Annotated in this window: 57 protein-coding genes and 1 pseudogene (2 of these 58 running past the window's edge); 32 read left to right on the plus strand and 26 right to left on the minus strand. The window is 62.2% G+C overall.

Going from position 1 to position 54,784, the window contains the following annotated elements; all coding sequences use genetic code 11:
- Together FJ950_RS17665 and FJ950_RS17670 are read right to left on the minus strand one after the other, a co-directional pair.
- On the minus strand, positions 1-436 hold the beginning of the coding sequence (locus tag FJ950_RS17665) for a mandelate racemase/muconate lactonizing enzyme family protein (RefSeq protein ID WP_140617721.1). The gene continues 779 nt to the left of window position 1, outside the view; the window shows 436 of its 1,215 coding nt (coding positions 1-436); its start codon is at positions 434-436; its stop codon lies beyond the left edge, outside the window.
- Positions 433-2,049, minus strand: coding sequence for a GMC family oxidoreductase N-terminal domain-containing protein (locus FJ950_RS17670; protein ID WP_140617857.1), 1,617 nt, complete (start codon positions 2,047-2,049; stop codon positions 433-435). The genes FJ950_RS17665 and FJ950_RS17670 overlap by 4 nt, the downstream gene beginning before the upstream one ends.
- Positions 2,050-2,304: 255 nt before the next feature.
- Here FJ950_RS17670 and FJ950_RS17675 point away from each other — a divergent pair, with 255 nt between their 5' ends.
- Together FJ950_RS17675 and FJ950_RS17680 are read left to right on the plus strand one after the other, a co-directional pair.
- Positions 2,305-3,246, plus strand: coding sequence for a phosphoribosylaminoimidazolesuccinocarboxamide synthase (locus tag FJ950_RS17675; protein ID WP_140617722.1), 942 nt, complete (start codon positions 2,305-2,307; stop codon positions 3,244-3,246).
- Positions 3,247-3,448: 202 nt separating this feature from the next.
- Positions 3,449-3,844, plus strand: coding sequence for an acyl-CoA thioesterase (locus tag FJ950_RS17680; RefSeq protein ID WP_013893544.1), 396 nt, complete (start codon positions 3,449-3,451; stop codon positions 3,842-3,844).
- 495 nt (positions 3,845-4,339) lie between these two features.
- Here the strand turns inward: FJ950_RS17680 and FJ950_RS17690 are convergent, their stop codons facing one another.
- Positions 4,340-4,708, minus strand: a complete 369-nt coding sequence (locus FJ950_RS17690) for a helix-turn-helix domain-containing protein (RefSeq protein WP_023770230.1) — start codon at positions 4,706-4,708, stop codon at positions 4,340-4,342.
- Positions 4,709-4,798: 90 nt separating this feature from the next.
- Here FJ950_RS17690 and FJ950_RS17695 point away from each other — a divergent pair, with 90 nt between their 5' ends.
- Positions 4,799-5,404, plus strand: a complete 606-nt coding sequence (locus tag FJ950_RS17695; protein WP_140617723.1) for an NADPH-dependent FMN reductase — start codon at positions 4,799-4,801, stop codon at positions 5,402-5,404.
- A gap of 334 nt (positions 5,405-5,738) precedes the next feature.
- Here FJ950_RS17695 and FJ950_RS17700 read toward each other — a convergent pair whose 3' ends face one another.
- A complete protein-coding gene (locus FJ950_RS17700) occupies positions 5,739-6,260 on the minus strand; it encodes a hypothetical protein (RefSeq protein ID WP_181171293.1) in 522 nt (173 codons plus the stop codon).
- A 74-nt stretch (positions 6,261-6,334) separates the two neighbouring features.
- Here FJ950_RS17700 and FJ950_RS29825 point away from each other — a divergent pair.
- From FJ950_RS29825 to FJ950_RS17725, 5 genes and pseudogenes are all read left to right on the plus strand, one after another.
- A pseudogene (locus FJ950_RS29825) lies at positions 6,335-6,500 on the plus strand (CadC-family transcriptional regulator); the annotation flags it as partial.
- Positions 6,501-6,925: 425 nt separating this feature from the next.
- Entirely contained in the window at positions 6,926-7,852 is a 927-nt protein-coding gene (locus FJ950_RS17710) for a DMT family transporter (RefSeq protein ID WP_140617724.1), read from the plus strand.
- Positions 7,853-8,175: 323 nt separating this feature from the next.
- Positions 8,176-9,657 carry a family 16 glycosylhydrolase gene (locus tag FJ950_RS17715; protein WP_140617725.1) on the plus strand — a complete coding sequence of 494 codons (1,482 nt, stop codon included), beginning with the start codon at positions 8,176-8,178 and terminating at the stop codon, positions 9,655-9,657.
- A 34-nt stretch (positions 9,658-9,691) separates the two neighbouring features.
- Positions 9,692-11,428 (plus strand): type I secretion system permease/ATPase, encoded by a 1,737-nt coding sequence (locus tag FJ950_RS17720; protein ID WP_140617726.1) that lies wholly within the window; start codon positions 9,692-9,694, stop codon positions 11,426-11,428.
- A gap of 1 nt (position 11,429) precedes the next feature.
- The gene (locus FJ950_RS17725) at positions 11,430-12,749 is read left to right on the plus strand and encodes an HlyD family type I secretion periplasmic adaptor subunit (protein ID WP_140617727.1); all 1,320 of its coding nucleotides are present in this window, start codon (positions 11,430-11,432) and stop codon (positions 12,747-12,749) included.
- Between the two features lie 66 nt (positions 12,750-12,815).
- Here the strand turns inward: FJ950_RS17725 and FJ950_RS17730 are convergent, their stop codons facing one another.
- On the minus strand, positions 12,816-14,126 hold the full coding sequence (locus tag FJ950_RS17730) for a hemolysin family protein (protein ID WP_140617728.1): 1,311 nt from the start codon (positions 14,124-14,126) through the stop codon (positions 12,816-12,818).
- A 59-nt stretch (positions 14,127-14,185) separates the two neighbouring features.
- Between FJ950_RS17730 and FJ950_RS17735 the strand changes: the two genes are divergently transcribed.
- Entirely contained in the window at positions 14,186-14,374 is a 189-nt protein-coding gene (locus FJ950_RS17735; RefSeq protein ID WP_140617729.1) for a zinc-binding dehydrogenase, read from the plus strand.
- A gap of 7 nt (positions 14,375-14,381) precedes the next feature.
- Here FJ950_RS17735 and FJ950_RS17740 read toward each other — a convergent pair whose 3' ends face one another.
- Entirely contained in the window at positions 14,382-15,089 is a 708-nt protein-coding gene (locus tag FJ950_RS17740) for an LssY C-terminal domain-containing protein (protein ID WP_140617730.1), read from the minus strand.
- A 111-nt stretch (positions 15,090-15,200) separates the two neighbouring features.
- Between FJ950_RS17740 and FJ950_RS17745 the strand changes: the two genes are divergently transcribed.
- Positions 15,201-15,911, plus strand: coding sequence for a gamma-glutamylcyclotransferase (locus FJ950_RS17745; RefSeq protein WP_140617731.1), 711 nt, complete (start codon positions 15,201-15,203; stop codon positions 15,909-15,911).
- 7 nt (positions 15,912-15,918) lie between these two features.
- Here FJ950_RS17745 and FJ950_RS17750 read toward each other — a convergent pair whose 3' ends face one another.
- From FJ950_RS17750 to FJ950_RS17760, 3 genes are all read right to left on the minus strand, one after another.
- Positions 15,919-16,725 carry an extensin family protein gene (locus tag FJ950_RS17750; protein WP_140617732.1) on the minus strand — a complete coding sequence of 269 codons (807 nt, stop codon included), beginning with the start codon at positions 16,723-16,725 and terminating at the stop codon, positions 15,919-15,921.
- 116 nt (positions 16,726-16,841) lie between these two features.
- Positions 16,842-17,885, minus strand: coding sequence for an extensin family protein (locus tag FJ950_RS17755; protein WP_181171310.1), 1,044 nt, complete (start codon positions 17,883-17,885; stop codon positions 16,842-16,844).
- Positions 17,886-18,085: 200 nt separating this feature from the next.
- Positions 18,086-18,511 (minus strand): DUF3775 domain-containing protein, encoded by a 426-nt coding sequence (locus FJ950_RS17760; protein WP_140617734.1) that lies wholly within the window; start codon positions 18,509-18,511, stop codon positions 18,086-18,088.
- A 142-nt stretch (positions 18,512-18,653) separates the two neighbouring features.
- On the opposite strand from FJ950_RS17760, the gene FJ950_RS17765 reads away from it, so the two are divergent.
- Positions 18,654-19,190 (plus strand): tetratricopeptide repeat protein, encoded by a 537-nt coding sequence (locus tag FJ950_RS17765; protein WP_140617735.1) that lies wholly within the window; start codon positions 18,654-18,656, stop codon positions 19,188-19,190.
- 269 nt (positions 19,191-19,459) lie between these two features.
- Entirely contained in the window at positions 19,460-19,933 is a 474-nt protein-coding gene (gene greA / locus FJ950_RS17770; protein ID WP_023767588.1) for a transcription elongation factor GreA, read from the plus strand.
- Between the two features lie 118 nt (positions 19,934-20,051).
- Here the strand turns inward: greA and waaC are convergent, their stop codons facing one another.
- Genes waaC through rfaD form a run of 3 tightly spaced genes read right to left on the minus strand, consistent with a single transcriptional unit; the run spans position 20,052 to position 22,959 of the window.
- Positions 20,052-21,032, minus strand: a complete 981-nt coding sequence (waaC, locus tag FJ950_RS17775; RefSeq protein ID WP_140617736.1) for a lipopolysaccharide heptosyltransferase I — start codon at positions 21,030-21,032, stop codon at positions 20,052-20,054.
- Positions 21,029-22,036: a lipopolysaccharide heptosyltransferase II gene (gene waaF / locus FJ950_RS17780; protein ID WP_140617737.1), complete on the minus strand. Its 1,008-nt coding sequence runs from the start codon at positions 22,034-22,036 to the stop codon at positions 21,029-21,031. Before waaF ends, waaC begins: the two co-directional genes overlap by 4 nt.
- Entirely contained in the window at positions 22,009-22,959 is a 951-nt protein-coding gene (rfaD, locus tag FJ950_RS17785; protein ID WP_140617738.1) for an ADP-glyceromanno-heptose 6-epimerase, read from the minus strand. Before rfaD ends, waaF begins: the two co-directional genes overlap by 28 nt.
- Positions 22,960-23,102: 143 nt before the next feature.
- Between rfaD and FJ950_RS17790 the strand changes: the two genes are divergently transcribed.
- The 6 genes from FJ950_RS17790 (at position 23,103) to gmhB (ending at position 27,262) form a co-directional block, all read left to right on the plus strand.
- Complete coding sequence (locus FJ950_RS17790) at positions 23,103-23,339, plus strand: type II toxin-antitoxin system Phd/YefM family antitoxin (RefSeq protein ID WP_140617739.1); 237 nt, start codon at positions 23,103-23,105, stop codon at positions 23,337-23,339.
- A gap of 4 nt (positions 23,340-23,343) precedes the next feature.
- Positions 23,344-23,745, plus strand: coding sequence for a hypothetical protein (locus tag FJ950_RS17795; RefSeq protein WP_181171295.1), 402 nt, complete (start codon positions 23,344-23,346; stop codon positions 23,743-23,745).
- Between the two features lie 42 nt (positions 23,746-23,787).
- Positions 23,788-24,420 carry a LysE family translocator gene (locus FJ950_RS17800; RefSeq protein ID WP_140617740.1) on the plus strand — a complete coding sequence of 211 codons (633 nt, stop codon included), beginning with the start codon at positions 23,788-23,790 and terminating at the stop codon, positions 24,418-24,420.
- A 136-nt stretch (positions 24,421-24,556) separates the two neighbouring features.
- Positions 24,557-26,050, plus strand: coding sequence for a D-glycero-beta-D-manno-heptose-7-phosphate kinase (gene rfaE1 / locus FJ950_RS17805; protein WP_015316159.1), 1,494 nt, complete (start codon positions 24,557-24,559; stop codon positions 26,048-26,050).
- 8 nt (positions 26,051-26,058) lie between these two features.
- Entirely contained in the window at positions 26,059-26,631 is a 573-nt protein-coding gene (locus FJ950_RS17810) for an SIS domain-containing protein (RefSeq protein WP_140617741.1), read from the plus strand.
- Positions 26,624-27,262 (plus strand): D-glycero-beta-D-manno-heptose 1,7-bisphosphate 7-phosphatase, encoded by a 639-nt coding sequence (gene gmhB, locus FJ950_RS17815; RefSeq protein ID WP_140617742.1) that lies wholly within the window; start codon positions 26,624-26,626, stop codon positions 27,260-27,262. The genes FJ950_RS17810 and gmhB overlap by 8 nt, the downstream gene beginning before the upstream one ends.
- A 3-nt stretch (positions 27,263-27,265) precedes the next feature.
- On the opposite strand, the gene FJ950_RS17820 is transcribed toward gmhB, so the two are convergent.
- Together FJ950_RS17820 and FJ950_RS17825 are read right to left on the minus strand one after the other, a co-directional pair.
- Entirely contained in the window at positions 27,266-28,060 is a 795-nt protein-coding gene (locus tag FJ950_RS17820; protein ID WP_140617743.1) for a glycosyltransferase family 2 protein, read from the minus strand.
- A gap of 241 nt (positions 28,061-28,301) precedes the next feature.
- A complete protein-coding gene (locus FJ950_RS17825; protein ID WP_140617744.1) occupies positions 28,302-28,781 on the minus strand; it encodes an Lrp/AsnC family transcriptional regulator in 480 nt (159 codons plus the stop codon).
- A gap of 258 nt (positions 28,782-29,039) precedes the next feature.
- Here FJ950_RS17825 and trxB point away from each other — a divergent pair, with 258 nt between their 5' ends.
- Together trxB and FJ950_RS17835 are read left to right on the plus strand one after the other, a co-directional pair.
- Positions 29,040-30,014, plus strand: coding sequence for a thioredoxin-disulfide reductase (trxB, locus tag FJ950_RS17830; RefSeq protein ID WP_140617745.1), 975 nt, complete (start codon positions 29,040-29,042; stop codon positions 30,012-30,014).
- Positions 30,015-30,104: 90 nt separating this feature from the next.
- Entirely contained in the window at positions 30,105-31,001 is an 897-nt protein-coding gene (locus tag FJ950_RS17835) for a LysR family transcriptional regulator (protein WP_023770205.1), read from the plus strand.
- Between the two features lies 1 nt (position 31,002).
- Here the strand turns inward: FJ950_RS17835 and FJ950_RS17840 are convergent, their stop codons facing one another.
- The 3 genes from FJ950_RS17840 to FJ950_RS17850 form a co-directional block, all read right to left on the minus strand.
- The gene (locus FJ950_RS17840) at positions 31,003-31,500 is read right to left on the minus strand and encodes an isoprenylcysteine carboxylmethyltransferase family protein (protein ID WP_140617746.1); all 498 of its coding nucleotides are present in this window, start codon (positions 31,498-31,500) and stop codon (positions 31,003-31,005) included.
- A 742-nt stretch (positions 31,501-32,242) separates the two neighbouring features.
- Entirely contained in the window at positions 32,243-34,294 is a 2,052-nt protein-coding gene (locus FJ950_RS17845; RefSeq protein ID WP_140617747.1) for an elongation factor G, read from the minus strand.
- Positions 34,295-34,484: 190 nt separating this feature from the next.
- Positions 34,485-36,014: an EAL domain-containing protein gene (locus tag FJ950_RS17850; RefSeq protein WP_140617748.1), complete on the minus strand. Its 1,530-nt coding sequence runs from the start codon at positions 36,012-36,014 to the stop codon at positions 34,485-34,487.
- 235 nt (positions 36,015-36,249) lie between these two features.
- Here FJ950_RS17850 and FJ950_RS17855 point away from each other — a divergent pair, with 235 nt between their 5' ends.
- Complete coding sequence (locus FJ950_RS17855; protein ID WP_140617749.1) at positions 36,250-36,645, plus strand: cupin domain-containing protein; 396 nt, start codon at positions 36,250-36,252, stop codon at positions 36,643-36,645.
- A 71-nt stretch (positions 36,646-36,716) separates the two neighbouring features.
- Here FJ950_RS17855 and FJ950_RS17860 read toward each other — a convergent pair whose 3' ends face one another.
- From FJ950_RS17860 to FJ950_RS17885, 6 genes are all read right to left on the minus strand, one after another.
- Entirely contained in the window at positions 36,717-37,919 is a 1,203-nt protein-coding gene (locus FJ950_RS17860) for a pyridoxal phosphate-dependent aminotransferase (RefSeq protein WP_140617750.1), read from the minus strand.
- A gap of 999 nt (positions 37,920-38,918) precedes the next feature.
- Positions 38,919-40,970, minus strand: coding sequence for a hypothetical protein (locus FJ950_RS17865; RefSeq protein ID WP_140617751.1), 2,052 nt, complete (start codon positions 40,968-40,970; stop codon positions 38,919-38,921).
- Between the two features lie 280 nt (positions 40,971-41,250).
- The gene (locus tag FJ950_RS17870; protein WP_140617752.1) at positions 41,251-41,649 is read right to left on the minus strand and encodes a hypothetical protein; all 399 of its coding nucleotides are present in this window, start codon (positions 41,647-41,649) and stop codon (positions 41,251-41,253) included.
- Positions 41,646-41,906, minus strand: coding sequence for a hypothetical protein (locus FJ950_RS17875; RefSeq protein ID WP_140617753.1), 261 nt, complete (start codon positions 41,904-41,906; stop codon positions 41,646-41,648). Before FJ950_RS17875 ends, FJ950_RS17870 begins: the two co-directional genes overlap by 4 nt.
- Before the next feature lie 239 nt (positions 41,907-42,145).
- Positions 42,146-42,433, minus strand: coding sequence for a hypothetical protein (locus FJ950_RS17880; protein ID WP_140505052.1), 288 nt, complete (start codon positions 42,431-42,433; stop codon positions 42,146-42,148).
- Between the two features lie 13 nt (positions 42,434-42,446).
- Positions 42,447-42,860, minus strand: a complete 414-nt coding sequence (locus tag FJ950_RS17885; protein WP_140505053.1) for a hypothetical protein — start codon at positions 42,858-42,860, stop codon at positions 42,447-42,449.
- A 424-nt stretch (positions 42,861-43,284) separates the two neighbouring features.
- Between FJ950_RS17885 and FJ950_RS17890 the strand changes: the two genes are divergently transcribed.
- Both FJ950_RS17890 and FJ950_RS17895 read left to right on the plus strand, forming a co-directional pair.
- Positions 43,285-44,151 carry a hypothetical protein gene (locus tag FJ950_RS17890; protein ID WP_140617754.1) on the plus strand — a complete coding sequence of 289 codons (867 nt, stop codon included), beginning with the start codon at positions 43,285-43,287 and terminating at the stop codon, positions 44,149-44,151.
- Between the two features lie 266 nt (positions 44,152-44,417).
- Positions 44,418-45,047 (plus strand): hypothetical protein, encoded by a 630-nt coding sequence (locus tag FJ950_RS17895; protein ID WP_140617755.1) that lies wholly within the window; start codon positions 44,418-44,420, stop codon positions 45,045-45,047.
- Between the two features lie 75 nt (positions 45,048-45,122).
- On the opposite strand, the gene FJ950_RS17900 is transcribed toward FJ950_RS17895, so the two are convergent.
- Entirely contained in the window at positions 45,123-46,244 is a 1,122-nt protein-coding gene (locus FJ950_RS17900) for a site-specific integrase (protein ID WP_140617756.1), read from the minus strand.
- Between the two features lie 68 nt (positions 46,245-46,312).
- Here FJ950_RS17900 and FJ950_RS17905 point away from each other — a divergent pair, with 68 nt between their 5' ends.
- The 3 genes from FJ950_RS17905 to FJ950_RS17915 all read left to right on the plus strand — a co-directional run bounded on the left by FJ950_RS17905 (position 46,313) and on the right by FJ950_RS17915 (position 48,746).
- Positions 46,313-47,203 (plus strand): EAL domain-containing protein, encoded by an 891-nt coding sequence (locus FJ950_RS17905; protein ID WP_140617757.1) that lies wholly within the window; start codon positions 46,313-46,315, stop codon positions 47,201-47,203.
- A complete protein-coding gene (locus FJ950_RS17910; RefSeq protein ID WP_015316172.1) occupies positions 47,200-48,054 on the plus strand; it encodes an EAL domain-containing protein in 855 nt (284 codons plus the stop codon). The genes FJ950_RS17905 and FJ950_RS17910 overlap by 4 nt, the downstream gene beginning before the upstream one ends.
- 83 nt (positions 48,055-48,137) lie before the next feature.
- A complete protein-coding gene (locus tag FJ950_RS17915) occupies positions 48,138-48,746 on the plus strand; it encodes a glutathione S-transferase family protein (RefSeq protein WP_015316173.1) in 609 nt (202 codons plus the stop codon).
- Positions 48,747-48,995: 249 nt separating this feature from the next.
- Here the strand turns inward: FJ950_RS17915 and FJ950_RS17920 are convergent, their stop codons facing one another.
- On the minus strand, positions 48,996-49,208 hold the full coding sequence (locus FJ950_RS17920; protein WP_015316174.1) for a cold-shock protein: 213 nt from the start codon (positions 49,206-49,208) through the stop codon (positions 48,996-48,998).
- A 275-nt stretch (positions 49,209-49,483) separates the two neighbouring features.
- Between FJ950_RS17920 and FJ950_RS17925 the strand changes: the two genes are divergently transcribed.
- Positions 49,484-49,777 (plus strand): hypothetical protein, encoded by a 294-nt coding sequence (locus FJ950_RS17925; RefSeq protein WP_246681333.1) that lies wholly within the window; start codon positions 49,484-49,486, stop codon positions 49,775-49,777.
- 57 nt (positions 49,778-49,834) lie between these two features.
- On the opposite strand, the gene FJ950_RS17930 is transcribed toward FJ950_RS17925, so the two are convergent.
- Positions 49,835-50,404, minus strand: coding sequence for a methylated-DNA--[protein]-cysteine S-methyltransferase (locus tag FJ950_RS17930; RefSeq protein ID WP_140617758.1), 570 nt, complete (start codon positions 50,402-50,404; stop codon positions 49,835-49,837).
- Between the two features lie 181 nt (positions 50,405-50,585).
- On the opposite strand from FJ950_RS17930, the gene FJ950_RS17935 reads away from it, so the two are divergent.
- From FJ950_RS17935 to FJ950_RS17955, 5 genes are all read left to right on the plus strand, one after another.
- Positions 50,586-51,518: a lytic transglycosylase domain-containing protein gene (locus FJ950_RS17935; RefSeq protein ID WP_140617759.1), complete on the plus strand. Its 933-nt coding sequence runs from the start codon at positions 50,586-50,588 to the stop codon at positions 51,516-51,518.
- Positions 51,519-51,523: 5 nt separating this feature from the next.
- The gene (locus tag FJ950_RS17940) at positions 51,524-52,012 is read left to right on the plus strand and encodes a GNAT family N-acetyltransferase (protein WP_140617760.1); all 489 of its coding nucleotides are present in this window, start codon (positions 51,524-51,526) and stop codon (positions 52,010-52,012) included.
- A gap of 115 nt (positions 52,013-52,127) precedes the next feature.
- Complete coding sequence (locus FJ950_RS17945) at positions 52,128-53,396, plus strand: ABC transporter substrate-binding protein (protein ID WP_140617761.1); 1,269 nt, start codon at positions 52,128-52,130, stop codon at positions 53,394-53,396.
- An 80-nt stretch (positions 53,397-53,476) separates the two neighbouring features.
- Entirely contained in the window at positions 53,477-54,349 is an 873-nt protein-coding gene (locus FJ950_RS17950) for a sugar ABC transporter permease (RefSeq protein WP_246681336.1), read from the plus strand.
- Between the two features lies 1 nt (position 54,350).
- A protein-coding gene (locus FJ950_RS17955; RefSeq protein WP_140617763.1) for a carbohydrate ABC transporter permease crosses the window boundary here: on the plus strand, positions 54,351-54,784 show its 5' portion. It continues 391 nt past the right edge of the window; the window shows 434 of its 825 coding nt (coding positions 1-434); its start codon is at positions 54,351-54,353; its stop codon lies off the right edge, out of view.

The raw sequence follows: 54,784 nt of genomic DNA on the forward strand, positions 1-54,784 counted from the left end.
CATCCGGCGCGTCCTCGGAATGGACGCTGCCGGTGTGCGGATAGAGATAGGTGTAGGAGCGCAGCGTCTCGTGAACTTGGCCGCCAAGGAGCTTGTAGGCCGGCTTGTTGGCTTCCTTGCCGACGATGTCCCAACAAGCCATTTCGAGTGCGGAAAAACAGCCCATGCCGGTCACGTCGGGGCGCTGGGTAAAGCCGGAGGAATAGGCGCGGCGGAAGAAGTTCTCGATGTCGTGCGGATCGTGGCCGATCAGATAGCGCTCGGCCATGTCCTCGACGAGCTTGGCCGTGACATGGGCGGAGAAGGTGGCGTTGTAGGCCTCGCCATAGCCGACCACGCCGCCATCGGTGGTGAGCTTGACGAAGATGAAATACTTGCCGCCGATGCCGGGTGGCGGGTTGCCGACAACCCAGGTCTTGACGTCGGTGATCTTCATGTGTGGTCCTCCAGAACCAGTTCGGCGCCCTTCCACCCGGTCATGACCGAGGCGGCGTTGGTGTTGCCGGTGATGTTGTCGGGAAAGATCGAGGCGTCGATGATGCGCAAGCCTTCGAGCCCGTGCACCGTGAGGCGCGGATCGACGACGGAGCGCGAGGGATCGGGTCCCATGCGGCAGGTCGAGACCGGGTGATAGACGGTGCCGGAGCGTTTCCTGAAATCGGTGATCAAGTCGGCGTCGGACCGGATCGACGGACCGGGCAGCACCTCTTCGGCGATGATCTCGGCCATGGCGGGCATCGAGGCGATCTTGCGCACGAATTTCACCGCCGACAGCATTTCCTCGACATCCGCATTGGTCGAATAGGCGTTGGCGACGATCTTGGGATAGTCGAGCGGATTGCTGGAGCGGATCATGATCTCGCCGCGGCTCGATGGCCGGCAGTTGGACAGGCCGATGGAGAAGCCCGGCCACGGATCCGGCGTCAGGATCGGCCGCTCGCCGTTCTTCGGGATGAGGGTCGAGAAGGCCTGGAAATAGAGCTGCATGTTGGGGCGCGAGAAGGCCGGATCGGTGCGGAAGAAGCCGCCGCCATGGTTCATCGACAGCGACAGCGGCCCGGAGCGGGTCAGGATGTACTGCATGCCGACCAAAAGCTTGCCCCACCAGGGACGCAGGATCTGGTTCAGCGTCGGCAGCTTGCCCTTGAAGGTGTAGTTGATGCCGACATGGTCCTGCAGATTGGCGCCGACATTCTCGTTGGCATGCACGACCGGGATGCCCAAGCCTTCAAGCAGCGCCGCCGGACCCACCCCGGAGAGCTGCATGAGCTGCGGCGAGTTGATCGAACCCGCGGACAGGATGATTTCGCGGCCGGCGCGGGCCGTCCTGGTCTGACCGTTCTGCAAATACTCGACGCCGACGGCGCGCTTGCCTTCGAACAGGACGCGGCTTGCCAGCGCGTTGGTCTCCACGCGCACATTGGCGCGCTTCATCGCCGGGCGCAGGAAGGCACGGGCGGCCGACATGCGGCGGCCGTTCTTGGTCGAGATCTGGTAGATGCCGACGCCTTCCTGGGCAGCACCATTGAAATCGGGGTTGAGCGGCAGGCCTGCCTGCTGGCCGGCGGTGAGATAGCGCTTCGTCAGCGGGTGGACGGCATCAGTGGTGTCGCTGATGTGCAGGGGACCGCCGCTGCCGCGCCATGCGTCGGCGCCGGCTTCATTGTCCTCGAGTGCCTTGAAGGCCGGCAACAGATCGTCATAGCCCCAGCCGGGATTGCCGGCGGCGCGCCAGTCATCGAAGTCTTCGCGGGCGCCGCGGATCCAGACCATGGCGTTGATCGAGCTTGACCCGCCAAGCAGCTTGCCGCGCGGCCAGTGGTCGACATTGCCGCCGAGGCCGGGATCCGGCTCGGTCTTGTAGTTCCAGTTCACCGTGGGATCGAAGAAGGTCTTGCCGTAGCCGAGCGGCATCTGCACGTAGAAGCGCCGGTCGCTGCCGCCGGCTTCCAGCACCAGCACCGAGAAGCGGCCCGAAGCCGACAGTTTGTCGGCCAGAACCGAGCCGGCCGAGCCGGAGCCGACGATGATGAAGTCATAGGTCTGCATGATGAAAATGGCGGCTCCGGAAATCTGGCGCAGCCTAGACGCCATGGGTTCGCCGCGTCGCCGCGCCTTCCGGCATCGGTTGTGAAAAAAGCGACTGGTATACCGGCCGGCTTTCGGGGAATGCCGACAATCGCGCTTGATATGCATGGGGTCGACGGACTATGCGGATAGCATCATTTCGGCATGATTTTCCGATAAGTCTGCAACTTTTCGGAATCATGCCCCTGGCCACTCCGCGCAAAGGCAGGAGAACCCATGCGTGTCCTGTCGGATGCTTTCATTCCCGAACTGCCGGGCTATTACAAAGGCAAGGTCCGCGAGAATTACGACCTGGCCGACGGCAGGCGTATCATCATCGCCACCGACCGTCTCAGCGCCTTCGACATCATCCTGACCTCGATCCCGTTCAAGGGAGAGATCCTCACCCGGACGGCGCGGTACTGGTTCGAGGAAACCGCCGACATCTGCCCGAACCATGTGCTGGAATATCCCGACCCCAACGTCGTCGTCGGCACAAGGCTCGACATACTGCCGGTCGAGATCGTCGTGCGCGGCTATCTGGCGGGGACCACCAGCACCTCGATCCTGACCCGCTACCGACGCGGCGAACGGGACATGTATGGAATGCGCCTGCCAGACGGCCTGCGCGACAATGAGAGGCTGGCCGAGCCGGTCATCACGCCGACCAGCAAGGCGGCCGACGGCGGCCATGACGAGCCGCTGTCCAGGGCCGAGATCCTGGAGCAGGGCCTGCTCACGCAGGAGCAGTGGGACACGGTTTCGGATTATGCCTTGAAGCTGTTCGCCCGCGGCCAGGCGCGCGCAGCCGAACGCGGCCTGATCCTGGCCGACACGAAATACGAATTCGGCACAGACAAGGACGGGGCGGTCATTCTCGCCGACGAAATCCACACGCCCGACAGCAGCCGGTACTGGATCGCGGCGAGCTACCAACAGGCGCTGGCTGATGGCACGCGGCCGGAGAGCTTCGACAAGGATTTCATCCGCTCATGGGTGACGGCGCGCTGCGATCCCTACAAGGACCCGATCCCGAGCATTCCGGACGAGATCGTCGAACAGGCCTCTGGGGTGTATGCCCAGGCTTACGAGGCGATCACCGGCAAGGCATTCGTTCCAGACATTTCCGGGCATACGGTTCTCGACCGCATCCGCGCCAACCTTGCACGTTATTTCTGAGAAGTGCGATCTCCAGGAACCGCGTTCCTCGGCGATTGGGAGAACCTTTCTGACACCGAAGCCGCTGAAAATCAGGCACAACCGGGCGAATGCCAGGCTAGCCTATGGCCTTGGGGCGAGGAAACAGCAGCCGCCGCGCGTTGACCTATTCCCGTAGCGGCGATACGGGATCGATGACCATCACTGCTTGAGGATTCTGCCCATGGTGCAGTACGCGGACGGACGGCCGATCGGAGACCTGACGCTGCGCACCCTGGCCATGCCTTCGGACGCCAATGCCGCAGGCGACATTTTCGGCGGCTGGGTGATGGCGCAGATGGATCTTGCCTGCGGCATCCGCGCCGCCGAGCGCGCCAGGGGCCGCGTGGTGACGGCGGCGGTCAAGGAAATGTCCTTCGCCAAGCCGATGAAGATCGGCGACACGCTGTGCATCTACACCCATGTCGAACGCGTCGGCCGCACCTCGATGACGCTCAAGGTCGAGGCCTGGGCGCAGCGCTATCTTTCCGACCTGATGGAAAAGGTGACGCACGCCGATTTCGTCATGGTGGCGCTCGACGGCGAGGGCAAGCCGAAGGCGGTTCCGGCCGAGAGCTGATTCGATACCCGCCAAGCCGGGGGCATTTGTAACATCGCCCGAGTGAAGCGATGCGTTCAGCGACATGCTGCCGTTGCCTTCCACGCGCAATTCTCCCGGACACCGGAGGAAGACAATGCGTCAACACCTGTTGAACGGCTGGCTTGCGGCGGCTCTCGTGGCCCTTGTCTGCCTGCTCGGTATAACCGCTTACGCCGAAGTCAAACAGGACCTTGGGCGCACCGCCTGCCTGCATGACACGACGGATGCGAAGCAGCGAACAGCGACGTGCACGATCTGCAGCCAGACGCCTTGCTTGGCGCGAAGGGCCTGACTGGCTGCCGTTGGAATGTGGGTTACCGTCGAGAGGGGGGCCGGGCGCGTCGGGCCGGCATCGAGCGCCATAGACTGTTTCCAAGTCGCCTTTAGGTCCAGTCGCTTTCAAGGAGCCGTGACTTCGCTTGGGCAGCTAGAGCCGCTCAGTGCAGGTCCCGAATCCCTTGCCGCGCATGGGCTTCAGGCGTGCATGTCGTCGAATCTGGCGCGTGCCGACTGGACACGCTGGGTGTTCTTGCGGGCCCATTCGCCGAGCGCGCCGACCGGCACCAGCAACTCGTGACCGAGCTCCGTCAGCTCGTAATCGACGCGCGGCGGAATGGTCGGAAATACCTTGCGCGTGACGAAGCCGTCGCGCTCCAGGCCGCGCAAGGTGGTGGTCAGCATCTTCTGGGAGATGCCGCCGACGGCGGCGCGCAATTCGTTGAAACGCAGCGGTCCGCCGCCCAGCTTGCCGACCACGAGCACGGTCCATTTGTCGCCGACGCGCTGCAGGATTTCCGACACGGCGCGGCAGTCCTCGGTGTTATGCGGGTGCCTCAGTAACAAAAACGTGCCTCCTTGCGCATCAAATTGTCAGTATCACATATAGCGCCGGTATCCAAACGATACCAAAAATTCCCGCAAGGAGAGCCCCTTATGTCCAAGCCCAAAATCGCCATTGTCATCGGTTCGACGCGCGCCGCCCGCTTCGCCGACGTGCCGACGCAGTGGATCGCCAAGATCGCCAAGGCACATGCCGACATCGATGTCGAAATTGTCGATCTGCGCGACTTTCCGCTGCCCTTCTTCGATGAGGTCGCGTCCTCCGCCTGGGCGCCGTCGCAGAACGAAGTCGCACAGCGCTGGCAGAAGAAGGTCGCCGGATTCGACGGCTTTATCTTCACCGCCGCCGAATACAATCACGGCCCGACGGCCGTGCTGAAGAATGCGATCGACTACGCCGCCAACGAGTGGAACAAGAAGCCGGCCGGCTTTGTCGGCTATGGCAGCGTCGGTGGCGCCCGCGCCGTCGAACAGCTTCGTCTCCACGCCGTCGAATTGCAGATGGCGCCGGTCAAGTCCGCAGTCCATATCGCCTGGGGCGATTTCCTGGCCGTGCGCCAGGGCGAGAAGAAGCTCGAAGATCTCGAGCACCTGAATCAGGCCGCCACCGCGCTGGTCAACGACGTCGCCTGGTGGGCCAAGGTGCTGAAGGCCGCCCGCGCCGCCGACGCCATCGCCGGAGAAGCCCAGGCGGCCTGATCCGCCGGATCGGATTGTCCTCCCAAGGGATACGGGGCGGCGCTTGCGTCGCCCTTTTTTCGCGTTCCTGCAAGGAGTTGCGGCTGCGCGAAAGATCTGCATGCAACGCCGCGCCGCCCCTCAGCGCCTCGCAAGCAGGTGAGGGTGCCGCAGACACAGCGCTCTTGCGAAGGCGCCCGTCCCGGGAGCCACGTGCTCGTCCTTTGCCCGAAGAGGGCGGCTCGACCGGCAAGGTCGTGCTGATGCCTCAGTTCCCGAAGGTGCTCGTCGGCAGACTGCCACCTCAAAGGGCGGTCGTCGGTCCAGGTCGGGTCGGCTCCGAATATCGAACGGCTCAAATACCCGCGATCGCGAAAAGCCAGGCCAGGATGTCGAACAACAGAAGGACCAGCGCAATCTGCAATGCCACCCGAAGCCGCTGGATAATGCGCCAGTTGCTGACCATGTCCGCCTTGATGCGAAGGGCGAGCGCGCGCTGCATGGCCGACATGTTTGCCGGCCTGTCGCCGTCGACATATTGATGGAGCAGCTCTTCTGGGTCGAAGCGGAACGTGTATTTGTGGTAGGGCCAAAGCAAGAAGACGATCAGCCCGCCGATGGCGAACAGCAGAACCACCGCGATCCAGTCCCAAAGCCCAAGCCCGTCGGAAAGCGCCCTTCCGCCAAGCAGCGAGTTGGCGAACGCAGTGGCGAAGATGAGGCTGCCGGCGCGGGCGTTCATGTTCTCGACGAGGTTCTGCTGGTGATTGAGGCCTCTCACCGCCTCCTGATAAATGAAGGCAAGGCGGGGATCGCCGTCGGCAAGGTCGCTCGCGACTGCTGTGTTGTTGTCTGCTCTACTGGCAGATTCGTTCATAAGGGTGCTCTATAGCGCGCCAGTGCTGCGTCGTCCTAACTCAAATCTCTTGCCGCCAAAACGTTGGCCGTACAGGACAGCTCCTCGACTCTTCCACCGGCCTCCATTTATGGGCCGACTGTTTTTGACGGCACTCTGGCGGAGATCTTTGATCTCGAGGATCAGATCGCCTCAAACATAGTCGGCGCAATCACGCCGAAGGTCGAGGAGGCTGAAATCGAACGTGCCAAGCGCAAACCGAGATCTTTGCGCTCGCAGCCGAACTGCGCGAGCGCGATGGCAAGTCATGCCTTGGCGAGACAGCTTTCTGAAGCGGAGAAGATGCGCGCCTGCGCGAACTCGATCCCACATTGCGGCTTTCGGACCTCGCGGAGGTGCTGCCCCGTTTCAACGGGTGGAAGACCGTGACAACTATATCGAGGGCCTTCGGAAGGCGGACTTGCCAGAATAGCGCAAAAGCCGGTCCGTCATGCCATGGCCGAAACTCGATGCTCAGATATCCGCTTTCGCGGTCACGCGCCGCTAGACAAGCCGGCAATGGTTGGCGGGCTCGCTGCGAGCTTTCCCAGCCATTCCACAAGTCGCCATGGTTGGACCGCCATATCGGCGGGGCTGCCATCTGGCCCCGCCGGTCCGCCCTGATATATCCGGCTGCGATCCGTCACATGAGGGGCCTCGTGAAGTCATCCAGCCTGGCAGGCGCCGTTTCTCCCATGATCCCGGTGCTTGTCTGCGCGCTTGGCATCTTCCTGCTGTCGGGGATGGACGCGGCGATGAAGGTCCTGGTCCTTGCCGTCGGCGTCTACAACACGGTGCTGTGGCGCAGCATGCTCGCGACCGTGGTTGCCGGCGCCGGCTGGTCGGCGGGACCGCGCACGCTGCCCACGCCTTCCGTGCTCAGGCTGCATGCGCTGCGTGCCGCGGTCGTCGGCTTTGTCCTGCTGTCCTTCTTCTGGGGGCTTGCCCGGCTGCCGCTGGCGGAGGCGATCGGGCTCAGTTTCGTGGCGCCGCTGTTCGCCCTGCTGCTGGCGGCGTTGCTGCTCGGCGAACGCATACAGCGTCAGGCGATCTGGGCTTCGCTGGCCGGCATTGCGGGCGTCGCAATCATCGTCGGTGGACAGTTCGGGCAGACAAGCCATGCCAGGGATGCCTTGCTCGGCACGGCGGCGGTGCTGGTGTCGACGGTGTTCTATGCCTACAATCTGATCCTTGCGCGGCAGCAGGCGCTGGTGGCCAAGCCGATCGAGATCATGCTGTTCCAGAACCTTTGCGTGGCGGTCTTCCTTGGTCTCGCGTCACCCTGGCTGGCCATTACCCTGCCGCGCGAGCTCTGGCTTCCGCTCGCCGGCGTGACGGCGCTGTCGCTCGCCGGCCAATTCCTGATGAGCTGGGCCTATGCGCGGGCGGAAGCGCAGTATCTGATCCCGACGGAATACTCCGCCTTCATCTGGGCGATCGCACTTGGCTTCCTCTTCTTCGACGAGGCGGTGACCTGGACCACGCTGGCGGGAGCGGGTCTCATCGTCACCAGTTGCCTGATCGCGGCACGCTCAAATCCCAGGCTTGCCGAGCCGATCGAAGCCGCTCTCTGATGGCCTAAGCTTCCCGCCCACCATGCGCCGAGGAGGGAGGCTGATGGGCTCGGACGGGTAGCCGTCATCCAAGTAGATCATTCATCTAAGTAGATCCTTTGCAATTTCTAGTTTATACACCATTTTACTAAATATCTTTGCTTAAGCGCCGCTCTTTTCCCGGACAATAAGTATATGTCTTCCGAAAGATCGATGTTATGGTGGATTGTGTAATGATTCCCCGGAACGAAATCGTTCCTTTCAGCATTGATCCGACGTGGCCATCCGGAAGTCCGTAAGCGAACGGTTCGAGGCGGCCATGCCTCACGAGGAGGATGTATCCGATGAGCTTCTTCGTCAACGCCGTGGGTGTTCCTCTTCCCTATAGCGGTACGTCCAACCACTGGTTCTCGGCGCCTGGGGCCGGGCCCGACTTGTATGGCAGCGCGGGAAATGACTCGTTTTACGGAGCGGGCAATCTCAACGTCACCATGCATGGCGGCACGGGCGATGACATCTATTACCTCTATGGGGCGGGCAACAAGGTGGCCGAGGGCGCCGGGGCAGGCATCGACACGATCAGCACGTGGATGAGCTACAAGCTCCCCGCCAATGTCGAGAACCTCATCGTCACAAACCCCAACAACTACGCTTTTGGAAACGGCTTGGACAACATCATCACCGCCAAGGCCGGGCACCAGACGATCGACGGCGGCGCGGGAAACGACGTGCTGATCGACGGCGGCGGCGGTTACGACACGTTCGTCATCTCGAAAGGCAATGGCAGCGACCTGATCGCCAATTTTTCCGCCACCGACACCGTCCGCCTCAATGGCTATGGTTTCACGTCGTTCGATGCCGTTCACTCGAACCTGATCCAGGCGGGATCGAACGTGCTGCTGAACCTCGGATCCGGCGAGATCCTCGAGTTCAAGGACACGACCATCGACAAGCTGCAGCCCAACCAGTTCGAATTGCCGATCGACATGTCCGGCATGAAGCTGTCCTTCAGCGACGATTTCAACGCGCTCAATCTTCATAACGCCCAGGGCGGCACGTGGGATACCAACTTCTCATGGGGAGCGCCGAACGGCAGCACATTGACCAGCAATGGCGAGCTGCAATGGTACATCGACGCCAATTACGGGCCGACGAGTTCCGTCCACCCGTTCAGCGTGAATAACGGCGTGCTCACCATCACCGCCGCGCAGGCACCGGCCGACATCAAGCCCCTGATCAACAACTACGAATACACGTCAGGTATCCTCAATACGCACAGCACCTTCTCACAAACCTACGGCTATTTCGAAATGCGCGCCGACCTGCCCGAGAACGCCGGCGCCTGGCCCGCCTTCTGGCTGCTGCCGGCAGACGGCTCGTGGCCGCCGGAACTGGATGTGGTCGAGACGCGCGGGCAGGACCCGAACTCGTTGATCATGACGGCGCATTCGAATGAAACGGGAACCCACACCAAGGTGACGTCGACGGTAAACACCATGGATACCGCCGGCTTCCACACCTATGGGCTGCTGTGGACGCCGGACAAGCTCGTCTGGACTTATGACGGTGTCCAGGTCGCGGAAGCGGCGACGCCATCCGATATGCACAAGCCCATGTACATGCTGGCCGATCTCGCGGTCGGCGGTCTTGCCGGCGCGCCTCCCGATCATCTGGCGACGCCTGCCGAGATGAAGATCGACTATATCCGCGCCTATACGCTGGACAACGCGCCGGCGAGCGCTTTGCACACCACCACCAGCACCGCCACGCATAGCATCGCCAGCAGCACGCTGCACGGCGGTTCCGAATTCGGGGGCCACGCGTAAGGGCCGGGATCATGCAGCGGCGGGAAATGCGGAAATGACTGGACCGTCCGGCCTGCGTCCGGTCTTCCTGCGCGCTATCGCCGATGTCGGCGTTTTCTCGCTGCTGATCAACATCCTGCTGTTGGTGATTCCGCTCTACCTGCTGCAGGTGTATGACCGCGTGCTGCCGTCCTCCAGCGTCGAGACGCTTGTCTATCTGTCAGCTATCGCGGTGCTCGCGCTCGCCTTCCTCGGGCTGCTGGACGCGATCCGCGCCGTCTACACGCAGCGCGTCGCGGCGACCGTCGACCGCAAGCTGGGTGCCAGCACCTTCGCCGTTTCGCTCGGCGCGAGATATGCCGGCGGCCTGTCGCCGCTGCGCGATCTCGCTTCGGTCTGCGCCTTCATCAGGTCACGCGGCGTGGCGGTGCTGTTCGACCTGCCTTTCGCCCCTGTCTTCCTCGCCTTGCTCTATCTCATCCATCCGGTGCTGTTCTGGGTAACGGTCGCCGGCGCGGTGCTTCTGCTATTCCTCGTCGTGGCCAACCAGCTTGCGATCGGCAGGAACGATGCCTTGTCCGCGGAGTGTTCGGCGTTGGCCAGCCAGGCGGAACAGGCCTTTGCCCGCAATGCCGAGACGCTGCGCGCCATGGGCATGGTGCGGAATGCCTCCCTGGTCTGGGGACGGCACGTGGCGGCGGCGCTCACTTTCCATGACCGTTCCTCGAGCGCCAACGCGATCTTCAGCGGCGCCTCGCGGGCGCTGCGCATGATGCTGCAACTGGCGATCCTCGGCGCCGGCGCATGGCTGGTGCTGCAGGGGCAGATGACGGCCGGCATGATCTTCGCCTCCTCGCTTGTGTCGTCGCGCGCGCTGCAGCCGCTCGACCAGCTGATCGGCGCCTGGCGGCAGATCGCCGACGCGCGGCGGGCGTGGACGCGGCTGGAAAAAGCGCTCGCAATGCGTCCGGCCGAGCCGCGAAAACTGATCCTGCCCGATCCGGCCGGCGCGATTTCCGTGCAGGACGTCTTCTTCATGGCGCCGAACGCCCAACCCGGCACGGAACCCATCCTCAAGCGGCTCAACTTTGCGATCGGCGCGGGCGAAGCGCTGGCCATCGTCGGCCCGAGCGGGGCCGGCAAATCGACACTGGCGCGGTTGCTCGTGGGGGCCGCCCAACCGACCGGCGGCTCAATCAGGATCGACGGCGCCGACCTCAGGACCTGGGACGAGAGCCAGCTTGGAAAGCATGTCGGCTACCTCGCGCAGGAGGTTGAGCTCTTTCCTGGATCGATCGCGCAAAACGTCGCCCGCTTCGACCCGCAAGCGGACGACGCCGCAATCGTCGAGGCGGCAAGGCGCGCCCAGGTGCACGAGCTGATCCTGGCGCAGCGCGACGGCTACCAGACCATGATCGGCCCGTCGGACAGGGCGCTGTCGGGGGGCGAGCGCCAGCGAATCGGCCTGGCGCGCGCCTTCTACGGCAATCCGCGGCTCCTAGTGCTCGACGAGCCCAGCTCCCATCTCGACGGCAGCGGCGAGGCCGCGCTCGAGGCGGTGCTTTCGGCCGCGCGGGCGGCGGGCGTCACGGTCATCGTGATCACCCATCGCCCTTCGATCGCCGCCGCTTGCGACCGCGTGATGCTTTTGCGCGCCGGCATGGTCGAAGCCTTCGGCCCTGCCGACGAGGTGCTGCGGCGCTCGGTGATCGGCAAGGCCCCCCAGCAGAGCACGGTGGTGACCGGGTCATTCGTCCCGACAATCCGCGCGGGTGGCAGTTTCGGATCGTGAGATGACGACACAGAGCCTCGCCTGGGACAGCCAGCCGCGCACCGACATAAGACGCGTGGCCCTGACCGGCTACGTCGCCATAGCGGTGCTGGCGGGCGGCTTCGGCTATTGGGCCGTCAGCGCTCCCTTGTCGGGAGCGGTGATCACGCAAGGCACGATCTCGGCGACCGGCGGAAACATCCGCATCCAGCATCGCGAGGGCGGGATCATCAGGGAATTACCGGTCCATGAAGGCGATCGCGTGCAACAGGGCCAGAACCTGGTCGTGCTGGACCCAACGGCCGCGCAGGCCGAGCTCAACCGGCTGGTGAGGCAGTCGATCGCGCTCAGGGCAAGTGCGGCGCGGCTGGAGGCGGAACGCGACGGATTGGACAGGATGGCGCCCATCACCGAAGCGGCGCCGGCACCTTTCCAGCACGATTTCGAGATCCTGGTTCGCGAACAGCAAAAGGAATTCGACGCCAGGCTGGCCCGGTTCCGGTCGGAAAAATCGATCCTGGCACAACGCGTCGCCATGCATCGGCAGTCGGTGGTGGGGTTGCAGGCCCAGCAACAGGCCATTCAGCAGCAAGCCGACGTCGTGAAGAACGAACTCGGCATCAAGACCGGCCTGCTGGACAAGGGCCTCACCAACCGCACCGAGTACTCCCAGCTATTGCGCAGCGAGGCCGATCTCGTCGGGCAGGCCGGGGCGTTGGAGGCCAATCTGGCGACGGCCAACACCCAGATCGTCGAGGCCCAGGAGCAGATCGAGCGCCAGACCACGCAACGCGTCGAGGAGGCGCTGACGAAGCTGGACGACGTTCGCTCCAATCTGGCCGACGTCGAGGAGCAGACCAGGGCGGCGGAGGCGGTGCTGCGGCGCACGACGATCAAGGCGCCGGCGCCAGGCATCGTGGTGTCGTCGGCCTATAATTCCAAGGGAAGCGTGATCGCCCCGGGCGAAAAGATCATGGAGATCCTGCCCACGGCATCGGGCCTCGTCGTCGATGCAAGGCTGCGGCCGAAAGACCTCGATCAGGTCCGCGTCGGCCAGCCGGCGAAACTGCGGCTATCGGCCTTGAATGCGCGGCTCACTCCCGAGGTCTCAGCCACGGTGGCGCAAATCTCAGCGGACCGGCTCATCGACGAGGCAACGCATGAGCCCTATTTCCGCGCCAAGCTGAGGATCGCGGCCGACCTTCCGTCCGGCGTAAAGCCCGAGCAGCTTTATCCCGGAACGCCGGTCGAGGCGTTCATCAACACCGGTGACCGGACTTTCCTGGAGTATCTGGCGCGTCCGATGCTCGATTCCTTCGCCCGCGCCTTCACCGAGCGGTAGAGATCGCGGTCCGCGCAATATATTGGCCGCCGTCGAGGGCCGCCGGGCCGAACCATGCATATGCCGTCAGCGCACCATCTCGCGGTGACCGCTGGGCAGGCGGGTGGCGATCAGCTTGTCGATGCGGCGGCCATCGAGGTCGACGACCTCGAAACGCCAGCCTTGCGCGTCGACACATTCGCCGGTCGCCGGCAGATGGTGCATGTGCGACAGCACATAGCCGGCGACGGTCTCGTAGTCGCGGTTCTCCGGCAGGTCGATGCCGAGCACCTCGGCCATCTCGTCGGCCTGCATGTAGCCGGCGAGAAGCCATGAGCCGTCGTCGCGCTGGACGGCGTTTTCTTCCTCGCCGGCCTCGAGATCCGAGCGGAAGACGCCGGTGATGGCTTCTAGGATGTCGGCGGGGGTGACGATGCCTTCGAAGTGGCCGTATTCGTCATGCACCAGCGCCATCGGCACGTCGCTCTCCTTCAGCTTCTGCAACACATCAAGCGCATCGGCCTGATCGTGCACGATCGGTGCCGCGCGCACATATTTGCGCGGGTCGAGCGCGCGGCCGCCGAGCAGTGCGGCCAGCACGTCGCGCGTCTGGATGACGCCGATCATGGCGTCCACCCCGCCGTCGCCGGCGGGCAGGCGCGAATGCTGGGTGTCCATCAGAAGCTTGCGGATCGTGGCGTCATCGGACTGCAGGTTGATCCAGTCGACATCGGTGCGCGGTGACATGACGGCGCGCACGGCGCGGTCGCCAAGCCGCATGACGCCGGCGATCATGCGCCGCTCGTCGGATTCGATGGTGCCGTGATGCTCGGCCTCGGCGACCAGCATCTTGATCTCCTCGTCGGTGACCTTTTCCTCGCTTTCGCCGCGCTGGCCGAGCAGCCAGAGCACGGCACGGCCCGAAATATCGAGCAGGAAGACCAGAGGGGCCGAGATGGTGGCCAGGATGGTCATTGCCGGCGCCGCCCGTGCCGCGACCCGCTCGGGATCGCGCAACGCGATCTGCTTGGGCACGAGTTCGCCGACAATCAGCGAGGCATAGGTGATGATGGCCACGACGATGCCGACGCCGAGCGGGTCGGCTATGTTCTCGCGGATGCCTGCCGTAGCCAGATATTGCGCCAGTCTCTGGCCGAGCGTGGCGCCGGAAAAGGCACCCGAGAGCACGCCGACCAGCGTGATGCCGATCTGCACGGAGGACAGGAATTTGCCGGGATTGGAGCCAAGCGCCAAAGCGCGGCCGGCACCCTTGACGTTGCGGTCGATCATCGCCTTCAGGCGAGCCGGCCGTGATGAGACGATGGCGAGTTCGGACATCGACAGAAGGCCGTTCACGCAGATGAGGACGACCACGGTGGCGATTTCAACGTATAGCATGAGGGCTCAATAGCATTGCCGCACGGCTTTCGAAAATAGTCGGCGGCCATTTTAGAAAGATGACAGCGGATGCGGGTGGATTAGACAGCATCCCAGGGCGCCGCGCCTTCGAGCGGAAGAACCTGGCGATCGAGGCGCTGGCGATCAAGCCGGTCATCGACAAGGTCTTCGGTTTCGACGAGGTGCCGCGGGCCTTCGGGCACCTGGAGAAGGGGCCATTCGGCAAGATCGTCATCTCCACGACCTGACCTGCCGTTACGGCAACTGCTTCAGCACGCCGACGATCGCCTTGCCGTCGGTGAAATAAGGGTCGCCGCCGCCATTGCGGCCGCTCCGGGTGGGGCCGATGCCGGCAAGACCGCTGGTCGAGGCCAACAGGCCGGCGGCATTGAGATCGCCGATCATAAAGTCGCGCTCGGCATCGAGGTCGGGACCGATGTGATGAGTGATGGCGCCCGTGTCATGGCTCAGACCGACGCCGCGATCGAAGCTGGCGGCACCCAGCCAGAGCGGCCTGCCATCGTCGCCAACCATATCCGTTCGCCAAAAACGGACGTGATGGCGCCGGTCGGCACTGTCGCCGACCGGCTTTTCGAAAGCGAGTTCCTGGGCGCGGCCTTCGAACAGCAGACGGCTTATCGGTGCGTCGGGATAGGGGCGGGAAAACAGTACACTTTCGCCGATGTCGATGGCGGTTCTCAAGGTGACGGCGTCGGCGGTGTCCCAGCCGGCGACGGCGAAAGCGTGCACCAGCTCCTTCTCCGTGCCGATCAGGCCGACATTGATGGGGTCGCCGGGAATGCCTTGCGACGTGTGGGTGACCATCTCGAAATGCCGATCGCGAAAGCCGCGATCACGGAATGTCCAGAATTCCGGCGCCGCGACATAGGCGAGCGCCAGATAGCCGCCCAGCACGGCCACTACCCAGATCGCAATGCGTCGCTGGAGGCTTCGTTGGCTCATAAAGGCGGCTCGATCCGAGCGCTATCTGTTGCCTGACGGTTCCCTGGAAATCAATGGCCAGAGATGAGCAGACGGTTTATCGTCAGCCATCATTTTTTCGTGGGGGCGGGAATGAAACGGAAGCCGACGGGCCCGAGAACGATGGCGTTGACCGCGGATCTTGTCGCCCGGGTCGAGCGCGTCGAACTGGATCCCGGGCCTGAGCCTGGAACGGCCGAGCACACCAACGCGGAGTTCGATGAGTTGGTCGCTCGACTGCTTGCCGAATATCGGCCCGAAATGCTGTGGGTCTTCGCCTATGGTTCGTTGATCTGGAATCCCGAATTCGTTCCTGTCGAGCAGCGCCCGGCGACGGCGCCTGGATGGCACCGTTCGTTCTGCCTGAAGCTGACGCGTTGGCGGGGCACGCGCGAATTGCCTGCCCTGATGCTGGCGCTGGACCGCGGCGGCAGCTGCAACGGGATCGTCTACCGGCTTCCCGATGAAGATCATTTCGGGCAGCTCGGCCAGCTGATGCGCCGGGAAATCGATGCCAACCCACCAACCAACGTGCCCTGCTGGATCAAGGTCAAGACCAAGGAGGGTCCGCTGCGCGCTCTGGCTTTCGTCGCCGCGCCGGGTGGCAAGGCCTATGCCGGACGGTTGCCGTTGGAGCAGGTTGCGGACACGCTGGCGCGAGCCGCCGGACACTGGGGGTCGTCGGCGCAGTATCTGTTCCGGACCGTCAGCAAGCTGGAAGAAAGCGGTATTCGGGACAAGAATCTCTGGCGCATCCAGGATCTCGTGGCTCGGCAAATTATCGCGTCCACCGGTGACAAATGATCTTTTCCTACCGGCAGGCGCGGTAACCGTTCCTGCGGTTCTTGATGTCGAAATGGAAATGGTTGCGGTGGTCGTAATTGTAGCCGGGGCCGAGCACGGTGGTGAAATACTGGCAGCCGTCGGCGCGCACATTGTTGAGGAAGCCGCGGGTGCGGAAGGCGAACAGGCCGGGTTTGCGCACGTCGATGTCGTCGCCATTGTTGAGTTCGATGCTCATGACATCGAGCGCGTTGCCCTTGCCGTGCTCCGACAGCACGCCTTCGCCGGCAATGTTGCGGCAGGAGTAGCTTGAGCCCTGGTGGATGGTCCTGACGCCGGAGAAATAGCGCCAGCGGGCGGAGGGAACGAGTTCGTTCTTGGTCCAGGCGGCGAAGGTGGCGGCCATGTCGCAGGTCAGGGTCGCGGCGGGTTTCATCTCGATGCTGCCGATAGCCGTGACCTTGACCGGATAGTCGATGCCGCACTGGCCCTCATGGATCGGTGCCAGATCGGTGTAGGCGACATCGAGGCGCTTCAGCTGCTGGCGGCAATCGGTTTCGCTGGCTGGAATCTGCTCCACCGGCGACATCGGCTCGTCCATGCGCGGATAGGCGGCCTGCGTCATGTAGGGATTGGACGGAACAAGCTTCTGCATGCCCTGATATTGCGGCACGGCCGCGGTCTGCGAGCCGACATCGACGGCAGGCTGCAGCGACAGCACGCTGCCGGTGTTGCAGGCGGAAACCGTGGCCAATGCAAGACCGGCGGCCATAAGCGCCGCAGGTTTCAGTTGGTGTGCGGCGGCGAGGAAAACGGCGCGAAATTTGCCGGCCATTGGCGGAATCCTACTTCTGGATATCCGGCATTTTAACGATCAAGGGTAAAGGAAAACTCAGCGTCCGCGTTCATGCCTGCGGCGGAATTGCGGCGGCGATCCTGCGTCAACCGCGTTTATTGGCAGAACGTGCCGCCATGCCGCCGGGGCTCAAGGTCGAGATGGAAGTGCAGCGCGTGGTCGGCGTCGGCGCCTGGGCCGAGCACGGTCTTGAACGGGCCGCAGGCGGCCTTGCGTACGGCGTCGAGGAATTTGCCGTCTTTTTCCGGCGGCGCCGGCCCGACCTCGATCGTCCTGCCATCGGACAGCGTAAAGCTGGCAATGTCGAGCGCGTTGCCGAAAGCATGTTCCGACAGTTTGCGTGTGCCATTGCGCGGCCGGCAGACGAAGGCCGACGCCTGGCCGATCGATTTCAGGTCAGCGCCGAATTCGGCTTTAGCCGCCGGCTGGATGACGTTGGCGGCAAAACGCGCCGCCGCCTCGGCCATCGTGCAGTTGAGCTCGGTGCCCGGAGCAATCGCGATCGATTTGCCAAGCGACTTCAGCACGATGGGGTAGGGGATCGAGCAGCCGATTTCGGGGTTGCTTTCGGCCTTGTGCTCCTCGAATTCGACCCCGAGTGTCTTCAGGCGCTCGCGGCAGGCGACTTCCTCAGCCGGCATCTTGTCGGCGGGAAGATCGGCCGAGCGTGGATCGGGCAGCATCTTCTCCTCGTCACCTGCTTCCGCCGGCTTTGGCGTTGGCTGCGGGGCGACGGCCGGCGGTTGAGGTTCGGGCGTCGTAGTGGCGGGCTTTGGCGTCGGCGTCGGCGCCACGGCAGGCGGCTCCGGCTCGCTTTCGGTTTCGGCTGGTGGTTCCGGTGGTTTCGGGCTTTTCTGATGGGACTCTTCGTCGCTGGGTAGATCGGGGTCCTTGGGCGGGTTGGGCGCCGCGCCGCTCTTTGGATTTTCAGCGTTCTGATCTTGCGACTTTGGGGTGTCCACTTTCTGAGTGTCCACCGGGCGTGGCTCGGGCACCGGAACATCGGGGGACGGCCGAGCATCCTGCGTTGCCGGCGGTGCCGGATTGGGCGCGAGATGCTGCCTGGTTCGCGCTCTCGACTGCCGCTTGCCGCGCGGTTTCAGCGGCTGATCGGCCCGCTGTGTCAGCGGCTGCTCCACGCGCGGGCTCAGCGGCCTATGGTGTTTGTTACGATGTCTGGCGTCGGCCGGCATGACCAGCAGAGCCGTGACGGCCAAGGCCAATGCAATCCTGTACCCTCGGGAAAAGCTCAGCTTTGCCATCATCCACAAAACGGCGCCAGTCGGCCGAAGTTGCCTGGACAGGCGCTTAGACCCGATCACAATCGGTTACCTCCGCGTTACGCGCCGATCGCTTCCAGCCCCTCTTCCAGCCAGTCGGCGAGCAGCGGCATGCCGAGCAGGTATTTCGCCGTGCGCTTGTTGGCGCGCTCGCGCGCCGCGGTTACGGCATCGGTCCATTCCGAGGGGTCGTAGTCGCCGCGGCCGACCCAGGCCAGCGCGATCAGCTCGGCGGCCTCGTCGATATTGAGGTCGTTGATCAGCTCGCGCAGCTCTTCCTCGGTGAGGTTCTCCGAGCTTTCCTCGGCAAGGCCGTCATGGTGGTGGTTGTCATGCGTGTCGCCGTCGAACTCGACCTCGTGTTCGGCGCCGTCGGCATAGTCCTCGTTGACGGCCGCGCTCAGCGCCTTGGCCTTGAGGATGAACAGCCGCACGGTATCGGGGCCGATCGTGAGATCCCAGTCCTTTTCCAGCCGTCGCTGCACGGGCCCTCTCCGTCAGTCGTTTGCCGGATGATACCGGATTTGCGGCATCCGTCACCTCATGTTCTCCAGGCGATCTTTTTCCGGGATGAAACGCGGACCGCTTGGCGTTAGTGTTGCATTGTCACACCCTCAGGAGGTTTCCATGCATAAAAGAGTGCTGATCCAGGCGGCGAGCGCGCTTATCGCTCTGCAGTTCCTTGCCGTTCCGGCGTTCGCCGCGGGCAGCAGTGGTGGTAGCGACCAGACCGTCACCCAGTGCAAGAAAGGCGAGGTCTGGGACAAGAAGAAGCAGAAATGCGTACCGCCGAAGGAAGGCATGCTGGACGACGACAGCATCTACGATGCAGGACATGCGCTGGCGATGGCCGGCCGCTATGACGAGGCGATCTCGGTTCTCGTTCTTGCCGCCAACAAGCAGGATCCGCGCATCCTCAACTATCTCGGCTATTCGCACCGCCATTCCGGCCGCGTCACCGTCGGCCTCGGCTATTACGAGGAAGCGCTGCGCATCGATCCCGATTACACGCTGGTGCGCGAATATCTCGGCGAGGCGCATCTGCAGATCGGCGATCTGGCCGGCGCCCAGCAGCAGCTGATGGAAATCGAAAAGCGCACCGGCAAGGGTTCGCGCGAATACGGCATGCTGTCCGAGCAGATCGACCATTTCATGAGGAGCTGATCGGGCCCTCCTGATGTCTCAAAGCGGCTGCGAGCGATCGCGGCCGTTTTTGTTCGGCTCCGTCCCACGGCCGCCCCTGCTACAAAAGAAGGGATGATTTTTACAAAACCGATTTTTGGGCGTGAAAAGCCCGCAAAGATTGCTATATTCAAGGAAATTGCGGTGAAACGGTTCCGTTAGCCCGAGGCTGCCGGACCGTTTTCTTTTTGTACCCCAACGACAAGGCTTCCCCCGAAATGCGGGGGCGGCAGCAGGAAAGGTCAGGCACTATGAACAAGGTCCCGATGACAGGCGAGGGGTTCGCGTCATTGAAGGAAGAACTGCGTTGGCGCCAGCAGGAAGAGCGGCCTCGCATTATCGAGGCGATCTCCGAGGCGCGCTCGCATGGCGACCTGTCCGAAAATGCCGAATACCATGCCGCCAAAGAGGCGCAGAGCCTCAATGAAGGCCGCGTCAACGAGCTCGAGGATTATATCGCGCGCGCCGAGGTGATCGACGTGACCAAGCTTAGCGGCGAAAAGGTCAAGTTCGGCGCCACCGTGGTGCTGGTCGACGAGGACACCGAGGAGAAGAAGACCTACCAGATCGTCGGCGACCAGGAAGCCGACGTGAAATCCGGCCGCATCTCGATCTCCTCGCCCATCGCGCGCGCGCTCATCGGCAAGGAAGTCGGCGACGCCATCGAGGTGAATGCGCCGGGCGGCGCCAGGGGTTACGAGATCGTCCAGGTGCAGTTCATCTGAGAGCGTCGGCTGGGCGCAGCTCCGCGCTGACAGGTGCTATTCGCGCGAGGTTGGCGCCGCCCCTGCCGGCAGGCAGATGAGGGGCAGCGCCAACCCTGCCAATCGTTCGATCGAAAATTCAGTCTTTCCCGGTAGTTGTCCGCCTAAGCTCTAAAAGTCGTTCAGCTTCCGCCATCACTTCCGAGGGCGTCACGCGCCTGTCACCAGGCGCCAGCAACGTCGACGCATACGGCCCGCGCGGTCCGGTCAAACCCGGCTCCGTCGCCAGGAACACGGCGACCGTCGGCAGGCCGAAGGCGCTGGCGAGATGGGTCAGCCCGGTATCGGCGCCGATGACCAGGGTCGAGCGGCCGAGGATGGCGGCGATGGCGTCCAGCGGCGACTTTGGCACCGCGACCGTGGCTGGCACGGCCTTGGCGATCGCTTCGGCCACCACCTTCTCCCGTTCGTTCGACCAGGTTGTGACCGGAATCATGCCGCGCTCGACCAGCAGGCGGGCGGTTCCGATCCAGTCCTCGACCGGCCATTTCTTGTCCTCGCGGCTGGTGCCGTGCAGCAGGAACGCGGTCCTGCCGTCGATGCCGGCGATCATGCCCGTCGGCGCCACGATGCCGGAGTCGAGCGTCAAAAGGTCCGGCCGATAGCCGAGCGCCAGCCCGAACAGCCGCCGTGTCCGCTCGATGGCGTGCAGGTCGCGCGCCACCGCATAGGTGATATCATAGAACAGCGTCGCCGAGGGTTCGCGCACGCTCGACCGGTCGAAGCCGGCGATCGGCGCGCGCGCCTGGCGTGCCACCAGGGCAGACTTCAGCAGGCCTTGCGCATCGATGACGAGGTCGTAGCGGCATTCGCGCAAGGTTCGGCGCAAGGTCGCCGCCTCGCGCCAGGTGTTCGCGTCGAAGAGGTTCTTTCGCCAGCGCCTTATCGCCACAGTGTGGATGGTGCCGATAGCCGGATGCAGCGCGAGGATGCCGGCAAACGCCTCCTCCACGCACCAGTCGAAAGCGATATCGGGCCGTGCGCGGCAGGCATCCTGAAGTGCCGGAAAAGTGTGGATGACATCGCCCATCGACGAAGTCTTGACGATCAGTACCTTCATGCCGCGGCCGACACTTCCAGCAGGCGGTCCGCTGCCGCGGCGACCTGCGCGATCTCCAATGTCTTCAGACAGTTGAGATGACCGAGCGGACAGATTTTCCGGTGGCAGGGCGAGCAGGACAGGCCGAGCCAGACCAGTTCGCGATGCTCCGCCAGCGGCGGCGTGTTTTCAGGCGAGGTCGAGCCATAGACGGCCACGATGGATGTACCGACGGCGGCCGCGACATGCATCAGCCCGCTGTCGTTGGAGACCGCGAGCCTTGCCGCCGCTATCAGGTCGATGGCGTCCTCCAGCCGCGTCTGGCCGGCGAGGTCGACGACGCCGGGCGCAAGGGCTGCGATCTCCGCCGTCACGTCGCGGTCGTTCTTCGAACCAAACAGGGCGACCTCTAGGCCCTTGGCCATGAATTCGCGGGCAAGGCCGGCATAGCTCTCGCTTGGCCAGCGCTTGGCCGGGCCGAACTCGGCCCCGGGCATGAGGGCTACGAATTTCCGCGGCGCCAGGCCGAAACGATCGAGCAGGGCGGCCTGTTTTTTCGCGTCCACGGTCAGCCGGGGGGCGCGGAAGTTGCCACCCTGGGCGAGGCCGAAATAGGCCTGCGCGGTGCGTCGTTTCACGGCATCGGGCAGCGGCACGATGTCGGTCAAGAGGCCGTAGCGCATTTCGCGCAGATGGCCGAAACGGCGCGGAATGCGGGCAAAGAACGGGATCAGCGCCGACTTCCAGCTGCCCGGCAGGACATAGGCCATGTCGTAGCGGCCGCGCAGCAGACGGCCGAAACGGCGGCGATGGCTGAATTCCAGCGCGCCGGGCTTCAGCGGAAAGTCGATCTGCTGTCGGATTTCGGGCATGCGCTTGACCAGAGGTGCCGCCCAGGCGGGCGCCAGCACGTCGATCGCGGCATCGGGATGGAGTTCCTTCAGCGCCGAGAACAGGCACTGCGCCATCACCATATCGCCCACCCAGCGTGGGCCGATCACGAGGATCGTTGGGCTTTCAGCCATTCGACATAGTCTCTGACGCCGGTTTCTACAGTGCGGAATTGCCCGTTATAGCCGGCCGCGCGCAAGCGGGACATATCAGCCTGGGTAAAACTCTGATAGCTGCCCTTGAGGTGGTCGGGGAAGGGGATGAACTCGATCTCGCCCTTGCCCAGCGTGTCGATGACCGTTTCGGCGATCGCACGGAACGGCTGGGCGCGGCCGGTGCCGCAGTTGAAGATGCCGCTGGCGCCGCGCTTCCACAGCCACAAATTGACGTCGGCGACATCGCCGACATGGATGAAGTCGCGGCTCTGTTCGCCCGGCCCGAAGCCATCGTAAGCGCCGAACAGCTTTGGATTCTCGCCGCGCTCGACCTGGTTGAACAGATGGAAGGCGACCGAGGCCATGGCCCCCTTATGCGCCTCGCGCGGGCCATAGACATTGAAGTAGCGCAAGCCGGCGACCTGCGAATGATCGCTGTCGAAGACCGTGCGCCTGACATAATCGTCGAACAGTTTCTTGGAATAGGCATAGACGTTGAGCGGCCGCTCCAGCGCCGGCTCCTCGCGAAACTCGGATCCGCCGCCATAGACCGAAGCGGAGGAGGCGTAGAGGAAGGGCACGCGCAGCGCCTGGCAGGCATGCAGCAGCCGTTTCGAATAGGCGTAATTCACCTCCATCATGAACTTGCCGTTCCACTCGGTGGTGGTCGAGCAGGCCCCCTGATGGAAGACGGCCTCGACACGGCCAAGCGAGCCCGCCTCCATGCCGGCCAGGAAATCGTCCTTGTCGAGATAGTCGGCTATCGTCAAATCGGCCAGGTTGGCGATCTTGTGGCCGTCGGTGAGGTCGTCGACGACCAGGATGTCGTCATGGCCTTCCGCATTGAGCGCGGCGACGATGTTGGAGCCGATCATGCCGGCGCCGCCCGTGACGATGATCATGAAGGCCTCTGGTTGCGTGCGATTCCGGTCCTTATAAGGGAGGCTGGCCGGGCTGTCGACAAAGCAGGCAGTCGCTCGGGGCTCGCCCGCTCAGGCTTGTCTGTTTTGTCCATTTTGTCTATTATGGGCAAACGGAGTTTCCAATGAAACACTATCCATCCACTGATCTGAAACAGAATCTCGGCGATGTGCTCGCGTCTGCCAGCCAGCAGCCGGTCTCCATCACTCGTCACAACAAGCCGAGATACGTCCTGATGAGCATCGAGGCCTACGAAGCGCGCTTCGGCAACGATAGCCGTCGCGTCTACGCGGCCGAGGATGCACCGCTGCAACATGTCGAGATGCTGGAGGAGTACGCCGCGGAATTGGACCGTGATTAAACCAGTGGCCGCGGACGTCTGGCGATATCCATATCTGTGGCATCGCCAACATGGAGACGGCGAGACCGAAGGCCGCAAGGCGAGGTCTGTCGCCTTCGTCGCCGTTCTTCCCGGAAAAGCCGAAGGGACGAACCTTTTCATCCATGCAATCACCTCCACCCAGCCGGGCCGTGATCGCGTCGCGGTTGGCGTTCGTGAAATTGAACGCCGCCGCGCCGGCCTTGACGCTATCCCGCTTTGGATCGTAGTCGACGAGTACAATCACGATATTCTGGAATCGTCGGCTTATTTCGAACCGGGTGCGCGTATCGGCGCATTCAGTCCGTCATTCCACAAAAAAGTCATGTCGGCTTTCATGGCAACTGTTCGCGCAGGCCAATCCAAAGCCATCCCACGGGCTGACTGAAAGGCCTGCGATCGGACAGGGCAGGATCATGAGGGACAAGAAATGCCGCCGACCGAACTGCTGATCGCGTTTTTCGCCACCACGGCGATCTTCGCCTACATTCCGGGTCCCGCCATGCTTTATGCCGCCGCGCAGACGATGGCCCGGGGGCGCTGGTCGGGGCTGACGGCGGCACTCGGCATTCATCTCGGCGGCTATGTCCATGTCTTTGCCGCCGCGGCCGGCTTGTCAGTGCTGTTCCACGCCGTGCCGCCGCTCTACATGGCCGTCAAGCTGGTCGGCGCGCTGTACCTGATCTGGTTGGGTATCTCGCTGTTTCGCAAGCGCGTGGAGGGCGACGTGGCGCTGCCGGCAATCACCCGCAAATCGGCCCGCCGGGCGTTTTTCGAGAGCATCACGGTCGAGGTGCTCAATCCCAAGACCGCGATCTTCTTCATGGCGTTCCTGCCGCAGTTCATCGATGCCTCGGCGGGGTTGCCGGTCTGGATGCAATTCGTGGTGCTGGGCACCATCGTCAACCTGATGTTCTCCTCGGCAGATGTCGTGTGCGTGTTCCTGGCCGGCCTCGTGATCGGCCGGCTGCGGCGTTCGAGCCGTGCGCAGCGGCTGATGCAGAGGGCCGGCGGCGCGGTGCTGGTCGGGCTGGGCGTCCACGTCGCCTTGCAGAAGGCCTGACCTGTCCGGGTTTGCCTCCGCCCCGGCGTTGCGCTGGTGCCCAATTGCGGTATATCGGCAGGCATGACCGGTCGGCCTCGCAAATCTGGTGTTTCGACTTATCCGAGATCGGCGTTTCCCGCGCATGGCAGATGACATGATCAAGCACAATCCACCTTCACCCGAGCCCCTGCACCGCGCCATTGCGCGCTTCGGCGACGTCGCCGTGCTGGTGGTCGGCGATATCATCCTCGACCGCTTCGTCAACGGCGTCATCGAGCGGATCTCGCCGGAGGCGCCGATCCCGGTGCTGCATGGGCGTGGCGAAAGCTCGGCCATGGGCGGCGCCGGCAACGTCGTGGCCAACATCGTCTCGCTTGGCGCGCGCGCCATTCCGGTCTCGGTGATCGGCACCGATCCCGCCGGTGACAGTCTGGTGCGGATGCTGGGCGAGCTTGGCGCCGAGACAGTGGGCCTTTCACAGCAGCGCGGCCGCATGACCTCGTCAAAGAGCCGCTTCAGCGCGCTCAACCAGCAGGTGCTGCGTTTCGACGAGGAAGAGATCAAGCCGCTCGGCGAAGCGGAACGGGCGGAGCTGATCCGCCGTTTCCGGAACGCATTGCAGCAGGCCGACATCGTTATCCTGTCCGACTACGGCAAGGGCATATTGCTGGACGGCGTCGCCGCCGAATTGATCGCCATCTGCCGCGAGGCGGGCAAGCCGGTGCTGGTCGACCCGAAGGGCCGCGACTACGCGCGCTACGCCGGTGCGACCGCCGTCACCCCCAACCGCAAGGAGCTTGGCGAGGCCGTCGGCCATGCGGTGTTCGCCGATGACGAGATCGTTGCGGCGGCACGGGAACTGATTGCGGCGCATGGCTTCGACTTCGTCGTCGCCACGCGCAGCGAGAAGGGCATGAGCGTGGTCGGTCCCGACGAGGCGAGCCACATCGCCACCCAGGCACGTGAGGTGTTCGATGTCTCGGGCGCCGGCGATACGGTGATCGCGAGCTTCGCGCTGGCGCTTGCCGCCGGTGCCGATCCTGTCGCCGCTGCCTCCATCGCCAACGCCGCCGGCGGCGTCGTGGTCGGAAAACGCGGCACCGCCCGGCTGAGCGTCGAGGAACTCACCGGCGCGCTGTTCCGCTCGCACGGACCGACCGCGCACAAGGACGCTATCCTGGACGCCACTTCGGCCGCGCGCATGGTGGCGGGATGGAAAGCGGAGGGCCTGAGCGTCGGCTTCACCAATGGCTGCTTCGACATCCTGCATGCCGGCCATGTCAGCCTGCTGCACGCGGCGCGCAGCCAGTGCGACCGGCTGGTGCTCGGCCTCAACAGCGACGCCTCGGTGCGGCGGCTGAAAGGGCCGGGCCGCCCGGTCAACGACCAGCATGACCGCGCCTGCGTGCTTGCCGCGCTCGCTTCGGTCGATGCCGTCATTGTCTTCGATGAGGATACGCCGCTGGCTCTGATCGAGGCGCTTCTGCCCGACATACTGGTCAAGGGCGCCGACTACACGGTCGACACCGTGGTCGGCGCCGATGTGGTGCAAAAGGCGGGCGGGCGCGTCGTTCTGGTCGATCTCGTCGCCGGCAAGAGCACCACTGGCACCATCGGCAAACTGCGCGCCGGCGGCGCCACCAACTGAGGGAATTCATGTCCGAATTGAACGACTACCTGGTCCGCTCGGCGGCCGCCATCACTGCCACGGTCGAGCGAGATCTGACCGGCGAGATGGACCGTGCGGTGAATGCTGTCGTGGCGGCGCTTTCCCAGGGAAAGGCCCTGCTGGTCTGCGGCAATGGCGGCTCGGCCAGCGACGCCATCCATATCGCCACCGAACTGGTCGGCCGCTTCCTGAAGGAACGCAAGGCCTACAATGTGATCGCACTGCCGGCCAACGCCGGGATGCTGACCGCCTGGGGCAATGATTACGGCTTCGACACGGTGTTTTCGCGCCAGGTCGAAGCGCATGGCGCCGCGGGCGGCGTGCTTTTGGCGATCTCGACCAGCGGCAATTCGCCGAGCATTCTCGCCGCGGCCGAACAGGCGCGCATGATGGACATGACGGTGGTCAGCCTGACCGGCGATACCGGCGGCAAGCTCAAGCCGCTCACCGACATCCTGCTCAACGTCCCCTCGACCTCGACGCCGATCATCCAGCAGGGCCATCTGTGCCTCTATCACTATCTGTGCGAGGTGGTCGAAGCGCGCCTGTCGAATGGCTGACGATACAGCGCCGTTTCCGCTGGCCGAGCCGGGCTTGTGGGTGGAGCAGGTCGGCGGGCGGGTTTTTCCCGCACGCTCGCCGGCGCTGTTCCTGGACCGTGACGGCACCATCAATGTCGACACCGACTATCCCAGCGACCCGGACGAGATAGAACTCAGGCCGCAGATGCTGCCGGCGATCGCCGCCGCCAACCGGATCGGCATTCCGGTGGTCGTGGTCACCAATCAGTCCGGCATCGCGCGCGGCTATTTCGACTGGGGCGTCTTTGCCGCGGTAAACGACCGCGTGCTCCATTTGCTGGACAGGCAGGGCGCGTTCGTCGACATGGTGCTGGCCTGCGCCTATCACGAGGCGGGCGTCGGGCCGCTCGCCATAACGGACCATCCGATGCGCAAGCCCAATCCGGGCATGCTGATCGAGGCGGGCAGGCGCCTTGATCTCGACCTCCAGCGCTCCCTGATGGTCGGCGACAAGCTGGCCGACATGCAGGCGGCCCAACGCGCAGGGCTGGCACAGGGCTGGCTGGTCGACGGTGAGGCGGCGCTTCAGCCTGGCTTCGCCATCAGGCGCTTGCATGACGACCACGATCTCGGCGGCCTGCTCGCCGCCATCGACGCGCTCGGATCGTAGGGCCTACGCCTGGTCGTTTTGCTGCGAGGCTTCGTAGAGCTTGGCTTCGGTGGCGAAGGAATAAATCATCACCGACATCGAGTAGACGAAGCCGTGCCGGCCACACAGGAAGTAGCGCTTGGCCAGGTAGAATTTGAGGAAGTTGCCGAACGGCGACAGCACCAGCCGCACCAGGCCGGGCTTCTTGCCTCTCTCGACCAGCGTCACCGCCTTGAGGCTGGAATAGGTGTTGGCCCGGGCAAGATCCTCCTCGACCGATATTTCACGGCGATGCAGCAAGAGACCCTCTTCGATCGTGTCGGTCTCGCCCGGCACGTGAACGGATTCATGCACCCGCGCCGTTAGATCCATGCTGGCGCCTTCCCTGCGGAAAAGCCTGAGCAGCCTGTTGTGCAGCACCCAGCGATGGGCATAACCGTAGCCCTTCAGCCAGTCGCGGCGGCGCATGTACCATCCGCTGGCCTTGCCGCCGGCCGCCTGGGTGATGGCCACGATCGACCGCCGCAACCGGTCGTCGACGCGCTCGTCCGGGTCGATCGAAAGGCACCAGGGCTGGTTGGCGTGGTCGAGCGCGAATTGCCGCTGGCGGGAGAAGCCCTGCCAGTCATTGTGCAGCAGCGTTATCGGATAGCCCCTGGCGATATAGCTTTCAACGCATTCGACGGTGCCGTCCGTCGAGCCGGAATCGACGATGATGATCTCGGCACAGAAATCGATGCTTTCCAGGCACGGGCCGATCATATCAGCCTCGTTCACGCAGATGATCAGCGCCGAGACCGGGCTTGCAAAACGGGTCATGGTCCCCTTCCCATGGCGGATTCTTCCCGGAATATACGCTGCTGGCGCCATCTGTTCTCAAGCAATTCCGGGCGGAAAACCGTTACACATGCTGGAATGCTCGGGAAACCAATGAAGCGTCAGTCGAGCGGCGAATCCGGCAGAGCCGTCCAGCCTTGTACATCAGCGTCTTTCGAATACCAACGCGGCACCGGTGTGGCGAATGCCGGGAATTTGCCCATCGCGCAGGCGTTCGCCTGGCTCAGGAGCGCTCGAACGACACCAGGCCCTCATCCTTGACGCGGCGGATGGTGAGCGCGGTGCGCACCGTGTCGACGTTCGGCGTCGAGGTCAGTTCCTCGATGACGAAGGTCTGGAAGGCGCCGAGGTCGCTCGCCACGCAATGCAGCAGAAAGTCGGATTCGCCCGACACCATCCAGGCATCGCGCACGACCGGCCAGCCGCGCGTACGCTCGGCGAAGATGCGCAGTTCGGCATCGGCCTGGTGATGCAGCCCGACCAGGCAGAAGGCAACGACATCGAGGCCCAGCGCCGGGGCGTTGAGCAGCGCGCGGTAGCCGCGGATGATGCCGGCTTCTTCCAGCCGCTTGACCCGGCGCAGGCAGGGCGGTGCCGAAATGCCGACGCGGCTCGAGAGCTCGACATTGGTCATGCGCCCGTCCGACTGAAGCTCGCGCAGGATCTTCCAGTCGATGGCGTCAAGATCGGCCTTGAGGGGCATCAGGGTTCTCGATGATCAGTGTGGCGCAAGAATCTTTCGCTATTTTGTAATTAAACGACTTTTGCGTCGAAGCCAGCCCTCGTCGACGCGATTGTGGACAGGTACCGGCCATCGCGTGAATACCCATAATGGGCCGAAGCTTTCCGGGGACGACGGTCCGTTCGTCTTGCTGGCGTGGTTGGCAGCCCTTACATTAAGCGCGATATTCCACGTCTTTTTCCAAGGCACACTCGCTGTCCGCCCCCGCAGAGGCTCCAAATGACCACCAAGCACGCGCCCGTTCTCATCATCGGTTCCGGTCCGGCCGGCTATACGGCGGCGGTCTATGCCGCGCGCGCCATGCTGAAGCCTATGCTGGTCGCCGGTCTGCAGCAGGGCGGCCAATTGATGATCACCACGGATGTCGAGAACTACCCCGGCTTCGCCGATCCGATCCAGGGGCCGTGGCTGATGGAGCAGATGCTCAAGCAGGCCGAGCATGTCGGCACCGACATCATCAACGACATTATCACCGAGGTTGACCTCAACGTGCGGCCGTTCCGCGCCAAGGGCGATTCCGGCACGACCTACACGGCCGATGCGCTGATCATCGCCACCGGCGCGCAAGCCAAGTGGCTGGGCATTCCGACCGAGCAGGACTTCATGGGCTTCGGCGTTTCCGCCTGCGCCACCTGCGACGGCTTCTTCTATCGCGGCAAGGATGTCGCGGTGGTCGGTGGCGGCAATTCGGCGGTGGAGGAGGCGCTCTATCTGTCCAACCTCGCCAAGAGCGTCACCGTCATCCACAGGCGCTCGGATTTCCGTGCCGAACGCATCCTGCGCGAACGGTTGTTGAAAAAGGACAATGTCCGCGTCATCTGGGACACGATCGTCGACGAGATCACCGGCCGCCCCGGCAAGGCACCGCTGCCGCCTTCGGTCGAAGGGCTGAAGCTCAGGCATGCCGTGACCGGCGCCGAGAGCCACCTCAAGATCGACGGCGTCTTCGTGGCCATCGGCCATGCGCCCGCGGTCGAGCTGTTCGCGGGCAAGCTGAAGCAGAAGTCGAACGGCTATCTGTGGACAGCGCCGGATTCGACGCGCACCGACGTGCCCGGCGTATTCGCCGCCGGCGACGTGACCGACGATATCTACCGGCAGGCCGTGACAGCGGCGGGGCTGGGCTGCATGGCCGCGCTCGAAGCGGAAAAGTATCTGGCCGGCATCGAGGTACATCGCGAAGCAGCGGAATAAGAGCCGCCGCAGACTGTATAAAAACGGCTTAGAAACGCCGTGTAAAAGCCTGATTTTTCATTCAGACGCCAACCGGAACGAGGGGAAATCATGGCGTTGGACTGGGACAAGCTACGCGTGTTTCACGCTGCGGCGGAAGCGGGATCGTTCACGCATGCGGCCGAGACGCTGCATCTGTCGCAATCGGCGATCTCGAGGCAGGTCAGCGCGCTCGAACATGATGTCGGCGTGCCGCTGTTCAACCGCCATGCGCGCGGCCTGGTGCTGACCGAACAGGGCGAGATGCTGTTCCGCACGGCGCATGACGTGCTGATGAAGCTCGAGACCATCAAGTCGCGGCTGACCGAGACCAAGGACCGGCCGTCCGGCGTGCTCAGGGTAACGACGACCGTTGGCCTCGGCGCCGGCTGGCTGACCGAGCGGGTGCAGGAGTTCATCGAACTCTATCCCGAAATCAGCCTACAGCTGATCCTCGCCAACGAGGAACTCGACCTCACCATGCGCCAGGCGGATTGCGCCATCCGGCTGCGCCAGCCGCAACAGCCGGACCTGATCCAGCGCCGCCTGTTCACCGTGCATTTCCACCTTTACGCAGCCCCCTCCTATGTCGCCAAGCACGGCAAGCCGAGCTCGGTCGCGGAGCTGAGAACCCATCGCATCGTCACCTTCGGCCTGCCCGTGCCGTCGCATCTGTCGGAGTTGAACTGGCTGGAGACGGTCGGCGATTTCGAGAGCGGCCAGCGCGTGCCGTCGCTGCAGATCAACGACATCCTGTCGATCAAGCGCGCCGTGCAGGGCGGCGCCGGCATCGCCATGCTGCCGGATTATGTGATCAGCAAGGATTCCGGCCTGGTGCAGCTGCTGCCGGAGACCGAGGTGCCGTCCTTCGACACCTATTTCGCCTACCCCGACGCGATGAAAAACCAGGCCAAGCTGCACGTGTTTCGCGACTTCATCATCGCCAAGGCCAGAAGCTGGTCGTTCTAGCTTATCCTTTCCAAGGCGTAATCCGCGGCAGCCAGCCCGGTACGTTGCGGCGGTAGGCCTCGTATTCGGCGCCATAGCGGCCGGCGAGCGTCGGCTCCTCGTAGAGCTTGACGAAGGTGACCATGGCAGCCGCCGCGATTGCCGCGTAGGCAGCAATCGACCAGCTCGAGAACAGCAGCGCCTGACCCAGAATGATCGACAGCACGGCGACATACATGGGATTGCGGACATGGCGGTAGACGCCGCCGATCACCAGCCTTTCGGTCGGTGCGACGGGGGCGGGCGTGCCCAGCCCCTCCAGCGCGAAGCGGGCGAAGGCATGCAGCAGCACCGCGGCCGCGGCAATGACGAGCATGCCGCCGGTGAGCGCAAACAAGGGCAGGGGCGACCATGGCAGGCCCCAGCGATCGCTAAGCAGCCAGGGAACCAGCCCGGCGACAACGCCGGGAGCCGCGATCAGGAAAATGCCGCTGCCGGCGATCGCCGAAAACCTGCGCAATGGTCGATCCTCGCTTGACTGCCTTGGAAATGAACCGCCGCTGCCTCATTCCACATCATCAGTGTTTTTCGGCATTCGGGAGCAAAATCGGTCGGGATCGGCGTTTTCGAGACGACAATGACCCGAAATCGCGCCTCATTTTCACGATTCTGCTGGTCCTATTGGCTTTCGGAATGGGTTGGACCACAGCCTGTGCCTTTTTGCATGTGTGTGTTGCAAAATAGATGCTTGTTTCTTGGGCATGAAGAGCACATATATAGATCATCTCCTGGACGCGTTCTCCTCCCATTAGCGTCCTCGAGTGTTCCCCTCTGGAGGTTAGCCTTAACAGGCACTTCCAATCAAACTCAGCCGGATCTTCGTTGATCCGGCTTTTTTGTTGCCTGCATGCCACTGGGATGGCTGAAAAATTCACCGGAATTGCCGCGTAACAGTGTCATGTAACCTCTGGTAACATGACAAGGACACCCTCCATCTGCTAAGTGGATGATAGGACGCGGTGTGGTTCGGACGGGAGATGGGGGCATCACTCGTACGGCCCGGGCTCAGGCGGCTACCGCGTCCGAACCTTTTGCGCCGAAGCGCGGCGACCTCGACATGCGGCGGACCTGCCGTTTTTCCTCCCGAGAAAACGGTCCGCAAACAAAACGACGTCCGGCCCCCCGGGCGTCGTTTTTGGTTTTCGCCCCCTCGATCGTTCGAGGGGGGCTCCATATGATTCGAAATCGGGCACCGGGCGAAATCAGGCAGCCTTGCCGTTGGCGTTCATCGCTTCGTCGGCGAGACGACCAGTCAGCTCGGCCATGTGATCGAAAACGGCGCGGTAGCTGGCAACGCCTGACGTGGCCGAGCGCAGCTCGATAATCAGATCGCCGATCTCGGCCTGCGGCATGGTCGCCTCGACGACGTCCCATCCCGGCCAGTCGGGCCGCGCGTCATAGCCGAGGATCTGGCCGCGCCGCTGCGGGATCAGCGCGATGATCTTCGACGTCGCGTCCGACGGCGTGACGATCTCTACCTTCATCACCGGTTCCAGAAGCACCGGTGAGCAGGCGGCCATGCCTTCCTTCATGGCGAGCTTGGCCGCCATCTGGAAGGCCATGTCGGAGGAATCGACCGCATGGTACGAGCCGTCCGACAGGTTGACCGCGACATCGACCACGGGGAAGCCGAGCGGGCCGGATTTCAGGTAGTCACGTATGCCTGTCTCGACCGACTGGATGTAGGTCTTGGGCACGACGCCGCCGGTGATGGTGTCGGTGAACTGGAAGCCGGAGCCGCGCGGCAGCGGCTTGATCTCGATGACGACATCGCCGAACTGGCCATGGCCGCCCGACTGTTTCTTGTGGCGGCCGCGCTGCTGCACCGGCTTTCGGATCGTCTCGCGATAGGGCACCGCCGGCGCATGGCCTTCCACCGGTATCTGGTTCTTGCCCTCCAGCCGCTCGCGCACGACGCGCAGATGCATCTCGCCATGCCCTGACAGCACGGTCTCGGCCGAATCCTGGTTGTGGCGCAGGCTGAGCGAGGGATCCTCCTCTGCCAGGCGCTGGATGGCGGCCGACATCTTGACCTCGTCCTTGCGCTCCCTGGGGCGCAGCGCGAAGGCGAAGACCGGCTGCGGCGGCTCGACATCGAAGAGCTGTTTGGCACCGCCCTTGGCCGAGGTGAGCGTCTGGCCGGTCTTGACCGCGTCCAGTTTGCCGAGCGCCACGGTGTCGCCGGTCCTGGCGGCGCTCAGCTTGACCTGTTCCTTGCCCAGCATCCGGTAGATTCCGGAAACCTTGGCGGTGTCGCCGCCGGGCAGCCACAGTTCCGAGCCGTCGGCGACCTGGCCGGACAGGATGCGCGACACCGACAGCTTGCCGCCATGCGGCGTGTGGATGGTCTTCATCACCTGGACCACCGTCGCATTGCCGTCCGGGGCGCCGAGCCGCTTGCGGGTCGCCTCGATGTCGGGCGCATCGTGGCGGATCGTCTTCAAGAGGCGCAGCACACCATTGCCTTTCTCGGCGGTGCCGATCAGCACCGGCGTCACCGCGCCTTCGCGCAGATCGGCGGCGAGATCGTCGAAGATCGCGTCCTTCGGCGGCTCTATCTCTTCCAGCAGCTGCTCCATCAACTCATCGTCGTGATCGGCCAGCGTCTCCAGCATCGAGAAGCGCGCCTCCAGTTCGCGCGCCTTGTCGTCGCCCGGTATCTCGGCCACCTCGCTTTCGGCATATTCGCGGTAGATGTAGGCGCGCTCCAGCGCCAGATCGATCGAGCCGATCACGACGCCGTCCTTGCGCAGCGGGATCTGGCGCAGAAGCAGCGGCGGCGCGCTTGTCGGCTGCAGCATCTTCAGCGTATCGCGCACGCCCGCGATCGCCTTGTCGACCTTGTTGAGGAACAGGATGCGCGGCACGCCTAGATCGTCGAGCTTGCGCATGATGAGCTGCAAGGCGGGGATTTTCTTTTCGTCGGCCTCGGCCACGACCACCGCGACGTCGCAGGCGGCCAGCACCGGTTCGGCCTCGAAGGAGAACTCGATCGATCCGGGGCAGTCGATGAAGGTGAACTGCTCGCCCATGAACTCGGTGGTGGCGATCGACGCCTCGACGCTCATGGCGTGGGCGCGGGCCTCGGGCGAATGATCTGAAACGGTATTGCCTGAGGAAACCGGGTTCTGGCGGGGAATGGCGCCGGTACGGGCCAATATGGCTTCGAGAAGTGTCGTCTTACCGCTTGCGAAGGGACCGACTATGGCAATGCATTTCGGTCCCGTGCGTCGTCCTCCGGCGCGAGTACCCATGACTGACCTCCACTCAGGCGTTTCCTGGGGACCGACTGGCATTCATGGTTCAGGCCAGGGTCAATCGGTCCTGAGCGGCGGCCGGCCTGTTCGACCGTCGCGGGCGGTCTGTTTCGACCTGCCCGCGATTATCGTCCCACTTGTTTGCCGGCAGGGCAAGAAAAATAGGAAGCAGGCACGGCCGGTCGTCTCAGGCGCTGAGCGCGAGCGGTTCAACCGAGCGCCCGTCAACCAGCGCCAGCTTGCCGCGAGGCGCCGGCCTGCCGAAGAAATAACCTTGGAAACGATTGCACCCGGCCGCCTTGGCGAGAGCGAATTCCTCCGCCGTCTCCACGCCTTCCGCCACGATGGTGACCTCCTGGATGCGCGCGATCTGCGCCAGCGCCGAGACGAATATCTGTGCTACCTGATCGTGAGCGAGGGCGCGGATGTAGGAGCGATCGATCTTGATGATATCGACGGGCAAGGTCTTCAGATAGTTGAAGCCGCAATGGCCGGTGCCGAAATCGTCGAGGGCGATGTGAAAGCCGAGGCCACGCAATGCTTCGAGGCGTCGCAGGATCTCGGGCGTGGCGGCGGTCGCCACCGTCTCGGTGATCTCGATGATGAACTGTGATGCCGACCGGCCAGTGTCCTTCAGCACGCGGTCGCACATGGTCACGATCTCGTCACGCTTGAGCTGCTCGCCGGAGACGTTGATGGAAATGCGGCGGCCGGCGAACTGGCCGATGTCGGCACAAGCCCGCTTGAACACCCATTCGCCGAGCATGTCGATCAACGTCGATCGCTCGGCGATCGCAATGAACTCGGCCGGCGCGATCAGCCCGCGAACCGGGTGGCGCCAGCGGATCAGCCCCTCGAACGCCTCGGTGGAACCGTCCGGGCCGACGATCGGCTGATAATGCAGTTCGAGTTCGCCCAGATAGACCGCGGCGCGCAATTCCCGTTCGACCAGCCGCCGGTAGCGCTTGTCGGACAGCATCTCCTCGTCGAAGACGGTGACGCGGCCACGGCCCGCCGCCTTGCTCTCATAAAGCGCCAGATCGGCAACCAGCATCAATTCCGTCGTGTTCGAGGCATGGGCCGGCGCCAGGGCGACGCCGATCGAAATGGAGAGCGGAATGGTCTTGCCTTCATGCGATTTGCCGGCGCGCATGGCATCCAGCAATCGTCTGACATCCTTGTTGATGGCCGCCAGGTCGCCATGCGGAATGATGACACCGAATTCGTCGCCGCCGAGGCGCCCTACCATGGCGCCTGCAAAGATGCGGTCCGCGGTCTTGACCAGATGCGCCAAGGTGAGGTCGCCGAACTGGTGTCCGAACGTGTCGTTCAACTGCTTGAAATGGTCGAGGTCGATCAAGAGCAAGGCTGCCTCGCGCCTGTCGCGCCTGGTGCCCAGGCCTTCGCGCAGCGCTTCGAGGAAATAACGTCTCGTCATGGCGCCCGTCATCGCATCCCTGGTGAGGAAATGATGTTTCTCGGCCTCCGCTGCGGCGGCCGACTGGAGACGATGGACGACGCTGCTGCGCATGTACATCAATGCCAGCAAGGCCAGGCTCGTGGCCAGGATCGAGATGGCGAAGGCACCGCCGGCTGACAGGTTGTGCGAGACGTCGAAAGCGCCAAGCACCGCCGCGCCGGTGCTGATCACGAGCAGCGACTGGATACCGCGATAGATCCGGCCGCTATGGTCCTTGATCGTCGCCAGTATGCTCATCCGCCAGCCCCCGCAATGCAGGCCAACGGCTAGTGCGCAGCCGTTAAGAAGACATTGAATTCCCGGGCATTTCGCTTGGCGGTCCCGTACCGGCAAGTGTCATGGTTAAGAAATCAGGCCTTTGTCCAAGCGAGGTGACAAGGGCGGTTGCATCAGAGCCGATCCAGACCGAGAATGCGGCTCAGTTTCGCGGGCCGGCGTCTCACCGGCAACCACCAGTTCCAGGGAACAGACGATGAAGATCATTGCTTGCGGCAGCGTGCCGACGGTTATAGCGCCGGAAAAATACTTCACCGGCCGGGTTCTGCAGACGCCAATCATCGAGAAGGAGCCGCCGGCGCGGCTCAGGGCCACGCTGGTCAGTTTCGAGCCCGGCGCGCGCACCCACTGGCACACGCATCCGCTTGGCCAGACGCTTTATGTCACCGCAGGCGCCGGCCTGGTCCAGACATGGGACGGGCCGATCCAGGAAATCAGGGCCGGTGACGTCATCTCCTTCGCGCCTGGCGAGAAGCATTGGCATGGCGCGGCGCCGAAATCGGCAATGACGCACATCGCCATGCAGGAGGCGCTCGACGGCGTCCATGCCGACTGGCTGGAAGAGGTGACCGCGGCGCAATATGGCGGCTGATTGCTGTATCCACAAAACCCGGCGGTAACGCCTGACAGCGGTGACGCCGGGTTTGTTTCGGATCGACCAGATCAGGTCAGCGATGCCGTGAAGCGCTGGATGCGCGTGCAGGCTTCCTCCAGCAGCGTCTCCGAGGTGGCGTAGGAGATGCGGAAGTTGGGACCAAGGCCGAAGGCCGAGCCGAACACCACCGCGACGCCCTCGGCCTCGAGCAGTTCCGAGCAGAAGGCCTCGTCGGTGTCGATCACCTTGCCGGCCCTGGTTTTCTTCCCGATCAGCTGGGCGCAGGACGGATAGACATAGAAGGCGCCTTCCGGCGACGGGCAGGTGATGCCGCGCGCCTGGTTGAGCATCGAGACGACGAGGTCCCGCCTGCCTTGAAAGATCGCCTTGTTCTTGGCGATGAAATCCTGCGGGCCATTCAACGCCTCGACCGAAGCCCATTGCGCGATGGTGCAGGCGCCGGAGGTCTGCTGGCCCTGGATCATGTCCATCGCCTTGATCAGCTGGACGGGACCGGCGGCGTAGCCGATGCGCCAGCCAGTCATGGCATAGGCTTTCGAGACGCCGTTCATGGTCAGCGTGCGCTCGTAGAGCTTGGGCTCGACCTCGGCGATGGTCTTGAAGACGAAGTCGCCATAGGTCAGGTGTTCGTACATGTCGTCGGTGAGCGTCCAGACCTGCGGGTGCTTCAGCAGCACGTCGGCGAGCGCCCGCAGTTCGGCCTCGCTATAGGCCGCGCCCGACGGGTTCGACGGCGAGTTCATCAGCAGCCATTTGGTGTTCGGCGTGATTGCCTTTTCCAGCACCGGCGGCGTCAGCTTGAAGCCATTGTCGATCGAGGTGTCGGCAAATACCGACGTGCCGCCGCAGATCGCCACCATTTCGGGATAGCTGACCCAGTAGGGGCGGGGGATGATGACCTCGTCGCCGGGGTTCAGCGTCGCCATGAAGGCGTTGAACAGGATCTGCTTGCCGCCGGTGCCGACGATGGTCTGCTCGGGCTTGTAGTCGAGATTGTTCTCGCGCTTGAATTTTTTCGCGATCGCCTCGCGCAGCGGCACGATGCCCGAAACCGGCGGGTATTTGGTCTCGCCACGGCGAATGGCCTCGATCGCCGCATTCTTGATGTTGTCGGGCGTGTCGAAATCGGGCTCGCCGGCGCCAAGGCCAATGATGTCCCGGCCGGCATTTTTCAGCTCGCGCGCTTTCTGCGTCACCGCGATGGTGGCGGAAGGCTTAACGCGGGAAAGGGTGTCGGCAAGAAAGGCCATGACCTTTTGTCTCTCCAAAGGATCGGCGCGGCCAGGAGCGGCCGCGGCGCTTCTCATGTCGCAACATTCCCGTCAGCGCAAGCCTTGTCGGCTGGGCCAGGTGGGGCAGCGCGGTCAATGAGGCGTGATCGGCAAAAGAAAGTTCATTAACGGGCGGTAGAGGCTTGCATGGCAGGATCGCGGTTCAATTCCGCCAGGTCGCGGAGCGAGGAACCTTTGTCGCGCAGCATCGGACTTGCCCATATCACCCGTCATGATGGCTCGCAAGTTTGCTCGCTGACGGCGACGGTCGCTCTCAGGTTCGCTCCCTCAACGACACCCTCCGGCTGTCTACATGGGCAAGGTCTCGCTGCGTCTGACACCAGCCGTTTGCCCGACAAAGATATCTAGTCATAGTGGTCGGGACGAATGATGTGTGAGACATCAATGATCATACATCATACATCACTATTAACGTCTTGACCGTCATCTGAGACTCGCCGGGCGGGGGTACAAGGGGGGACGCCCCCGGCTGGTGCTATAGGTATGACCCCCTGAAAATTTCTCCAAGAATTTACTGGAATCTGGACCCTCGGCGGGAGCGGGGAGAAATCCCCTTGCTTGGGTCCCCGGCGGGATGACGACGAAGAAGGGCTTCCGTTGTGACCAGATTGTGACCGGGACGCCTAAGGGTGGCAAACCTAAAGGTGGGAGCTAGGGGGCGAGAGCTAGGGGGCGAGAGCTAGGGGGCGAGAGCTAGAGGGCGAGAGCTAGAGGGCGAGAGCTAGAGGGCTATAACAAGCACCGCAGGTTACTAGAGTAAACCACCTCCAAAAGATCGAAGGAGCTAAATTCTCTACCCTTCGGGAGTCCATCACCCCTTGAATGATCATAGAACACGGTTCGCTGATGTTATACAATCATTCTACTAGACCTATAGAAAGGAATGATAACATTTCTTTGTCGTGGCAAGCCCGAAGGGCGACAGAGGTAATTACCTTTGACGTTGCGACGACAACATCAGGCCATACGGAATACACCGGGCTTGCCACGTATGAGAATGATCCCCTTGGCCGCCAATGCGGGCATGAAGTCCCGATGGTCGATAACACGGTTCTTGAAGTTGCCCCCGGTCATTTTAAGATATTCCATTACCTCCGTCGTCTTCACGGCGCCGTAAGCGTGAATCTTCGACACAATGAACTCGAATGCGCGCCTGACGTTGCCGGATAGCCTGACCTCGACCGGACCGTCAGGCTTCCAATCTAGAATGTCGGCATTGGGGAAGATCACGGAAAGTTGCCCTTGCGGGAAGCCGCCCTTGCCGTTCGTCGAGAACACCACGTAGAGGTGACAGCCTTCAGGACAGCCACCATTGATCGTCTTCCGAATTGATCCACGGCCAGCCGCTTGGAAGATATGATGGCTTATCTCACCTATCCGCATCTTCTGTAGCTCTTCGGCAGGGAACGCGTCCATGACGTCCGCCTTTTTGGCACCGCGTCCGTCAGCCTCATATGAAGCATCATCGTATTGTAGCAAGCCAGCCAGAATGACGTGCTTGAAGTCGCGGTATTCGTTCGTAGCCGTGTGCCTGCCGTAGTGGAGGTATTCGACGAGAGGAAGCCTCGATGGGTTAAGCCGCCTCTCAACCAATGCCGGAAGCGTGTTGTCCTTCGGACGGTCCTCCCCTGTCGCACGATTACGATACGTCTCCCACTTGTGGGTGATCACCAAGACCCTCTCGCCAGAGGGTGTTTCCGCAATCATTTGGGCCACGTCATCGGCGACACGTTGGGCTTGCTTGTTGTCCTTCACCCGAGAGCTAAAGAGGTGCTTGCCAGCCGCCGTATTGCGGTGACGGATTGTCAGCCCGCTGTAAGATTTCTTCGGCGAGGGTAGCCTTTCAAGCGTCTGTCGATATCGCTCCCAGAAGTCATATGTCTGCCGGAGATCGCCGCTCGCATCCAAGACGAGCATAGGGGCCAGATCGGCCGGAAGAAGCTCGTTATATCCAAGCGTGATGTTATTGTTTCCATCGCGCCTCACGTTCACGACGTGCCCCGACAGCGAGTAGAGCGCGTGTGCCGTTGCCCTTTGCTCTTCGGTCTGGAACAGGCCCTTGAAGTCGACGAGTTCCATCCCCGTCGTGTACCTCTCTATATCAGGCATCGTAATGCGCTCGCCAACGTGATCTTTGAGCGAGTGTGCAAAACCAAGAATCTCGTAAGCCAAATCAGATGAGAGCCTTCTCAATCCCGACGACAGCCCGGCCAACAGGAACTGATCGGCCTTGAGTGTCAGGCTTGGCAATATAGCCTCGTCCCACACACGGACCTGCCTCACCTCCCCATGGTAGTGGAAGGCTTTCATGTCAGCAAAAGACTTGCCGGAATTCGCGTAATCCTCAAGCCGCCTCTGGGTCGTGAACAGCACACGGGCATTCTTGACGTCTGGCTTCTCGTAGGCGTCTAGCCTGCCGAGCTTGTTCACATCGTCGTCAGCCGTAAGGACAGCAAAGGCCCCCGGCTGCAAATCCATCCGTTTTACTGCATCAACAATTTGGTCTCGTCTCGACAGGAAATAGACGACAGAAACGCGGTCAAACTCGGGATCAGCCAAAAGGGCTTTGGTGCTTTCGATGGCGACCGTCGTCTTCCCCATCCCGGTAGGCAACGAAGAGATAAAGAACTTCTCGGCAGCTTGGCCTTCGGCCATCCGCTCGTAGGCCCCGATAATCGAATCCAGTCCATGCCACTGTTCTGGGTTAGGCTCATGCTCATGAACTTCGAAGAACGCCTTAGTGGCATCGTGGGCCACTGTCCCAAGCTTACCGAGTTCTACCGGCGTGTGGCCCTTCTCGGCACTCTTCAGCCACTCTTGGTATTCCTCCCACGTCCCGGTTGACTTCAGGTATTGCTCGCCCGAGACCTCGACATCATTGACTCTGTAAACGACCTTTCGGCCCACAGGGGTTTCATCGGAGCCCTCTTGATAAACCTGGACCTCAGGGGCCTCGTATTCATTCATTCCTAGTGCATGCGCGATGTCGTCAAATCCGTTTATCGCCAATTCGAATCCTCCTTTCTCTTTTTCTCAGGCAGTTGCTCTGGATGAAGCCAAAGCCCCAGCTTCACCGGCTTGATTTCGCGGTTTGGGATTATGGCAGGATCGGCCGTTCTGAGTATAAACAGGCGATTTATTGCAGTGTCGTCTACCTTGCCTAAGAGGTCCCGTCCGTTCTCCCAAAGCTCGCGGACGGAGCCGTAGGCCCTGAAGTCTCGTCCGTTCTTTTGGAGAATGAAGGAGTCGCCGCGCACGACGACCCCCCAGACTTTGTTTAGCTTGACCATCACGCGGTCACCCCAGCGTCTAAAATGCCTCTGTTTGGGTGGTTGTGGTGGCCTTTCAGCGCCTCCAACGGGATCGGGTGATCCGAGACAGCGGGAACATCAAAGGCCCGGTATTTTATCCGCTTCGCCACCTTGGTTTGTTCGTCGACAACATCGTGATCAGCCCAATAGGCAAGGCTGTGATCCCGCTTGAAGACAGGGACGCCATCCCGCTCGACATGGATGAGGGTATCGGGTGAGAAGCCTACCTCATCGCGGATGACACGACAGAGCGGCCCAAGAGGGTCTTTGTAAGTCCGCCGACCGTATGCCGAGTCAGACGTATCGATGGTATTGCCACTGTCGCGATGGGTAGCCCGATAGCTGCCAGTGTATTCGACTACGATGGTCTCGGTCATAGCGCCGTAAACATCTGGTCAAACGACATCGCAGGAGAACCCGGTTTCGCTCCTCTCCGCTTCACAGGCCGAGTGATGATAGGAACCTTGCGGTACCGTGGGGTGTAAGTCCCCGCTGCCTGAGCCAAAAGCTTCTGACGTTCGAACTCGACACAGGCATCGACCAGCATTGCCTTGTCGTGATGGATCGACGCTCCCCATTCTTGAAGACCGAGATTGTCCCGACGGAGGTTCAACGGATCGTTGTCGATAAACACGACACGCTGCCCCGGACGGGCATCAGTCAGAACTCGGGCTATCAGAACCTCGGTCCCGAATGGTCCCCTGGCACCGACTTGACCGCCCCGGAGTTGCCAGTTCGGATAGACCTTCAGATTACTCAAAGTGTTAAAGTCATCGAGGCCAACGACGGCCTCCCGTCCACCATCCCTTGCGAGGGGTACGTGGATCAGAAAGCCGTTCTTTTGGCTCCCGCTGACGCGGACAGCGCGGGGTTTCAATCGACGCTCCGACCCTGACCCTTGCGAGCAAAGACCGAATTCGTTCGGACGGGCTTGTCTTCAGCTGGAATTGAATCGATAGCCCTCTCGACACTGCCAGCCGGAATGACGCCTCGGTTTTCGAGAATCTGAAGGGCTACGATCTCATCGTTGAGGCCGCTCCCTGCAATCGATTCAGCCGCCTGTGAAGCCCGAACCTTAAGAAGCTCCCGCTCTGCGAATGACATCTTGGCAATGGGCTTTGCAAGTAGGCTCTTATCCATAAAGTGGAACTGGGTACTCATAAAAATTCCTTTCTCAAATTGCTTTCATATTGACGGACAGGTGGTTGCTCCCGTCTGCTGAAATAATCGTCATGTCGATTGTCCAACCGGCCTTCAGGGCATGGTCGCGCAGGGCAGCGATAACGAGGTTGTGGTGGGTCCACGTCCCCGAAAGCTCCCTCGGCTGATCGATGCCGATGAATTCGAGCGAAAAGAGTTGATACTCGTCTCGGTGAATCCGGGCGTGTCCGACTATCAGCTTCTCTTTGTTTGGAATTGCGATGGTGATTAACGTCAACCGGTAGGACTCACCGGCGACGTAAGTCAGTTCAGGTGCGGCCACCGTGGCTAACTTCTCCAAGGACCATCGTCCGTCTTCGTGAAATTTGGAATTAACTTCTAAAAAATGCTCTTGATCAAAAACCCCTAACAGGGAATCGGTAGACAAGTTCTATTTATTCCTTTCGTGTTGGTAGCGGTTAGAATGGAGGAGACTTGTTGGAATATAAACTCCCACAATCCCATAATATTATAACATAAGTGCCGAGCAAAGTCAAGAAAAAACTGGAGTAGGAAATTTGAGTATTCTTTTAATACCTTGAGAAATCAGGACTTTGTCCCCCTCGAAAGTTTGCAAGAACGGGGGTAGGTGTTCGGAAAGGGAGGGATCAAGTTGCTAGTGGACGATCCGGGTAGGCTCCCTACGGTCCACAGTGGCCAAACAGGAAGGGCCAAAGGCTTTACGCCACCCATTCCCGACCAGTCCTCTTGGTGCAAAAGTGTGGAGCTATTCCCAGACTCAGAATTAGACGATACGAATCCATCATTCCTTGGGCGGGATCAAAAGATTGCAGAATCAAAAGGGGCATAAGATGACGGAAATAACCGACCCTTCCACCGAACTCTTACGGCTCTGCGAAAAACTCAAAGGCAATGACTCGAAGGACGAGACACGCAAAGCTTTGGCAAGGCAATTTGGCCTGACGGTCGACAGTCCCGAATTTTTCACTGTACTTGCAGCCATTTCTGCCAGGATCGCGCGCCTGCGCTCATTGGTAAGTTCAATGTCCTCGACCTCAGAAACGTTCCGCAAGAGATTTGACGAAGCTTGCGTCAAGGTATCGTCAGTTACATCGTCGTCCAATTTTAACAACCCGTGGCGGGCGGTCCGTGATAGCGCCTTGGATCCTGTTTCGCTCAACACTCTTGTGATGGCAGGGCACACGGTTCAAGGGGTCGCGCCGTTGCGTGTTCCGACAGAGGCCGAGCGGGCAGAGTTTGTTCAAAAGATTGACGAGGCGATCAACTCAATCGATGATAGGAAAGATGTTTTCGCCACGATATTCGTAACATCGTTCGTTACTCTCAGGTTTATGATTGATAAGCTAGACTTCTACGGAGTAGACGGAGTATTCGAGCAGTTGTTGAACACTCACGCAATTCTCTCAAGCGTCGAATCATCGAATTCCAAAGACACACCCGGTAGGAAATTCCCCAAGGTGTGGGCTGTCCTTGCAAATATATATGTCGCTTTGACAATTCCAGACGCTGGTATAACTGCGATAGAGAACTACTACGCTGACTATCAGATGGGAATCCAATATTACTCGCAGCAAATTCCACCCGATGCTCCTAAGCTGATTGCAGGGCCAGCTTCCAACGAACAGGCTACACAGATCGATGATACGATTCCGCCCACGTCGGGAGTGGACGAACATGGCCCGGAATCCATCAACTAACGGCAAATCGGCGAGCGCAAGGGCGACGCTGGCGGCGCGTGGCAGGAGGCAACAATGATTGATCACGGCCATGCACATCTTCAGGAAACTAGTAAGGATAGTGACGATGTGGTTATTCCATCGCAAGTATATCACCCCGGTGACATCAGATGTACCAACTCTCTTTGGCAGTTCTTATCTGACTACAAGAAAGTATTAGATAGCCTTTTTTTCATAGTGACTTTGGCCACTCGAATGGATGCTGCATCAGAAACTATGCAAAGGTGATGGGAATACTTGATGAAAATGAAAGGAAAGACAGTGATCCGCCTAAAACATTTGAGAAGCTGAAAGAATTTTCCACCCTTACTTCTCGGAACATAGTTACGAATGTAGCGGACAGCTTCCTCTGGTATCTCTCGGACGTTATACAGAGAGCTATGAGGAAGCGGCCAGAGCTTGTCAAGTCCGGGCAATCTATAAAGATTGAGGAAGTGTTCGACTTCAAAAGCCGTCGTGAGATGATCAACTATCTGATTGATAGGAAAATAAACGCGCTCTCCTATGGTGGAATGAACGAAATCGAAAGATTCATTGCTGAGTCGCTTGGAATACCTATGTTTAATTCTGATGATGAGCGCATAAAGATGAAGGTTTTGATCGAGTCAAGAAATGTTCTTGTGCACAACCGGGGAATAATCAATAGCCTATTCCTTAAAAGGATCGACAAAGCGACAGCTGAAGAATTCCGGGGACGGAGCACCGTATACATGGGACTGGATCAGCTTCTTATCTATACAGGTATCTCTGCGAAAACCGCTGTGGGACTAGATGAAAAAATAGCTAGAAAGTTCCGGTTGGAAACGAAAGCTTTGTCCGAGTGGCGAAGAGAGAAGGATGAGAAGAACAAAGGGTAAAAGAAAAGGCCCAAGACGGGTGCAAGGGCCTAGTAAGTCTGTGTGACCTTCCGATGGTCCGGAAAGATATGTAAATCAGAGAGTTAGCTCTGATAGGAGCGCCCTTTGGTCTGTGATCAATGTCGATGGCCGATCCAAGAGTTTCGTCCTGACTACCTCCTGACTGGCGTGGGAATACCTCATCAACTGGGCAAGTGTCCTGTGGCCCGAGATCGAGGCGACTTCTGGCACCGTCAGACCAAGCTCAAACAGGCGGGAGATCGCTTCGTGCCTGAGGTCATGGAAATGAAGGTCCTCGATTGTTGGCGTCGCCCGTCTGCATATCCGGGTCCAAGAGGTCTTCAGAACTTCGACATGGATCGGGAATGCTTTCGTCGTCGGAATGACATGAGGTGGCCCGATCTGGTCGGGACGTGGTTGGGCGAAAGCCAGTGTGAGACAACCCCTTGCCTTGTTCGTCAGCGGGATCGTTCTTGAATGGCCGTTCTTGGTGAGAGGGATGACCAAGAGTGAGCGTTCGAAGTCGATGTGCCGGAACTCTACCCCGAGGATTTCACCCTGCCGCATGGCCGTCTCTGTGGCGAACATGATGATAGGACCGACAAAGAGTTGTGGTTGACCATCGAGCGTCGTGAGTTTCCCGGCTTCTAGGAGCAATCGTTCTTCCTCTCCGGGACGTAGGCGTCGCTCACGCCTGACATCAATCGCGGGCAGATACAGGTCTTGGAGAGGGTTTCCGGTCGGGATGTGCCATTCGGTCTTAGCCATCTTGAACATGTGATAGAGCGGGGCGAGTTCCCTCCGGAGTGACTTCGCAGTCACGGGGCGACCGGTCAGCCTCGAAACCTCTTTAAGCCTTTGGTCACGGTAGTGTGCGAAATCCTTCGGCTGGAGGTCGTTCAAGCTTTTCGAAGCGATGGGGTAGCGGATGAACCTGTCCAGCAAGATGGTTTCAAATCGGCATGACCGCTTCTTGGGCAAGACCTCATTACGGTACCGGATGACGAGTTCAGCCAGGGTGACCGATTTCAGTGTCCTTCGGTCGGGGCCTAGCTCTTGTCGGTCCAATGATCGTTCGATCTCTCTGGCCCATTCGAGGGCGTCGGCCTTGACGAGGAAACTTCGTGATCTTGGTGACGATCCCTTCCGTCTGACTTGGACATTCCATTTGCCGTTACGCTTGCGGATTGATGCCATTTCGGATGCTCCGTGTGACCCAGTTGTGACTCGAAGACCGATGCCCAAAGTTTGTCGTGGGAAATCAGATGCTTCGACTGGGTGACCATATCACCCGTCATGATGACGGCACCTCGAGTGGTGTCTGGGGCATTTATACGCTGCAAAGCGCTTTTCAGCCGATCTTTGCCTTCAACGAGGGCAAGCTTTCGGTTGCCGCCTTCGAAGGGCTGATCCGCCCGTTTCGCGACGGCGAGCCGCAATCGCCGATGAGCTTTTTTTCCACCTGTCCGGCGGCCGACCGTCTGCATGTCGAGGCGCTGACCAGGACGCTGCATCTGCTCAATGCCGGCGCCTGCCTGCCGCAAGAGGCGTCGATCTTCATCAATTTCGACCCGTCGGTGTTCACCGAGCGCGCTGTCGCCGACAATGCCTTGCGTGACATGCGGCTGGTGCTGCAGGAAGCCGGCATCGATCCGGGCCGCGTCGTTTGCGAGGTGACGGAGCAGAGATCGGCATCGCAGGAAACCCTGCACGGCTTCGTCGCCGCGCTCAGGGCCAACGGCTTCCGGATTGCCGTCGACGACTATGGCGCCGACGATTCCGACATCACCCGCGTCAAGGAATTGCGCCCCGACATCGTCAAGTTCGATGCGCACTGGATCACGCAACTGATGGAATCGGGCGCCGGTTTCGCGCTGCTGACATCCATGGTGAGGAGCTTCGAGGACCAGGGCATCCGCACGGTGTTCGAAGGCATCGAGGAAGGCTGGCAACTGGAGCTGGCGGAACGATCGGGCGCCTCGATGGTCCAGGGCTATGTGCTGGCCCGCCCAGAACTGGCGCCGACGAGTTTCCGCGCTTTCGGCCAGGGCAGTCCCGAGCCGGTTCCTCCCCTGAGCCATGCGCCCGCTCCCCCCGCCGTCGCGCCGCGCGCCGGGAGGCCCGCAAAAGCCTTCGGGCGCAAGGTGGCGCCATGAGCGTCGAGCGGCGGCGCACCGTCGGCGATGCGATCTTCGTCGACGAGATCGGCATCGAATGTGGCATCCATGGCGACTTCCGCCTGCGCAGCGCCTACCAGCCGATCTACGCCCCGCGCGGCGGCAGCTTGCATCCCGTGGCCGTCGAGGGCCTGATCGAACCGCACCGCGCCGGCCGGCCAGTGTCGCCGCGGGTGTTCTTCGACAGCGTCGCGGCTCCGGAGCGGCTGTACGTCGAAACAATGTGCCGGGTGCTGCATCTGAGGAATTTCCACAATATCGGGGTCGACGGGCTCGACCTGTTCTTCAATTACAATCCCCTGGTCAACGACCATGCTGGACGGGCGCTGGCCGAGATCCGGCTGATGAGCCGGCACCTCGACGAACTTGGCCTGGCTCCGGCAATGCTCGTGTGTGAAATCACCGAGCAGGCGGCGGACGATGCGCTGCTGGCCAGGCTGGTGCGTGAAATGCGGCGCGACGGCATCCGCATCGCCATTGACGATTTCGGCACCGGCCACTCGACCGTGGAGCGGGTGAGCCTGCTTCAGCCCGACATCGTCAAGATCGATGGCGGCTGGTTCGCGGAATTCTGCCGCCACGCCGCCGCGGAACGCTTCTTCCGCCCGCTGGTGTCCAGCCTCCACGATCGCGGTGCCAAGGTGCTGGTCGAGGGCATCGAACAGCCCACCCATTTGCGTGTCGCGCTCGAAGGCGGAGTCGATTTGCTGCAGGGCTTTCTTCTTGGGCGTCCGGCGCTGGCCGGCACCATCTTCAACGAAGAGCCGCTTGCCGTCGATGCGCTGCTGGGCTTCGACAACAAGGTTGTGCCGTTGCATAAGCGGCGCTGATGGTCGCGCCAAAACAAATCATTGGTTGAGGATGGCGCCGCTGCGATAATCCGCTCGCAGAAGCAGCGCTCCGGGGAACCATGATGATACTTTACAGCATGATCGATAGCGGCAATTGCTACAAGCCGCGTTTACTGATGGCCAAGCTCGGCCTGGCCTTCACCACCGTCGAGGTGAGTTCGCATACCGGCGATACGCGCAAGGCCGATTTCGTCGCCAAGAACCCGAACGCCATGGTGCCACTGCTGGAACTGGACGACGGCCGGCGGCTGGCAGAATCCAACGCCATCCTGCTCTATCTCGCCGAAGGCACGCGCTTGCTGCCCGCGGACAAATATGAGCGCGGGCTCGCTTATCAGTGGCTGTTCTTCGAACAATACAGCCACGAGCCCTATATCGCCGTGCGCAAGGCGCTGCTGACCTTTCCGGAACGCGCAGCGGATGCCACGCCGGAGCGGCTGGCTGTGACGCTGGAGCGCGGCAACAAGGCGCTTGGCGTCATGAACACATATCTCGAAAACAACGCCTTCTTCGCCGGCCGCACATTCAGCATCGCCGACATCGCGCTCTATGCCTATACCCACACGGCGGAGCAGGGCGGGTTCCAGCTCGACGCCTATCCGGCGGTGGTCGCCTGGCTCGGCCGCGTGGAGGCGGACCCGGGGCATGTGCCGATCGAGTGGGTGGGGTAGGCGACGCAGGTGATTGGCGAAAGCGGCAACACAGCGTGATCTCTGAACCCCAGACAAATAAAAAGGCGGGATAAATCCCGCCTTCCCATTTCGGTAGCCTGATTGGGAGCGTCCGGTCCGGGCTGGCAGCTATCTGCTGTTCCAGCTTGTCGGGTCTTTCCGCTCCGGCGCGCTTCTCGCGCGACCGTCAGTACATCCGTGACTTGCCGCGCGCCCCGAACTCTCGTCCGGCGCGCGCCATTTTCAAAATCAGGCTGCCTTGCTCAGAGAACCAGCGGACGACTTGCCGGTGCGGCGGTCCTGCTCGATCTCGAAGTTGATCTTCTGGCCTTCGACCAGGGTCGACAGTCCAGCGCGCTCGACAGCCGAGATGTGGACGAAAACGTCCGCGCCGCCGCTGTCAGGCTGGATGAAGCCGAAACCCTTGGTGGCGTTGAACCACTTGACCGTTCCAGTTGCCATAAAAATAGTCCTTCACATTTGCTTTGGTATGACCGGACCGAAGTCCAGCCGGTGTGCATCGAGATTTTGGAGATAGACGTCAGCAAACGCGAAGATCGCGAGGCCCGGATCGATCGGCCGAAATATCAATGGGGCTGATATAGGCTGCTTTCGCACAAAAAACAAGACTGCGTGAAAACGTCGTGATCCGGGGCCGCCCAACGACCGCCCCAATCTGGTGAAACCGTGGCGCAAGATCGTGCCGTCCCGGGCGGCGGATCGAGGGGAGAGCGACCATGAAAACCATCCTGCTTGCCGCCTGCCTCACGCTGCTGGCCGCCCAGGCGCAGGCCATCTCGCGCTACGACCCCACACGTCTGAGCTGCGGCAAGGTCCAGTCGACGATCGCGCGCCAAGGTGCGGTTATCCTTCGCTATCAGTCGAACCGGGTGCCGGGGCTGCCGCTCTATGACCGCTATGTGCAGAGCCAGCAGTTCTGCACCATGGGCGAGGTGCGGACACGCGCCTATGTGCCGAGCGCCGACACCAAGTCCTGCCCGGTGGTACAACTGCAAGCGGCCGGACAATGAGCATTTCAGGCATCGATTCATCCGGCGCCATTAGCACCCGGGAGCGGCTTACTGCTCTCAAAAGCCGAAGGACACCTGCGCCGGCGGCGGCGGGCCGACATGCACGCCTTCCATGGCCAGCATCTTTTCCTTGGTGGTCGAGCCGCCGGGCGCCGAGAAGCCGCCGATCTTGCCGCCGGCGGCAAGGATGCGGTGGCACGGGATGACCAGCGGCACCGGATTGGCGCCAAGGGCCGCCCCTGTTTCGCGCGGCAGGCCGGCATGGCCGGCGCGCTTGGCGAGTTCGCCATAGGTAGTGGTTTCGCCGTAGCCGAGTTTTCGTGCCGCGTCGTAGATGGCGAGGCGGAAATCGTCGATGCCGTCGAGGTCGACGGGAAAGCCGGTGAAATCGACGTCCTCGCCCGCGGCGTAAGCCTTGATCGAGGCGATCAGTTCGACCACCCATGACGGCTGGGCCGTGGAGGCGGAAATACCGGCATGGCGCATCAGCCGCCGCTCCACCGCTTCGCGGCTGCGTTCGGGCAGGCAAAGCCGGATCAGGCCCTTTTCGCTCCAGGCGATGCCCATGAAACCGATCACTGTTTCTAACACTGCGTGGCCGGCCGTGATCGAAGATGTCGTTTCCATGCTGCGCTCCTTTCCGCAAAGCGGCGAAATCCGGGATTCCTGCCGGTACATATCAGGAACAATATGGCATCGCTGCCTGCATCCCGCCACCCGAAAACCACCAGATGGCCCCGATTGCTACCCAGGAATCGCTGGTGTAAGGAAAATCTTAACACCCGACAAACCGGACACCGAACGCGGCTTGCCAGCAAAACAAACCCTTATCGCCATCGGCGTGATCGTGGCGGCTGCCGGCATCAGCGGCTGCACCTCGACCTCGCAGATGAAGGCCGCGCCGTCGCTGACCGAAACCGCGACCGTTGCCGGCAGCGATGCCGGCTTCACCATCCCCTTGCCGGAAACGGTTTCGGTGCTGCCGCAATCCTCCGGAATCAGCCCCGTCCAGACCGCCGAGTCGACTCCAAGCGCGGGTACACCGGCCCTCGATGCCGTCGCCCAGCCGGCCGCGGCGACCGCGGCCTTTGCCGGGGCGACCCCCACCGCGCCTGCCGTGCCCGCCGTGATGGCCGCCAATGCCTGGCAGGCGCCGGCCCCGGCGAAAGCCGGCCGGCCGATCCAGTCGGCGGAGACCTATACGACCGCCGGGCTCATCGTGCCGGCGGTTGCCAAGGGCGGCCAGAAACTGCCCGGCGTGCAGCAGGTGGCCTATGTCGTGCCGCAGAACCCGGCTGCCCTGGTGCAGTTCCCGTCGGAGCCGGTCGAGCCGGAGCAGCATGCGACCGGCATGCGCGGCGACGTCGACCGGCTGATCGTGAAATACGCCGCCTTCTACCAGGTGCCGGTCGATCTGGTGCGCCATGTCGTCAACCGCGAAAGCACCTACAATCCCAAGGCCTACAATAACGGCCATTGGGGGCTGATGCAGATCAAGCACGCGACGGCGCGCGGCATGGGCTATGATGGGCCGGCCAAGGGCCTGTTCGACGCCGAGACCAACCTCAAATACGCGGTCAAATATCTGCGCGGCGCCTGGCTGGTGTCCAACGGCAACGCCAAGAAGGCCGACTGGCTCTACCAGACCGGCTATTATTTCGACGCCAAGCGCAAGGGCCTTCTCGAGGCGACCGGCCTCGGCGTCGACCGCAAGCGCGGGCGCCTTCAGCCCGACGCCTGAGCGCGATGCCCGAACCGCGCCCGCCGGCTCCGAACGACATCCGGCTGCGCAAGATCCTCGACGAGACACTTGTTCCACCGCATTGGCCGGACGGCTTCGTCATGCGCTCGTTCGAGCGCGGTGACGCGCTGCCCCTGCATGCGTTGCTGGGCGAAGTGTTCGACGACGGCACGGACGGACCCTTCGACGAATGGTGGCCACGCATATCCGAAGATCCCCAATTCGACCCGGCGCTGTGTTTCCTCGTTATCGACGCCAAGGGCAGGCTGGCGGCGGCTGCACTGTGCTGGAGCTCGGCGTTCGTCAAGGATCTGGCCGTTCATCCAGAAGCGCGCGGCAAGGGTGTCGGCGAAGCGCTGATGTGGCACGCCTTCGCTATTTTTCGCGACCGGGGCGCCGCCCATGTCGACCTCAAGACCAATACGCTCGAGAACCCCGCCGCCGTGCGGCTCTACGAGCGGCTGGGCATGAGGCCCGTCGCCTGGGAAGGCTGACTGGCGGCGATGGCTGTTCGGGAACCCAAGGCGCTGCTCCGCATTCAATGAACGGTGGGGTCCTGACCGGCTGCCGGTGCCGTGCGCCGCCGGCTGCCAAGGGAGATCCACCGCGATGAAGCTTTTCCATGCATGGCTGGCGTTGAGCGCCGCTGTCGTGCTCGCAGCGGGTCCGGCGCGCGCGGTCGAGCTGTCGATCGTGTCGGGCGACACCGGCAACGGCCTCAAGGTGCTGCGCGAGATCCTCGACCGCTATGAGAAGGAGAGCGGCGACACGGTCACCATCGTCGCCATGCCGTCGTCGGGGACCGACCAGTTCGGCCAGTACAGGCTGTGGCTCGCCGCCGGCAACAGCGACGTCGACGTCTACCAGACCGATGTCATCTGGGCGCCGCAGCTCGCCAGCCAGTTCGTCGACCTGACCCAAGCGACCAGGGATGTCGTGGCCAGGCATTTTCCGTCGATCATCCAGTCGCAGACCGTCGACGGCAGGCTGGTGGCGCTGCCGATCTTCACCGATGCGCCGGCGCTCTATTACCGCAAGGACCTGCTCGACAAATACGGCGCCAAGGTGCCGGCCACCTGGAAGGAGCTGGGTGACACCGCCAGGCTGGTGATGGACAAGGAGCGGGCGTCGGGCAACAGGGATATCTGGGGTTTCGTCTTCCAGGGCAACGCCTATGAGGGGCTGACCTGCGACGCGTTCGAATGGGTGGTGTCGAATGGCGGCGGCCATATCGTCGAGCCGGATGGCGCGATTTCCATCAACAACCCCCGGGCGGCGGCCGCGCTCGACATGGCGAAGGCCTGGATCGGCACCATCGCCCCGCCCGGCGTGCTCGCCTACCAGGAAGAGGAGGCGCGCGGCGTGTGGCAGACCGGCAATGCGGTCTTCATGCGCAACTGGCCCTATGCCTATGCGCTGGGCAACAGCCAGGGGTCGCCGATCAAGGGCAAGTTCGATGTCGCACCGCTGCCGGCGGGCACGGGCGAGGGCGCCCGGCCGGCGGCGACGCTCGGCGGCTGGAATCTCGCGGTCTCGAAATATTCCAAGCACCCGGATGCCGCGATCGAGCTGATCAAGTTCATCGCCTCGCCGGCAATGCAGAAATACCGCACGCTCAAGACCGCCAACCTGCCGACCATCCAGGCGCTCTATGACGATGCCGACATCGCCCGGCAACAGCCGATCATTCCACACTGGAAAGAGGTCTTCCTCAATGCCGGGCCTCGGCCCTCGGCGGTGACCAGGAACAAGTACAACGAGGCGTCGAGCCAGTTCTGGAACGCCGTCCACAAGACCTTGTCCGGCGAAGGCAGCGCCGCCGACAATCTGGCCGACCTCGAAGCGACGCTGACCCGGCTGAAAGGCAAGGGCTGGTGAGCGTGCATCCGGCCGATGCGCGCTCTGGTTCGAGCCTGACGCGCCAGCGTGCGCGCTCGGCATGGCTGTTCCTGGCGCCGATGCTTGTGGTGCTCGCCGCCGCTGCCGGCTGGCCGCTGGCGCGCACGGTCTATTTCAGCTTCACCGATGCCTCGCTGTCAGACCTCGATGCCCGGCAATGGGTCGGCCTGGCCAATTACGTCTCGGTCCTGCGCATGCCGAGCGGGCGGGTCATCTATGACGGGCTGCTTCTCGACCCGGTCTGGTGGGACGCCGTGTGGAACACGGTGCGGTTCGCGGTGGTTTCGGTGACCTGCGAGACGATCCTCGGCATGGTCGTCGCCCTGGTGCTCAACGCCGAATTCGCCGGCCGCGGCATCGTCAGGGCGGCGATCCTCATCCCCTGGGCGATCCCGACCATCGTCTCGGCGAAGATGTGGCAGTGGATGCTGAACGACCAGTTCGGCATCATCAATGTCGTGCTCGTCAATCTCGGTCTGATCGACCACAAGATCGCCTGGACCGCCAGCGCCGACACGGCGATGGCGGCGGTGCTGATCGTCGACATCTGGAAGACGACGCCCTTCATGGCGCTGCTGATCCTTGCCGCGCTGCAGATGCTGCCGCGCGAGATCATCGAGGTCGCCAGGCTGGACGGCGCCAATCCCTGGCAGATCTTCTGGCGGGTGACCTTGCCGCTGATCCGCCCGGCGGTGATGGTGGCGGTGATCTTCCGGGCGCTCGATGCGCTGCGCATCTTCGACCTGATCTATGTGCTGACGCCCAACAATGCGCACACCAAGTCGATGTCGGTATTCGCCCGCGAGAGCCTGTTCGAGTTCGACAAGTTCGCCTATGGCTCGGCCGCGTCGACCCTGCTTTTCCTCATCCTCGCTCTGCTCACTATGCTCACCATCCGCATCGGCCGGCTAAGCCTGGACGGAGGCCGCTGAGATGTGGCTGCTGAAGCGCATAGGTTTTTATCTGCTGGTCGGAGCAATCGTGCTGATCGCGGTGTTCCCGTTCTATTACGCCATCGTCACCAGCCTCAAATCGGGGACCGAGCTGTTCCAGGCCGACCTGTGGCCGAAGGTGCCCAACCTCGGCAATTATCGCAACGTGCTGTCCGAAGGCGCCTTCCTGCGCAACCTGCTGAACTCGCTGGTGGTTTCAGGCGCGGTGGTGGCGCTATCGCTGTTCCTCGGCGTCACCGCGGCCTACGCGCTGGCGCGTATCCGTTTTCGCGGCCGCTCGGCATTGCTGTTCGCCATCCTGTCGGTCTCGATGTTTCCGCAGGTGACGGTGCTGGCCGGGCTGTTCGAGCTGGTGCGGCTGTTCGGCCTCTACAATTCGCTCCTCGCGCTGATCTTCTCCTACATGATCTTCAC

It is taken from the genome of Mesorhizobium sp. B2-3-14 (assembly GCF_006442175.1).
GTDB classification, from domain to species: Bacteria; Pseudomonadota; Alphaproteobacteria; order Rhizobiales; family Rhizobiaceae; genus Mesorhizobium; species Mesorhizobium australicum.

Excerpts from the sequence above, each read along its gene's own strand:
- FJ950_RS17680 (WP_013893544.1), top strand. The coding sequence starts at position 3,449 with ATGGTGCAGTACGCGGACGGACGGCCGATCGGAGACCTGACGCTGCGC.
- FJ950_RS17700 (WP_181171293.1), bottom strand. The coding sequence starts at position 6,260 with ATGAACGAATCTGCCAGTAGAGCAGACAACAACACAGCAGTCGCGAGC.
- trxB (WP_140617745.1), top strand. The coding sequence starts at position 29,040 with ATGACCACCAAGCACGCGCCCGTTCTCATCATCGGTTCCGGTCCGGCC.
- FJ950_RS17845 (WP_140617747.1), bottom strand. The coding sequence starts at position 34,294 with ATGGGTACTCGCGCCGGAGGACGACGCACGGGACCGAAATGCATTGCC.
- FJ950_RS17675 (WP_140617722.1), top strand. The coding sequence starts at position 2,305 with ATGCGTGTCCTGTCGGATGCTTTCATTCCCGAACTGCCGGGCTATTAC.
- FJ950_RS17835 (WP_023770205.1), top strand. The coding sequence starts at position 30,105 with ATGGCGTTGGACTGGGACAAGCTACGCGTGTTTCACGCTGCGGCGGAA.
- FJ950_RS17950 (WP_246681336.1), top strand. The coding sequence starts at position 53,477 with ATGCTTGTGGTGCTCGCCGCCGCTGCCGGCTGGCCGCTGGCGCGCACG.
- FJ950_RS17735 (WP_140617729.1), top strand. The coding sequence starts at position 14,186 with ATGACAGCGGATGCGGGTGGATTAGACAGCATCCCAGGGCGCCGCGCC.
- FJ950_RS17860 (WP_140617750.1), bottom strand. The coding sequence starts at position 37,919 with ATGGCCTTTCTTGCCGACACCCTTTCCCGCGTTAAGCCTTCCGCCACC.
- FJ950_RS17855 (WP_140617749.1), top strand. The coding sequence starts at position 36,250 with ATGAAGATCATTGCTTGCGGCAGCGTGCCGACGGTTATAGCGCCGGAA.
- FJ950_RS17765 (WP_140617735.1), top strand. The coding sequence starts at position 18,654 with ATGCATAAAAGAGTGCTGATCCAGGCGGCGAGCGCGCTTATCGCTCTG.
- FJ950_RS17880 (WP_140505052.1), bottom strand. The coding sequence starts at position 42,433 with ATGAGTACCCAGTTCCACTTTATGGATAAGAGCCTACTTGCAAAGCCC.
- FJ950_RS17895 (WP_140617755.1), top strand. The coding sequence starts at position 44,418 with ATGGGAATACTTGATGAAAATGAAAGGAAAGACAGTGATCCGCCTAAA.
- gmhB (WP_140617742.1), top strand. The coding sequence starts at position 26,624 with ATGGCTGACGATACAGCGCCGTTTCCGCTGGCCGAGCCGGGCTTGTGG.
- FJ950_RS17905 (WP_140617757.1), top strand. The coding sequence starts at position 46,313 with ATGCTTCGACTGGGTGACCATATCACCCGTCATGATGACGGCACCTCG.
- FJ950_RS17925 (WP_246681333.1), top strand. The coding sequence starts at position 49,484 with ATGAAAACCATCCTGCTTGCCGCCTGCCTCACGCTGCTGGCCGCCCAG.
- FJ950_RS17820 (WP_140617743.1), bottom strand. The coding sequence starts at position 28,060 with ATGACCCGTTTTGCAAGCCCGGTCTCGGCGCTGATCATCTGCGTGAAC.
- FJ950_RS17720 (WP_140617726.1), top strand. The coding sequence starts at position 9,692 with ATGACTGGACCGTCCGGCCTGCGTCCGGTCTTCCTGCGCGCTATCGCC.
- FJ950_RS17810 (WP_140617741.1), top strand. The coding sequence starts at position 26,059 with ATGTCCGAATTGAACGACTACCTGGTCCGCTCGGCGGCCGCCATCACT.
- rfaE1 (WP_015316159.1), top strand. The coding sequence starts at position 24,557 with ATGATCAAGCACAATCCACCTTCACCCGAGCCCCTGCACCGCGCCATT.
- FJ950_RS17940 (WP_140617760.1), top strand. The coding sequence starts at position 51,524 with ATGCCCGAACCGCGCCCGCCGGCTCCGAACGACATCCGGCTGCGCAAG.
- FJ950_RS17945 (WP_140617761.1), top strand. The coding sequence starts at position 52,128 with ATGAAGCTTTTCCATGCATGGCTGGCGTTGAGCGCCGCTGTCGTGCTC.
- FJ950_RS17910 (WP_015316172.1), top strand. The coding sequence starts at position 47,200 with ATGAGCGTCGAGCGGCGGCGCACCGTCGGCGATGCGATCTTCGTCGAC.
- FJ950_RS17870 (WP_140617752.1), bottom strand. The coding sequence starts at position 41,649 with ATGACCGAGACCATCGTAGTCGAATACACTGGCAGCTATCGGGCTACC.
- FJ950_RS17745 (WP_140617731.1), top strand. The coding sequence starts at position 15,201 with ATGAAACGGAAGCCGACGGGCCCGAGAACGATGGCGTTGACCGCGGAT.
- FJ950_RS17750 (WP_140617732.1), bottom strand. The coding sequence starts at position 16,725 with ATGGCCGGCAAATTTCGCGCCGTTTTCCTCGCCGCCGCACACCAACTG.
- waaC (WP_140617736.1), bottom strand. The coding sequence starts at position 21,032 with ATGAAGGTACTGATCGTCAAGACTTCGTCGATGGGCGATGTCATCCAC.
- FJ950_RS17850 (WP_140617748.1), bottom strand. The coding sequence starts at position 36,014 with ATGAGCATACTGGCGACGATCAAGGACCATAGCGGCCGGATCTATCGC.
- FJ950_RS17695 (WP_140617723.1), top strand. The coding sequence starts at position 4,799 with ATGTCCAAGCCCAAAATCGCCATTGTCATCGGTTCGACGCGCGCCGCC.
- FJ950_RS17800 (WP_140617740.1), top strand. The coding sequence starts at position 23,788 with ATGCCGCCGACCGAACTGCTGATCGCGTTTTTCGCCACCACGGCGATC.
- FJ950_RS17725 (WP_140617727.1), top strand. The coding sequence starts at position 11,430 with ATGACGACACAGAGCCTCGCCTGGGACAGCCAGCCGCGCACCGACATA.
- FJ950_RS17915 (WP_015316173.1), top strand. The coding sequence starts at position 48,138 with ATGATACTTTACAGCATGATCGATAGCGGCAATTGCTACAAGCCGCGT.
- waaF (WP_140617737.1), bottom strand. The coding sequence starts at position 22,036 with ATGGCTGAAAGCCCAACGATCCTCGTGATCGGCCCACGCTGGGTGGGC.
- FJ950_RS17715 (WP_140617725.1), top strand. The coding sequence starts at position 8,176 with ATGAGCTTCTTCGTCAACGCCGTGGGTGTTCCTCTTCCCTATAGCGGT.
- FJ950_RS17930 (WP_140617758.1), bottom strand. The coding sequence starts at position 50,404 with ATGGAAACGACATCTTCGATCACGGCCGGCCACGCAGTGTTAGAAACA.
- FJ950_RS17670 (WP_140617857.1), bottom strand. The coding sequence starts at position 2,049 with ATGCAGACCTATGACTTCATCATCGTCGGCTCCGGCTCGGCCGGCTCG.
- FJ950_RS17890 (WP_140617754.1), top strand. The coding sequence starts at position 43,285 with ATGACGGAAATAACCGACCCTTCCACCGAACTCTTACGGCTCTGCGAA.
- rfaD (WP_140617738.1), bottom strand. The coding sequence starts at position 22,959 with ATGATCATCGTCACGGGCGGCGCCGGCATGATCGGCTCCAACATCGTC.
- greA (WP_023767588.1), top strand. The coding sequence starts at position 19,460 with ATGAACAAGGTCCCGATGACAGGCGAGGGGTTCGCGTCATTGAAGGAA.
- FJ950_RS17900 (WP_140617756.1), bottom strand. The coding sequence starts at position 46,244 with ATGGCATCAATCCGCAAGCGTAACGGCAAATGGAATGTCCAAGTCAGA.
- FJ950_RS17790 (WP_140617739.1), top strand. The coding sequence starts at position 23,103 with ATGAAACACTATCCATCCACTGATCTGAAACAGAATCTCGGCGATGTG.
- FJ950_RS17710 (WP_140617724.1), top strand. The coding sequence starts at position 6,926 with ATGAGGGGCCTCGTGAAGTCATCCAGCCTGGCAGGCGCCGTTTCTCCC.
- FJ950_RS17920 (WP_015316174.1), bottom strand. The coding sequence starts at position 49,208 with ATGGCAACTGGAACGGTCAAGTGGTTCAACGCCACCAAGGGTTTCGGC.
- FJ950_RS17730 (WP_140617728.1), bottom strand. The coding sequence starts at position 14,126 with ATGCTATACGTTGAAATCGCCACCGTGGTCGTCCTCATCTGCGTGAAC.
- FJ950_RS17825 (WP_140617744.1), bottom strand. The coding sequence starts at position 28,781 with ATGCCCCTCAAGGCCGATCTTGACGCCATCGACTGGAAGATCCTGCGC.
- FJ950_RS17740 (WP_140617730.1), bottom strand. The coding sequence starts at position 15,089 with ATGAGCCAACGAAGCCTCCAGCGACGCATTGCGATCTGGGTAGTGGCC.